Annotated in this window: 59 protein-coding genes and 1 pseudogene (2 of these 60 cut by a window edge); 32 read left to right on the forward strand and 28 right to left on the reverse strand. The window is 58.5% G+C overall.

The window, feature by feature from the left end; genetic code table 11:
• From M0412_RS24735 to M0412_RS24755, 5 genes are all read left to right on the forward strand, one after another.
• On the forward strand, positions 1-832 hold the 3' portion of the coding sequence (locus M0412_RS24735) for an ArdC family protein (RefSeq protein WP_077768131.1). It extends 98 nt beyond the left edge of the window; only the last 832 of its 930 coding nucleotides appear in the window; its start codon lies off the left edge, out of view; it ends in the stop codon at positions 830-832.
• A 434-nt stretch (positions 833-1,266) separates the two neighbouring features.
• The gene (gene panD, locus M0412_RS24740; RefSeq protein WP_077768181.1) at positions 1,267-1,719 is read left to right on the forward strand and encodes an aspartate 1-decarboxylase; all 453 of its coding nucleotides are present in this window, start codon (positions 1,267-1,269) and stop codon (positions 1,717-1,719) included.
• A 376-nt stretch (positions 1,720-2,095) separates the two neighbouring features.
• Positions 2,096-2,404, forward strand: coding sequence for a DUF736 domain-containing protein (locus M0412_RS24745; RefSeq protein WP_015084482.1), 309 nt, complete (start codon positions 2,096-2,098; stop codon positions 2,402-2,404).
• Positions 2,405-2,723: 319 nt separating this feature from the next.
• Complete coding sequence (locus tag M0412_RS24750; protein WP_162854301.1) at positions 2,724-2,888, forward strand: hypothetical protein; 165 nt, start codon at positions 2,724-2,726, stop codon at positions 2,886-2,888.
• 323 nt (positions 2,889-3,211) lie between these two features.
• A complete protein-coding gene (locus M0412_RS24755; RefSeq protein WP_162854302.1) occupies positions 3,212-3,385 on the forward strand; it encodes a hypothetical protein in 174 nt (57 codons plus the stop codon).
• 60 nt (positions 3,386-3,445) lie between these two features.
• Here M0412_RS24755 and M0412_RS24760 read toward each other — a convergent pair whose 3' ends face one another.
• On the reverse strand, positions 3,446-3,712 hold the full coding sequence (locus M0412_RS24760) for a WGR domain-containing protein (RefSeq protein WP_306801661.1): 267 nt from the start codon (positions 3,710-3,712) through the stop codon (positions 3,446-3,448).
• Between the two features lie 407 nt (positions 3,713-4,119).
• Here M0412_RS24760 and M0412_RS24765 point away from each other — a divergent pair, with 407 nt between their 5' ends.
• From M0412_RS24765 to M0412_RS24780, 4 genes are all read left to right on the forward strand, one after another.
• A complete protein-coding gene (locus M0412_RS24765) occupies positions 4,120-4,404 on the forward strand; it encodes a hypothetical protein (RefSeq protein ID WP_077768129.1) in 285 nt (94 codons plus the stop codon).
• Positions 4,405-4,638: 234 nt separating this feature from the next.
• Entirely contained in the window at positions 4,639-5,538 is a 900-nt protein-coding gene (locus tag M0412_RS24770) for a substrate-binding domain-containing protein (protein ID WP_235675766.1), read from the forward strand.
• Positions 5,539-5,676: 138 nt separating this feature from the next.
• A complete protein-coding gene (locus tag M0412_RS24775; protein WP_012475985.1) occupies positions 5,677-7,986 on the forward strand; it encodes a methyl-accepting chemotaxis protein in 2,310 nt (769 codons plus the stop codon).
• Between the two features lie 282 nt (positions 7,987-8,268).
• Positions 8,269-8,583 (forward strand): hypothetical protein, encoded by a 315-nt coding sequence (locus M0412_RS24780; protein ID WP_077768127.1) that lies wholly within the window; start codon positions 8,269-8,271, stop codon positions 8,581-8,583.
• A 136-nt stretch (positions 8,584-8,719) separates the two neighbouring features.
• On the opposite strand, the gene M0412_RS24785 is transcribed toward M0412_RS24780, so the two are convergent.
• The 4 genes from M0412_RS24785 to traC all read right to left on the reverse strand — a co-directional run bounded on the left by M0412_RS24785 (position 8,720) and on the right by traC (position 11,834).
• Positions 8,720-9,115, reverse strand: a complete 396-nt coding sequence (locus M0412_RS24785) for a thermonuclease family protein (RefSeq protein ID WP_234888144.1) — start codon at positions 9,113-9,115, stop codon at positions 8,720-8,722.
• A 200-nt stretch (positions 9,116-9,315) separates the two neighbouring features.
• Positions 9,316-11,319 (reverse strand): Ti-type conjugative transfer system protein TraG, encoded by a 2,004-nt coding sequence (traG, locus tag M0412_RS24790; RefSeq protein WP_012475987.1) that lies wholly within the window; start codon positions 11,317-11,319, stop codon positions 9,316-9,318.
• Entirely contained in the window at positions 11,306-11,521 is a 216-nt protein-coding gene (gene traD / locus M0412_RS24795) for a type IV conjugative transfer system coupling protein TraD (RefSeq protein ID WP_012475988.1), read from the reverse strand. Before traD ends, traG begins: the two co-directional genes overlap by 14 nt.
• Before the next feature lie 4 nt (positions 11,522-11,525).
• Positions 11,526-11,834, reverse strand: coding sequence for a conjugal transfer protein TraC (gene traC, locus M0412_RS24800; RefSeq protein ID WP_012475989.1), 309 nt, complete (start codon positions 11,832-11,834; stop codon positions 11,526-11,528).
• 248 nt (positions 11,835-12,082) lie between these two features.
• Here traC and traA point away from each other — a divergent pair, with 248 nt between their 5' ends.
• The 4 genes from traA to M0412_RS24820 are packed head-to-tail and all read left to right on the forward strand — an operon-like array spanning position 12,083 to position 17,751.
• Entirely contained in the window at positions 12,083-15,409 is a 3,327-nt protein-coding gene (gene traA, locus M0412_RS24805; protein ID WP_012475990.1) for a Ti-type conjugative transfer relaxase TraA, read from the forward strand.
• Positions 15,406-15,972 (forward strand): conjugative transfer signal peptidase TraF, encoded by a 567-nt coding sequence (gene traF / locus M0412_RS24810; protein WP_012475991.1) that lies wholly within the window; start codon positions 15,406-15,408, stop codon positions 15,970-15,972. The genes traA and traF overlap by 4 nt, the downstream gene beginning before the upstream one ends.
• Positions 15,962-17,125, forward strand: coding sequence for a conjugal transfer protein TraB (locus tag M0412_RS24815; RefSeq protein ID WP_012475992.1), 1,164 nt, complete (start codon positions 15,962-15,964; stop codon positions 17,123-17,125). Before traF ends, M0412_RS24815 begins: the two co-directional genes overlap by 11 nt.
• An 11-nt stretch (positions 17,126-17,136) precedes the next feature.
• Positions 17,137-17,751, forward strand: coding sequence for a TraH family protein (locus M0412_RS24820; protein ID WP_012475993.1), 615 nt, complete (start codon positions 17,137-17,139; stop codon positions 17,749-17,751).
• A gap of 255 nt (positions 17,752-18,006) precedes the next feature.
• Here M0412_RS24820 and M0412_RS24825 read toward each other — a convergent pair whose 3' ends face one another.
• Positions 18,007-18,213 (reverse strand): helix-turn-helix domain-containing protein, encoded by a 207-nt coding sequence (locus M0412_RS24825; RefSeq protein WP_077768126.1) that lies wholly within the window; start codon positions 18,211-18,213, stop codon positions 18,007-18,009.
• Positions 18,214-18,430: 217 nt separating this feature from the next.
• Here M0412_RS24825 and M0412_RS24830 point away from each other — a divergent pair, with 217 nt between their 5' ends.
• Positions 18,431-18,754 (forward strand): transcriptional repressor TraM, encoded by a 324-nt coding sequence (locus M0412_RS24830; RefSeq protein ID WP_012475995.1) that lies wholly within the window; start codon positions 18,431-18,433, stop codon positions 18,752-18,754.
• Positions 18,755-18,758: 4 nt separating this feature from the next.
• On the opposite strand, the gene M0412_RS24835 is transcribed toward M0412_RS24830, so the two are convergent.
• The 13 genes from M0412_RS24835 to M0412_RS24895 all read right to left on the reverse strand — a co-directional run bounded on the left by M0412_RS24835 (position 18,759) and on the right by M0412_RS24895 (position 29,958).
• Positions 18,759-19,463 carry an autoinducer binding domain-containing protein gene (locus M0412_RS24835; RefSeq protein ID WP_077768125.1) on the reverse strand — a complete coding sequence of 235 codons (705 nt, stop codon included), beginning with the start codon at positions 19,461-19,463 and terminating at the stop codon, positions 18,759-18,761.
• Positions 19,464-19,808: 345 nt separating this feature from the next.
• Positions 19,809-21,101, reverse strand: a complete 1,293-nt coding sequence (trbI, locus tag M0412_RS24840; RefSeq protein ID WP_012475997.1) for an IncP-type conjugal transfer protein TrbI — start codon at positions 21,099-21,101, stop codon at positions 19,809-19,811.
• A gap of 11 nt (positions 21,102-21,112) precedes the next feature.
• Complete coding sequence (trbH, locus tag M0412_RS24845) at positions 21,113-21,553, reverse strand: conjugal transfer protein TrbH (RefSeq protein ID WP_012475998.1); 441 nt, start codon at positions 21,551-21,553, stop codon at positions 21,113-21,115.
• Positions 21,554-21,556: 3 nt separating this feature from the next.
• The gene (trbG, locus tag M0412_RS24850) at positions 21,557-22,369 is read right to left on the reverse strand and encodes a P-type conjugative transfer protein TrbG (RefSeq protein ID WP_012475999.1); all 813 of its coding nucleotides are present in this window, start codon (positions 22,367-22,369) and stop codon (positions 21,557-21,559) included.
• Positions 22,370-22,385: 16 nt separating this feature from the next.
• Positions 22,386-23,048: a conjugal transfer protein TrbF gene (locus M0412_RS24855; protein WP_012476000.1), complete on the reverse strand. Its 663-nt coding sequence runs from the start codon at positions 23,046-23,048 to the stop codon at positions 22,386-22,388.
• 20 nt (positions 23,049-23,068) lie between these two features.
• Positions 23,069-24,250 (reverse strand): P-type conjugative transfer protein TrbL, encoded by a 1,182-nt coding sequence (trbL, locus tag M0412_RS24860; protein ID WP_012476001.1) that lies wholly within the window; start codon positions 24,248-24,250, stop codon positions 23,069-23,071.
• On the reverse strand, positions 24,244-24,444 hold the full coding sequence (gene trbK, locus M0412_RS24865; protein ID WP_012476002.1) for an entry exclusion protein TrbK: 201 nt from the start codon (positions 24,442-24,444) through the stop codon (positions 24,244-24,246). Before trbK ends, trbL begins: the two co-directional genes overlap by 7 nt.
• On the reverse strand, positions 24,441-25,244 hold the full coding sequence (gene trbJ / locus M0412_RS24870) for a P-type conjugative transfer protein TrbJ (RefSeq protein ID WP_077768124.1): 804 nt from the start codon (positions 25,242-25,244) through the stop codon (positions 24,441-24,443). Before trbJ ends, trbK begins: the two co-directional genes overlap by 4 nt.
• Positions 25,216-27,672, reverse strand: coding sequence for a conjugal transfer protein TrbE (locus tag M0412_RS24875; protein ID WP_012476004.1), 2,457 nt, complete (start codon positions 27,670-27,672; stop codon positions 25,216-25,218). The genes trbJ and M0412_RS24875 overlap by 29 nt, the downstream gene beginning before the upstream one ends.
• Positions 27,673-27,682: 10 nt before the next feature.
• Complete coding sequence (locus M0412_RS24880) at positions 27,683-27,982, reverse strand: conjugal transfer protein TrbD (protein WP_012476005.1); 300 nt, start codon at positions 27,980-27,982, stop codon at positions 27,683-27,685.
• Positions 27,975-28,358 (reverse strand): TrbC/VirB2 family protein, encoded by a 384-nt coding sequence (locus M0412_RS24885; RefSeq protein WP_012476006.1) that lies wholly within the window; start codon positions 28,356-28,358, stop codon positions 27,975-27,977. The genes M0412_RS24880 and M0412_RS24885 overlap by 8 nt, the downstream gene beginning before the upstream one ends.
• Positions 28,348-29,325, reverse strand: a complete 978-nt coding sequence (gene trbB / locus M0412_RS24890) for a P-type conjugative transfer ATPase TrbB (protein ID WP_077768123.1) — start codon at positions 29,323-29,325, stop codon at positions 28,348-28,350. Before trbB ends, M0412_RS24885 begins: the two co-directional genes overlap by 11 nt.
• 9 nt (positions 29,326-29,334) lie before the next feature.
• Positions 29,335-29,958, reverse strand: a complete 624-nt coding sequence (locus tag M0412_RS24895; protein ID WP_012476008.1) for an acyl-homoserine-lactone synthase — start codon at positions 29,956-29,958, stop codon at positions 29,335-29,337.
• Positions 29,959-30,340: 382 nt separating this feature from the next.
• On the opposite strand from M0412_RS24895, the gene repA reads away from it, so the two are divergent.
• The 6 genes from repA (at position 30,341) to M0412_RS24925 (ending at position 37,672) form a co-directional block, all read left to right on the forward strand.
• Positions 30,341-31,549 carry a plasmid partitioning protein RepA gene (gene repA, locus M0412_RS24900; protein ID WP_234888145.1) on the forward strand — a complete coding sequence of 403 codons (1,209 nt, stop codon included), beginning with the start codon at positions 30,341-30,343 and terminating at the stop codon, positions 31,547-31,549.
• Between the two features lie 93 nt (positions 31,550-31,642).
• The gene (gene repB / locus M0412_RS24905) at positions 31,643-32,650 is read left to right on the forward strand and encodes a plasmid partitioning protein RepB (RefSeq protein WP_012476010.1); all 1,008 of its coding nucleotides are present in this window, start codon (positions 31,643-31,645) and stop codon (positions 32,648-32,650) included.
• 166 nt (positions 32,651-32,816) lie between these two features.
• Positions 32,817-34,028, forward strand: a complete 1,212-nt coding sequence (repC, locus tag M0412_RS24910; RefSeq protein ID WP_012476011.1) for a plasmid replication protein RepC — start codon at positions 32,817-32,819, stop codon at positions 34,026-34,028.
• A gap of 1,066 nt (positions 34,029-35,094) precedes the next feature.
• Positions 35,095-35,310 carry a hypothetical protein gene (locus M0412_RS24915; RefSeq protein WP_116979320.1) on the forward strand — a complete coding sequence of 72 codons (216 nt, stop codon included), beginning with the start codon at positions 35,095-35,097 and terminating at the stop codon, positions 35,308-35,310.
• 120 nt (positions 35,311-35,430) lie between these two features.
• Positions 35,431-36,021 (forward strand): hypothetical protein, encoded by a 591-nt coding sequence (locus tag M0412_RS24920; protein ID WP_012476012.1) that lies wholly within the window; start codon positions 35,431-35,433, stop codon positions 36,019-36,021.
• A gap of 1,012 nt (positions 36,022-37,033) precedes the next feature.
• Positions 37,034-37,672: a Shedu anti-phage system protein SduA domain-containing protein gene (locus M0412_RS24925; protein ID WP_077768120.1), complete on the forward strand. Its 639-nt coding sequence runs from the start codon at positions 37,034-37,036 to the stop codon at positions 37,670-37,672.
• Positions 37,673-37,870: 198 nt separating this feature from the next.
• Here M0412_RS24925 and M0412_RS24930 read toward each other — a convergent pair.
• Positions 37,871-38,857: pseudogene (locus M0412_RS24930) on the reverse strand (tyrosine-type recombinase/integrase).
• Positions 38,858-38,958: 101 nt separating this feature from the next.
• On the reverse strand, positions 38,959-40,110 hold the full coding sequence (locus M0412_RS24935; protein WP_012476015.1) for a site-specific integrase: 1,152 nt from the start codon (positions 40,108-40,110) through the stop codon (positions 38,959-38,961).
• A gap of 125 nt (positions 40,111-40,235) precedes the next feature.
• Here M0412_RS24935 and M0412_RS24940 point away from each other — a divergent pair, with 125 nt between their 5' ends.
• Entirely contained in the window at positions 40,236-41,189 is a 954-nt protein-coding gene (locus M0412_RS24940) for a DUF1403 family protein (RefSeq protein WP_012476016.1), read from the forward strand.
• 2 nt (positions 41,190-41,191) lie between these two features.
• Positions 41,192-41,887: an SMC-Scp complex subunit ScpB gene (locus tag M0412_RS24945; protein ID WP_077768119.1), complete on the forward strand. Its 696-nt coding sequence runs from the start codon at positions 41,192-41,194 to the stop codon at positions 41,885-41,887.
• Between the two features lie 118 nt (positions 41,888-42,005).
• Here M0412_RS24945 and M0412_RS24950 read toward each other — a convergent pair whose 3' ends face one another.
• The 3 genes from M0412_RS24950 to M0412_RS24960 are packed head-to-tail and all read right to left on the reverse strand — an operon-like array spanning position 42,006 to position 42,817.
• Positions 42,006-42,263 carry a hypothetical protein gene (locus tag M0412_RS24950; RefSeq protein ID WP_077768118.1) on the reverse strand — a complete coding sequence of 86 codons (258 nt, stop codon included), beginning with the start codon at positions 42,261-42,263 and terminating at the stop codon, positions 42,006-42,008.
• A 17-nt stretch (positions 42,264-42,280) separates the two neighbouring features.
• Complete coding sequence (locus tag M0412_RS24955) at positions 42,281-42,541, reverse strand: hypothetical protein (RefSeq protein ID WP_162854303.1); 261 nt, start codon at positions 42,539-42,541, stop codon at positions 42,281-42,283.
• A 51-nt stretch (positions 42,542-42,592) separates the two neighbouring features.
• Positions 42,593-42,817, reverse strand: a complete 225-nt coding sequence (locus M0412_RS24960) for a DUF2188 domain-containing protein (protein WP_077768116.1) — start codon at positions 42,815-42,817, stop codon at positions 42,593-42,595.
• A gap of 116 nt (positions 42,818-42,933) precedes the next feature.
• On the opposite strand from M0412_RS24960, the gene M0412_RS24965 reads away from it, so the two are divergent.
• The 10 genes from M0412_RS24965 (at position 42,934) to M0412_RS25010 (ending at position 52,801) form a co-directional block, all read left to right on the forward strand.
• Positions 42,934-44,058 (forward strand): ATP-binding protein, encoded by a 1,125-nt coding sequence (locus M0412_RS24965; protein ID WP_010900329.1) that lies wholly within the window; start codon positions 42,934-42,936, stop codon positions 44,056-44,058.
• Between the two features lies 1 nt (position 44,059).
• Positions 44,060-46,318, forward strand: a complete 2,259-nt coding sequence (locus M0412_RS24970) for a S8 family peptidase (RefSeq protein WP_202048396.1) — start codon at positions 44,060-44,062, stop codon at positions 46,316-46,318.
• A 53-nt stretch (positions 46,319-46,371) separates the two neighbouring features.
• Positions 46,372-47,604 carry a hypothetical protein gene (locus M0412_RS24975; protein ID WP_077768115.1) on the forward strand — a complete coding sequence of 411 codons (1,233 nt, stop codon included), beginning with the start codon at positions 46,372-46,374 and terminating at the stop codon, positions 47,602-47,604.
• 42 nt (positions 47,605-47,646) lie between these two features.
• Complete coding sequence (locus tag M0412_RS24980) at positions 47,647-48,021, forward strand: hypothetical protein (RefSeq protein WP_142843416.1); 375 nt, start codon at positions 47,647-47,649, stop codon at positions 48,019-48,021.
• Between the two features lie 144 nt (positions 48,022-48,165).
• Positions 48,166-48,627 (forward strand): hypothetical protein, encoded by a 462-nt coding sequence (locus tag M0412_RS24985; protein ID WP_142843417.1) that lies wholly within the window; start codon positions 48,166-48,168, stop codon positions 48,625-48,627.
• Positions 48,628-48,763: 136 nt separating this feature from the next.
• Complete coding sequence (locus M0412_RS24990; RefSeq protein WP_010900332.1) at positions 48,764-49,153, forward strand: hypothetical protein; 390 nt, start codon at positions 48,764-48,766, stop codon at positions 49,151-49,153.
• Positions 49,150-49,677, forward strand: coding sequence for an RES family NAD+ phosphorylase (locus M0412_RS24995; RefSeq protein ID WP_077768113.1), 528 nt, complete (start codon positions 49,150-49,152; stop codon positions 49,675-49,677). The genes M0412_RS24990 and M0412_RS24995 overlap by 4 nt, the downstream gene beginning before the upstream one ends.
• 35 nt (positions 49,678-49,712) lie before the next feature.
• Positions 49,713-50,981: a YiiX/YebB-like N1pC/P60 family cysteine hydrolase gene (locus M0412_RS25000; RefSeq protein WP_012476023.1), complete on the forward strand. Its 1,269-nt coding sequence runs from the start codon at positions 49,713-49,715 to the stop codon at positions 50,979-50,981.
• A 56-nt stretch (positions 50,982-51,037) separates the two neighbouring features.
• Positions 51,038-51,337, forward strand: a complete 300-nt coding sequence (locus tag M0412_RS25005) for a hypothetical protein (RefSeq protein WP_077768112.1) — start codon at positions 51,038-51,040, stop codon at positions 51,335-51,337.
• Between the two features lie 522 nt (positions 51,338-51,859).
• Positions 51,860-52,801: a hypothetical protein gene (locus tag M0412_RS25010; protein ID WP_077768177.1), complete on the forward strand. Its 942-nt coding sequence runs from the start codon at positions 51,860-51,862 to the stop codon at positions 52,799-52,801.
• A 207-nt stretch (positions 52,802-53,008) separates the two neighbouring features.
• On the opposite strand, the gene M0412_RS25015 is transcribed toward M0412_RS25010, so the two are convergent.
• From M0412_RS25015 to M0412_RS25030, 4 genes are all read right to left on the reverse strand, one after another.
• Positions 53,009-53,818, reverse strand: coding sequence for a hypothetical protein (locus M0412_RS25015; protein ID WP_010900336.1), 810 nt, complete (start codon positions 53,816-53,818; stop codon positions 53,009-53,011).
• 483 nt (positions 53,819-54,301) lie between these two features.
• Positions 54,302-54,451 carry a hypothetical protein gene (locus tag M0412_RS25020; RefSeq protein ID WP_161991479.1) on the reverse strand — a complete coding sequence of 50 codons (150 nt, stop codon included), beginning with the start codon at positions 54,449-54,451 and terminating at the stop codon, positions 54,302-54,304.
• Positions 54,438-54,680 (reverse strand): hypothetical protein, encoded by a 243-nt coding sequence (locus M0412_RS25025; protein ID WP_142843418.1) that lies wholly within the window; start codon positions 54,678-54,680, stop codon positions 54,438-54,440. The genes M0412_RS25020 and M0412_RS25025 overlap by 14 nt, the downstream gene beginning before the upstream one ends.
• A gap of 230 nt (positions 54,681-54,910) precedes the next feature.
• A protein-coding gene (locus M0412_RS25030) for a potassium transporter Kup (RefSeq protein ID WP_012476026.1) crosses the window boundary here: on the reverse strand, positions 54,911-56,762 show its 3' portion. The gene runs 47 nt beyond the window's last position; 1,852 of the gene's 1,899 nt are visible here — the last part of the coding sequence; its start codon lies off the right edge, out of view; its stop codon occupies positions 54,911-54,913.

Raw genomic sequence — 56,762 nt, forward strand, 5'->3', positions numbered from 1 at the left:
GCCATGGAACGCCGCGAACACGAACGGTCGTATCACCCGGCCGCTTCGCCACAACGGTCAGCCCTATTCCGGCATGAATGTGCTGCTGCTTTGGTCGGAGGGCCTGGCCCGTGGATATTCCTCGCCGATGTGGATGACATTCAAGCAGGCGCTTGAACTGGGATCGGCCGTGCGGAAGGGCGAGACCGGCTCGACCGTCGTGTTCGCGAGCCGCTTCACGAAGTCGGAGACCGACCGCAACGGCAACGATGTCGATCGGGAAATTCCCTTTCTGAAGGCGTACTTCGTCTTCAACGTTGACCAGATCGACGGTCTGCCGGACCACTATTACCATCGGCCGACACCGGTCCTCGATCCGATTGAGCGGATCGAGATTGCCGATCGCTTCTTCCGCGACACTGGCGCCGTCATCCGGCATGGCGGATCGCAGGCATATTATTCGCCGGTGACCGACCACATCCAGATGCCGCCGTTCGAGACCTTCCGGGATGTGGAGTCCTACTACGCGACCCTTGGACATGAGGAAATTCATTGGGTTGGAGCCAAAGATCGTCTTGATCGCGATCTGTCGCGCTACGCGAAGGACCGGACGGAGCGCGCCCGCGAGGAATTGATTGCCGAACTCGGCAGCTGCTTTCTCTGCGCGGACCTCGGGATTGCTCCAGAGCTGGAGCCGCGACCGGATCACGCCTCTTACCTTCAGTCGTGGCTCACCGTTCTCTCAAATGACAAGTGGGCGATCTTTCAGGCGGCAGCGCATGCGCAGCGTGCAGTCAGCTATCTTCACGGTCTGCAGCCGTCCGCGGAAGGTGCCGACAAGGCGGCGGCATAGGCGTGCTTTGAATCAGGGACGGTCGCCAGTACCGACGGCCGTCTCTCTGATTGGCTCTGGTTCGGTTTGCGGATGCTGGTTCAGGGTGAGGTCCAACGTGCCCCAGATCGATGACTTCGTGGCATCGGACTTGGGTTTGCGAGACGGCTTCCTCTCGACGATGAACGGTTTTGTCTGCTGACGCATAAATCCTCCTGGGCGACGAATCGCGCCTGAACGATATCGCGCACGCCACCGAACACAACAGGCTGTCATTCCAAGTTTCATACCGACGGTTTCGACGGCATGCCGTCGCCATTCGCGACAAAAGGATTCCCACCCTCCCCCGCCTGTCCAGGTTGTTTGTAAGGAAAACACTTCGCCACATGGGTTGTTGCGGAATGCTGCGTCGCACAAATATAGGATGCGAGGATATCAACTGGAAGGGGCAGGCTGTGGAAAAATACGTGGGCGCGAAGCTGCATGGCATTCGAGTGACCGACGCAAAGCTGAACTACCACGGCTCGATCACGATCGATGCGGACTTCTGCCGGGAGGTCGGTCTGAAACCGCTGGAATATGTGGAAATCTGGAACAAGATGTCCGGAGCAAGGATCAGCACTTACGTGCTCTACGGTGATCCGGGCTCCAGGTGCTGCATTCTTAACGGTGCGGCCGCTCGCACGTGCCAGCAAGGCGATGAGATTATCATCGCGTCCAGCGTCTTTTGCGAAATCGATGACATCATCAAGCTCAAGCCACGCGTGCTGGTCTTCGGAGAAAACAATGAAATCGTCGACAGGATCACCTACGAGGTCTTTCGCCGTGCAGACAATTCTCTCGACATGGCCGTGAGCTCCGAGCTGCCCGACAACAGCTACGGATTTCCGGCCTCCATTTCCGGATAGCCTGATGCAGTCGGACGGCGTCCCTGGACGTTTGCCGATGTGGATTGCCACGACACCGTTTTCGCCTATTGCCGTTGCCCTTCAGGGGAGCCATTGTCCCGTCCCTTTACCTGACGTTAGCGGCGCTCCATTTGCGGGCTCGATGAGGCATGTCTGACCGGAGAGCGGCGTCGCCTCGATCGTCCTCCCGCAACGGCCATTCGAAACTTTCTTCCCCTGCCGACTTCGTCGCCATTCCTCGCGCGACAACAAAGTTGCTCCCGGCCGCCCTCCATTTCATTTCGGCCCTCTGGGTGCGGTCCGATCGTCCCCGGTCCTTGCGACAGCCATCGAGGCCGCAATGGAGCGGCCCGAAACAGCAAAAGGAACTTGGACAATGGCTACCATCGGCACCTTCACCTCCACCGAAAACGGCTTCTCCGGCTCGATCCGCACCCTCGCCCTCAACGTCAAGGCCCGCATCGCCCGCGTCGAAAACCCCTCCGACAAGGGGCCGCACTTCCGCATCTACGCCGGCAACGTCGAGCTCGGCGCCGCCTGGCAGAAGACCTCCGAGCAGGGCCGCGACTATCTCTCGGTCAAGCTCGACGACCCGAGCTTCCCCGCCCCGATCTACGCAACGCTGGCCGAAGTCGAAGGCGAAGATGGCCTGCAGCTGATCTGGTCACGCCCCAACCGCGACTGAGGTTCTCGAGGCTCCGCCGATCCGGCGGAGCCTCTCCCGCCAAAGTGAGAAGCCGGCACCAGGCATCGAGCCAGGTTCCGGCTTTTTGGTGCCATGCGGAAACGGGGATAGCCGCTCAGATTTCCTGATGGTGCCGGGCCGGGCCGACGGCATCAAGGACGAGCGGTTAACCCCCAAATTTCAGGCCCGGTCCTGCGGCCCGATCCAGAAATTCGGCTCCCCCACTCGCCGCCTCCGGCGGTCGCTATCGCGATCCCTGACCCCGCCATCCCGTCCCGCCCTGCGAGCTCGTCTTTCACGAACTCAAGGAGATGAGATCATGACGATCGAACAGCACATCGAAGAACTGCGGGCCGAGCTGAACAACGCATGCGACGCGGCCGAGCGCCGCCAGATCGAGGGCGAGCTTGAACTTGCACGGGCCGAGCTCGCCGTGCAACTGGCCGAGCAGGTCGGCACCATCAAGGCCGAGCCGCCCTTCTGAGGCGGCTTCTCTTCTCATTTCAGAGCCGAGCTTCGTCGGCGATCACCGTCTCCGATTCCAGCGCTTTCCGCCCGAGGAACAACCGCGCCATCGCATCTCTCCTTTCGACACAGCTGTCATCTACGTCAGGGGATGTTGCAGTCCTCGCGTCACGCCGCAACCTTGCGCCACCAGAATTTTCCCCACCGCATGCGGCTCCTCGCCCAGTCAAAATTCAGGCGGCTCCAGGTTCTCCGCTCGCGCTTCGACCGTTCCGGTGCGGCCCTCCTCCGAGGTCTGCTTTCGATCCCCGCGATATCAGCAATTCGAAAGGAGAACCTACCATGCAACAACTCGCAAAGTTCCTTGCAGCCACCGGCCGCCGGCTCGGTAATCTCGGGAGAGTGATCTGTCACTTCTTCCGCAAGGGAAAGCTCGGGCTGAAGCTCGCGATCAAGATTCCGTTCTTCGTCGAGATCGAGCTCAACTTCGAGACCGACTGGAATAGGCGCGAATGACGCGCCATGGCCGCCCTCGGCGGCCCTTTTCCTTCGTTCCGGCTCGGGCGTCATCGTTGGTCAGCTGAGAGGACGCTGGGCAAAAGTCCTCGGTCGATAGCCGCGAGCTCGCTTCTGCCGCGTCAGGTCGAGGAACAGTCTGACCGCTTCTTCCTCCCGCCCGAAATGGTGCACCATCATTTGTCCAGAGGTCCCGATCCGCCCCCAGCGTCGCGTCAGGCAGGTTTCCCCGAAAAGCGATATGGAAATCTGCATGGCGTAAAAGCGGGCCATGTTCTTCGCCGTGTCGGTTCGCTCGATGTAGAGCTGGTAAGGTTGCGTGACCATGTTCGCAGAGTCGCCGATCCGTGCCCGAGCGTCCAACGACAGTTTTGAATCGTTCGAGGCCAACCGATTCATTGCGGTGATGTTTCTCAAAACCTGAGCGATTGTCTGGGCGAGTCGGCGCAGCCGCACGGCTCTAGTCGCTGTGGCTCCCGGAGCCCAGTCGGTCTCCGCGCATTCGCGTGACGATCCTCTCGCGGATGGCACAGGGCCAACCTCGCGCGATCAGTTGCAGTATCCCGAGCGCTCCGGACATGGCCGTGCAAGTCATCCGAGAGTGGATCCGACGACTTCATTCAAACTTTAATTTAATTTTCATTCTCTCTGAATAATTATTATTGCAATCAGGTTCAACTAGGCAAAGCACCTGCGGATCAGGCACTGCAGCGCAATGAGAGAAAGTCAGAGACATGGCAGAAATTATCGACTTCCCCTTGGAGCGCAGCCTCAGCACCGAACAACGTGCACTGATCGACCAGATGGAAGAAGAAGGCGGCCGCTTTCTCAAGGCGACGGAGAGCCTGCTTGGCGTCCTGCGGCAAGCTGAACGTACGCAGAAGGCAATTCTCGCCTACCAAGCCGAGATCAAAGGCCGGAGCGGAGGAACGGCGCAGGTAGCCAGTCGCGAAGCGGGCGACGGTTCCGCAGCTGGCGACTATCGCGGCAGCACTATCCGATATGCATCCGATGACTGAAGTTTTTCGAGTGGGTGACGATCGTCGCCATCGTGGCCATACGTGAGGGGACAGACCGTGCTTGGGTTCGCAAAACAAAAACAATATGCTCTCCTCTTGGGAGCAGCACTCCTCCTTGGCCACAGCGCAAGAGCGCAAGACATAGACTTGATGAACGGGGTGGTAGCCCGCCCTGGTGACAAGGACACAATACCCGCAGAAAAATTCAAGAAGGCGAGCCCCTGGAAAATCGGGATGAGCCACTTTGGCGTCAACGCCAACACATGGGCTGCCCAAATGGCCGCTGAATCGCAAGCCGCTGCCAAGAGTGATCCGCGCATTTCTCAGTTCGTGCTGCTCGACGCCAATCTCAGCCAGGCCAAGCAGATCGCCGATATCGATGAGCTGATCGCCCAGAAGGTCGATGCCATCATCGTGACACCGGTCTCTCCGACCTCCGCAGATGCTGGTATCGAAAAAGCGGTCAATGCCGGCATTCCCGTCATCGTCCATACGGGCCTTACCAAAACCGACAAATTCACCGTCGATATTCAAGGCGGCGGCGAGAACTTCGGAAAGGTCTCGGGAGAGTTCCTGGTCAAGGAACTCGGAGGCAAGGGCAATATCTGGGTCCTGCGCGGACTGCCGACTCATCCCGAAGACATCAACCGCTACAAGGGCCTGCTCGAAGCCATCAAGGGCACCGATATCAAGATCGTGGCCGAAGATGCCGGTCTCTGGTCGTATGATTACGGCCACAAGGTTTGCGAGACCTTCTATCTCGAAAACCCGAAGGTCGACGGCATCTGGTCATCGGGCGCCGACATGAGCCGCGCCTGCATGGATGTCTTCCAGCAATATGGCGCGAAGGTTCCGCCGATCACCGGTGAGGTGAACAACGGATTTCTCCAGAAATGGATCGACAGCGGGGTTGATGCCATCGCCACCGAATACGGGCCGGAACAAGGGGCCGCAGCTGTTCGCGCTGCCGTCGCGCTGCTCGATGGCAAAGCCATTCACAAACGCTATGTCTATGAGCCCGACGGCTGGGACATCCAGAAGGCAAAGGCGAATTACCGCGCTGACCTGTCGGAGAAGTTCTGGATGCCAAGCAGCCTGACCGACACCGATCTTAAGGCCCTGTACGGCAAGTAAGACAAATGCCTGCCCCGCGTTACCGCGGCTCGATGAACGTCAGAAGTCGATGTCATCACGAAACTATTCGAACCACCCCAGCGAGCGTGGCGTGATCAAAGCGCCCACTGTCGCCCCGAATCCAAGGAGCCGTCTTCGATGACACCAGCAACAGCGAAATCCAACGACCGACGTAATTTCGGGATCGCCGGACGCTTGACGGCGGCATTTGTCGGCATTGCTGCCCTCGCCGCCATCGCCGGCGCCTCCTCGTCCTGGTATTCGATGAAAAGTTCCGGCATCGTCAAGGAACTCGGCGATCGAACCCTCCCAACCGTCACCGAATCCCTCGCCTTCGCGCAAGAAAGCGCCATCCTTCTCGCAGAGGCGCCCAATCTCGTCTATGAGCCGGATCTCGCTTCGCTCGACGCAAGTTCGAAGCGCCTGGAAGCCATCCTCGCCGGTCAAAGCGGTCGACTGACGGCTTTGCGCGACCTTGGCGTGGCGCCGGAACTGCTCGATTCGGTCGAGAAGACGAGCCAAAGCCTCGAACCAAAGCTCAATCAGCTGACAGCCATATCTTCCGACCGGATCAAGGCGAAATTCCGCATGCAGGAGGGCGTGGCTCGCGCTCTGTCCCGTTACAAGTCCCTGGCGTCAATGCTCCGCAACGCGCAGGTCGGAGCGGTGGACAGCAGTATCGAGCGATCGCGTGCCCTGACCGATCTCCAGATGGCGGCCGCCGAGATATCGACACTGATATCGGCGATACCGGATGCGTCAGACACCGAACTGGCCGCAGTCAAGGATCAATATGATGCGACTGGCAAGGAGATTGACAGCATCCTCGCGCGGCTGAAAGCTTCAGGCGGTAGTGCTGCGATGCAACAGCTTGTCACGGCTCTCCAGAATGAGGGTGGAGGTCCTGAAGGCCTGTTTGCGCTTCGATCCGCCCAGGCCAAGGTCAACGGTCAGATCGCAGATATGCTGAATGATCTGACGGTGACCTCCATCATCCTTGGCGTCGACGTCAAATTGATCGCGGCGAAGGAAAAGCAGGCCGCCCGAAATGCTGCGGAATTGTCTCGGGGGATGACCCAGCAGACTGTCGCCGTCAATGCGGCAACGAGCTTTCTGGTGATTGCAGCCGCGCTTGCCGCCCTGTTCTACGTCCGGCGTTTCGTGACGCGGCGGCTGATCAGGCTTGCGACGGTCATGGGCCGTATCGCCTCCGGTGATCATTCCACTCAGGTTCCCATGTCCGGTCGCGACGAGATAACGGACATGGCCGGCGCTGTCGAAGTGTTCCGCGCCAATGCGGTCGCCAATATTCGCCTCGAGCAGGAAGCGGAAGAACAGCGAAACCTGACGGAAGACGATCGTCGCCGTAAGGCTGAAAGCGATCGCCTCCGGGCAGAAGCCATGGCCCAAGCCACCCAAGGTCTCGGCAAAGGGCTCAAGCACCTTTCTGCGGGTGATTTGACGTTCCGTCTCTCCGAGCCCTTCGCGGATGAATTCGAGACGCTGCGCGCCGATTTCAATGGCGCGGCCGGCCAGCTTGCCGAGACGCTGCGCTCCGTCGCCGACGCGGCCAACGCCATCGATAGCGGCAGCCGCGAGGTTAGCATCAGCGCCGATGATCTCTCCAAGCGCACCGAGCAGCAGGCCGCGTCGCTGGAAGAAACGGCGGCGGCGCTCGACCAGATCACCGTGAATGTCGCCAATTCTTCCAAGCGGGCCGACGAAGCCCGCAGGATCGCCGCCCAGGCCAATACCAGTGCCTCCCAATCCGGCCAAGTGGTGGCGAGTGCTGTCGACGCCATGGAGAAGATCGAGCAATCGTCGAAGCAGGTCTCCAACATCATCGGCGTCATCGACGAAATCGCGTTCCAGACCAATCTACTTGCGCTCAATGCCGGCGTCGAAGCGGCCCGTGCCGGCGAGGCCGGCAAAGGCTTCGCGGTTGTTGCACAGGAAGTGCGTGAACTCGCGCAACGCTCCGCCAAGGCCGCCAGAGAGATCAAGGAGCTGATCCGCAACTCCTCCGTCGAGGTGGAGAATGGCGTGAAGCTCGTCAGCGAGACCGGGACTGCCCTGAAAACCATCGAGGGCTACATCGTCACCGTCAACCAGCATATGGACTCGATCGCGACATCGGCCCGGGAACAATCGGTCGGTCTCGCGGAGGTGAATACCGCCGTCAACCAGATGGATCAGGTCACGCAGCAGAATGCGGCCATGGTCGAGGAGAGCAATGCGGCGAGCGCGACCCTTGCCGGTGAAGCAGGACGGCTTCGCGACCTGATCAGCCAGTTCCAGTTTGGCGAAGCCATGCGCCGGCCGGCGTCCCTCACCGAGGCGAGCCCATCCAGCCGGCCGGTCGCATCGCCCGCGCGCCGGATCGTCGGCGCCGTCGCCAAGGCCTTTTCCGGCAACGCCGCCGTCAAGCAGACCTGGGAAGAGTTCTGAGCGGAGCTGAAGGTGCACTGACTGAAGGTCTTTTGGCCATCAGAGCTGGCAAGCGGTCGCGTCCTTTTCAGGACGCGGTCCTATCTCTCTCTGACGTCCTATCTTGCACCCGCCGTTCCGGCGTCAATGACATCGCGGCCCCTCCAATTTTCCCCGCACCGCAAGCGGCACAGAGAAAGTCGGTTCCTCCGCTCGCCGCACGGCGGCCGCGTTCAGCGGTCCCTGACCCCTCACGGACTTCGGTGCGGACACTTTTCGCCAGAAAACGAAAAGGAGACCCTGATGACACAGCATCACATCACACAGCCGGTTAGCGAAGAGCGGAAACTTGCGGATCAGCAGCCGACCGGGCTTGAACATCTGCGCAGCAGTTTCGATGCTGAAGTGCACCTTCCCGCCGATATCTCGCGCGAGTTTCTGTCTGCGGCGCTGCTTTGGGCCATCGACAACAAGGTCGATTTCGGTTTGTTCCACGAGCCCGGAAAGATCATCATCGCGCACTTCGGTGGTGATGAGATCTACCTCCCCTCCCGGTGGTCCGACAAACGATGGCACATCGGCCTTGAGGACAAGGAGCCTTTCGACCCGGGCGATTGAAGCCCAGACCAGAGGCGGCTTACCGCCTCTGGTCTTTGCCTTTCGCTTGAGCCGTTCCTGCCGGATCGACCAGCCGAGCCGGCTATGATCCCAAGCCCCATCTCTCTCTCCTGACAGCGGACGATGATGATGGTTGTCATTTCCCCTGGCACCAGCCATGTCGCGCGCCATCCCATGGCCGGGCAAGGCCTTCCTTGATCAAAACATCGCCCAGAGAATTGCCCGCACGCGATACGGTTCGAAGTTTACGTCCATACTTGTCCTCGTCGCGGAAGCCGGCCGACAGCGAAAACTTTCCGGCGTTGAGCAGCGTTAGTAGTCGCGACTTTGCCGCTTCACCTTTGATCCGTTCAGCTTCGCAGCGGGGCGGGCTGAGTTCGGGCGTATCGATGTCGGCGATGCGGATTTTCTTGCCCTCGAACCAGAAGGTGTCGCCGTCGACGACGCAGTTCGTGCGATGGCTGTCGCCGCAGATCACGAACGACGCCGATTGGCTGTCTTGCGCAGGCGCTTTGACGAAAGCCGCAGCGATGTCGAGATGGCCATTGCGATCAAGATAGAGCCAGCCCGCGGCGCCGATCACCACGGCCCAGACAATCGCGGTCGGAAAGCCTCGGCCGCGATCGTGACCATGACGACGCGGCGTCGATCGCGAGTCATTAATGCCGGGACGGTCGTTGGCGACCTTCCGATTTTTCCTGAACGGGATGACGTTCTTTTGCGCCAAGCTTTTCATTCCTCTTCGGCGGCAGAGGTTACAGCCGGTTTGGTTTCATAGGCGTTTACCGCAGACGCCGAATTCGAACCTTCCTTCTCCCTTCCGCCCATCGAATGAAACCGGTTCTCGCCGACGCAGGCTCTCATATCGTTGCGCCGGAACCAGATGGCGCGCCCGCATCTGAGCGGTGCATTGCCGGCCGTGAACACGATCTGCTCGTCGGCCCGCATGCGCAGAACCTCATGCGGCTGGATAAGCGGTCTGGCGGCAAGCTGCTTCGAGCGTGTTCGCGATGATCCCCTTGCCTGGGAACTGCGGCTGACCTGGTCGATCTCGACCGTGGTCATGCCGCAACGTTTCGAGATGTAGTCGGCGGTCTCGGGATCGTTAATTGCGGCGAACGAGATCCAGCTGGCACTCTCGAACCACTTGCTTGCCGCGTCGCGGCCGCCATAGGTTTCGCGCATCTGGCCGATCGACTGATAGATCATCGTCAGCGTGATTCCGTATTTGCGGCCGGCGTCGCGCGCAGTCTCGAGGATCCGCATGTAACCGAGGCGGGCGACCTCATCGAGAAGAAACAGCGCGCGCCCTTCAAGCTTTCCGTCGCGATTATAGATCGCGTTGAGAAGCGAGCCGATGACGACACGCGCAAGACCGGAATGAGTCTCCAACGTCTTGAGGTCGATGTTGATGAAGACGTCGGTATTTCCCGCGGCGATGTCGCTGGTCGAGAATTTCCGTCCGGACACCAGGGCGGCATAATTCGGATAGGAAAGCCAATGCGTTTCCTTGACCGCATTGGCATAGACGCCGGAGAAGGTTTCCGGCGTCATATTGACGAAGGCAGCGACGTTCTCCTTCACGAAATCCGAACCCGAATTGTCGTAGATGTCCTGCAGGCGCTTGCGCAAGGTCGGTTCCGGCTCCGACAGGTTCATGCGCACCCGGCGAAGCGTCTGGTCCTTCTCGTCCATGTGACCGGACAGGCAGACATCGGCGATGAGCGCGGTGAGCAACTGCAGGGCTGACGCGCGAAAGAAGTCGTCACGGACACCGCGCGCGCCGCCGCTGTCGCTCATGATCCACGATGCGACAGAGGCAATATCCTCTTCCTTCGTTCCGCCGAAACGGCCGACCCAGTCCAGCACGTTGAAGCCCATGTCCGACTTCCTCGGGTCGAGGACGAACACGTCCCTTCCCGCTCCGCCGCGATGCGCGGAGACCATCGGGGCGACCTCGTTCGACGGATCGAGCACGATCAGCGTGCCGCCCCATTTGAGTGCCGTCGGGATGGTCACCGACGTCGTCTTGAAACCACCGGACCCCGCAAAGACGATCCCGTGCGACGAGCCGAATGAGCCATCGAAGCACAGCAACGGCGACTTGCCGCCGGCGCCCCAGGTCTCCGCGCTATCGGCTCGAAATGCCAATGCCGCGACGCTGTCCTTGTCGACCCGATAGCGCTCGCCGATGACGATGCCGCCGGAATCGGAAAACAGCTTCGCCGCCTCTGGCGGCTTCATCCAGTCGGCTTCGCCATGCAGTGCCCTCTTGCCCTGAATGCGCTTTGGCTCGGCCCTTGCGAATGCCGCATTGCCGATGAACGCAACGCGGAGTGCGAAGCAGGCACACATGAACGCTGCGCCTACTCCAATCGACGTTGCCGGATCGAGATAGGCGAAGACCGTCTTGCCGGTTGGCAGCGTCTTCGTGAAAGCGGCAAGGCGTATGGTTTCGCGGGTAGCCGCGATCAGGATCGTTCCACTGCATCCCGCAACGACGCCCCAGCCTGCCTGCTTGATGCTGATCGCGCCGGCACTTGCGAACAAGAACACGATACCGATCGCCGCGCTGGCGACATAGGGCAGCGCGATGCCCGCACGCCCCCATGCCAAGCGTGCGGCCTCGGTCTTCCCGAAGCCGGAAATCCACTGCTCGATCCCCGTCATCCCGATGACGACCAGGATCATCAGCGCCGCCGGCCCGACGACGAGCGCAATCCTATTGATCGTCATTGCCAAAGGCCTCCGCGCCGATTGCCGTGAGCCTGGATCGCTCGCCCTCATCACCCTTGATTCGGCGGGCGACATCGATCAGCGCGCCCAGCAACAGCGCGCGCTTCTCGTAACGCAGCCCGGCCTTGACGATCAGGCCGCCGAGCTCGATCTTTTCCCGCGTTTCCTTCTTGCGGGCGTCGGATGTCATCGTCCTCGCCATACGCTCAAGCCTCGCCAGTGCTGCCCGCGCCCGCACCAGAGGAGTCCGCCGGCGTCGACGTTGCGCCGCTGCTATCGCCGGCACCCTTTTTCCCTCCGTTCGTAGCGCCCTTCCCTCCCCCTTGGCCTCCGCGAAACCGCGTCGCCACTTCCTCGAAAGCGGCCTGCAGCTCCCCTTCCTCAATCTCGATCTCGCCAAGGCCGGCCTTGAGCGCGATCCGGCCGATCCGCTCGGCTTCTCTTGTCTCGGCGACCTTGAGCTGCTCCTGCAACTTGGCGATTTCGTCGCGGATTTTCGAGGCAGGTTTTTTCATGTCCGATCGTCTCCATGGCTGAGAAAGCTTGTCTTTCGAAGCCAGTCTTTCCGAACGGAGTGCGGAACGCACTACTGTGAATCCTACAATCGCCAAGGGCGATTCTTTGGTGAATGATCCCGGCCGTTCCGAAGGAGCGGCTTCCAAGGGCGCAATTATACGTCGCTCACGCGACGCCCTTGCTTGGTCCGGCCTCCCGCTCCCGACGAACCCGTTGATTTCGTTTGCAACCGGGAAAGAACTCCGCCGTGGCCGTCCCCCATTTCTCCGTCAGCGTCGTCGCCCGCGGCTCCGGCCGCAGCGCTGTCCTGTCGGCGGCCTACCGGCACTGCGCGAAAATGGAATACGAGCGGGAAGCGCGAACGATCGATTACACCCGCAAGCTGGGGCTGTTGCACGAAGAGTTTGTGATTCCGGCAGACTCGCCCGAATGGGTGCGCAGCATGATTGCAGATCGCTCAGTCGCGGGAGCATCCGAAGCCTTCTGGAACAAGGTGGAGGCATTCGAGAAGCGATCCGATGCGCAGCTCGCCAAGGATGTCACCATTGCCCTGCCGCTCGAGCTGACATCCGAGCAGAATATCGCTCTCATGCGCGACTTTGTGGAGAGGCACATCACGGCGAAGGGGATGGTCGCCGACTGGGTCTATCACGACGCCCCCGGCAATCCGCATGTCCACCTGATGACGACATTGCGGCCGCTCACCGAAGATGGGTTCGGTTCGAAGAAGGTCGCTGTGCTCGGTCGGGACGGCAAACCGATCCGCAATGATGCAGGCAAGATCGTCTATGACCTGTGGGCCGGTAGCACTGAGGACTTCAACGCTTTCCGCGACGGCTGGTTTGCCTGCCAGAACAAACATCTGGCGCTCGCCGGCCTCGATATTCGCATCGATGGCCGCTCCTTCGAAAAGCAGGGTATCGACCTCGAGCCGACCATTCACCTCGGCGTCGGCGCCAAAGCCATCGAGCGCAAGGCCGAGCAATCCGACGGGAAGCAGGAGACCGCGCCTCCCAAACTCGAACGCATCGAGCTTCAGGAAGCTCGTCGTAGCGAGAATGCACGCCGCATCCAGCGCCGCCCCGAGATCGTGCTTGAGCTGATCACGCGGGAGAAGAGCGTCTTCGACGAACGTGATGTTGCGAAGGTGTTGTATCGCTATATCGACGATGCCCGTCTCTTCCAAAGCCTGATGGTGAGGATTCTGCAGAGCCCGGAAGCGCTCAGGCTCGAGCGCGAGCGAATGAATCTTGCGACCGGGGTCCGAGAGCTGGCGAAATACACGACCCGGGAGATGATCCGGCTTGAAGCCGAGATGGCCAACCGCGCTATCTGGCTTTCCGCTCGCGCCTCCCATGGTGTCCGTGAGGCGGTGCTGCAGGCGACCTTTGCACGCCATTCTCGTCTATCGGATGAGCAGCGGACGGCGATCGAACATGTCGCCGGCGGAGAGAGGATCGCCGCCGTGATTGGTCGTGCCGGCGCCGGCAAGACGACGATGATGAAGGCTGCCCGTGAGGCGTGGGAAGCAGCCGGCTATCGTGTGGTCGGCATAGCACTGGCCGGCAAAGCAGCCGAGGGATTGGAGAAGGAAGCGGGCATCCCATCGCGCACGCTGTCGTCGTGGGAGCTTCGCTGGAACCAGGGTCGCAACCAGCTCGACAACAAGACTGTCATCGTACTCGACGAGGCCGGCATGGTGTCGTCACGGCAGATGGCGCTGTTGGTCGAGACGGTGACCAAGGCCGGCGCCAAACTTGTCCTCGTCGGCGATCCCGAACAACTCCAGCCGATCGAAGCGGGTGCCGCCTTTCGCGCCATTGCCGCTCGCATCGGCTATGCCGAACTCGAAACGATCTACCGTCAGCGCCAGCAATGGATGCGCGATGCCTCGCTCGATCTCGCTCGTGGCAATATCCGCAAGGCTGTCGACGCCTATACCGCTCATGGTCGAATGATTGGCTTGAGACTGAAGGACGAGGCGGTCGAGAGCCTGATCGCAGCGTGGGACCGCGACTACGACCCCTCGAAGACCAGCCTGATCCTCGCGCACCTTCGCCGTGATGTGCGAATGCTCAACGATATGGCGCGCGCCAAGTTGGTCGAACGCGGTGTCGTCGCAGAAGGATTTGCATTCAAGACGGAGGACGGACACCGCAAATTTGCGCCGGGAGATCAGATCGTGTTCCTCAAGAACGAGGGCAGCCTCGGCGTTAAGAACGGCATGCTCGCAAAGGTGCTCAAAGCCGCTCCTGGCCGGGTCGTCGCCGAGGTTGGTGAAGGAGAGCACCGCCGTCAGGTTACTATCGAGCAGCGCTTCTACAACAATCTCGATCACGGTTATGCCACGACGATCCACAAGAGCCAGGGGGCGACCGTCGACCGGGTGAAGGTGCTTGCGTCACTGTCGCTCGACCGGCATCTGACCTACGTCGCGATGACCCGCCATCGTGAAGATCTCGCCGTCTACTACGGCAGTCGCTCCTTCGCGAAATCCGGCGGCCTCATCCCGATCCTATCGCGCCGAAACGCCAAGGAGACGACCCTCGATTACGAGCAGGCGTCGTTCTATCGCCAGGCGCTGCGCTTCGCGGAAGCCCGGGGCCTGCACCTCATGAATGTCGCCCGGGCGGTCGCGCGCGATCGCCTGGAATGGACCATTCGGCAGAAACAGAAGCTGGTCGGCCTCGGCGCCCGTCTTGCCGCAATTGCAACGAAACTCGGTTTCGTCGGCAACTTCAAAAACTCCCCAATCCAGAACCCGATCAAGGAGGCCAAGCCCATGGTGTCAGGCATCACCACCTTCCCTAAATCGTTCGAGCAGGCTGTCGAGGACAAGCTCGCCGCCGACCCCGGCCTCAAGAAACAATGGGAGGACGTCTCGACCCGCTTCCACCTCGTCTACGCGCAGCCGGAGGCTGCCTTCAAGGCAATCAATGTCGACGCGATGGTCAAGGACCAATCGGTCGCGAAGTCCACTCTCGCGAAGGTCGCCGACGCCCCCGAAAGTTTCGGTACGCTAAAGGGCAAGCCCGGTCTTCTTGCCAGCCGTGCCGAGAAGCAGGACCGGGAAAAAGCCATCGCCAATGTCCCGGCACTTGGCCGCAATCTTGAACGCTATCTTCGTGAGCGGGCCGAGGCCGAATTGAAGCATGAGACGGAGGAGCGCGCGGTCCGGCTCAAGGTTTCGGTCGACATCCCTGCGCTCTCGCCAGCGGCCAAGCAGATGCTCGAACGCGTCCGCGATGCCATCGATCGCAACGATCTCCCTGCCGGCCTTGAATATGCGTTGGCCGACAAAATGGTGAAAGCTGAACTCGAAGGTTTCGCGAAGGCTGTGTCCGAGCGTTTCGGAGAACGGACCTTCCTGCCTCTCGCCGCGAAAGACACCAACGGCAAGGCCTTCGAGACCGTTACAGCGGGCATGACGGCTGGCCAGAAGGCTGAGGTCCAGTCTGCGTGGAATTCCATGCGGACGGTCCAGCAGCTTGCCGCTCATGAACGAACGACGGAGGCGCTTAAGCAGGCTGAGACACTGCGCCAGACGAAGAGCCAAGGGCTCTCCCTGAAATGACGGCGGCAGCTAGAGCGCGCCAGGCGATAACCGCGCAACAACGACGAGCGGCCGTGATCCTCTCGGCCACGACGTTGGCCGCTATCGTGCTGGTGGCGACTGCCCTCGCCGGCGGTTATCGCATCAATCTGACCCCGAGCGAGCCACTCGGCCTGTGGCGTATCGTTCCGCTCGGTCGCCCCGTTGCTGTCAGTGACCTAGTGTTCGTTTGCCCACCGGCAACCGCGGAAATGCGGGAGGCGCGAGCGCGCGACTATCTCCGTTCCGGTTCCTGCCCGGGTGGCGTCGCCCCGTTGATCAAGACGGTGATCGCCGTCGCAGGCCAGCATGTCGAAATCGGCGCCAGCGTGATTGTCGATGGGCGGGTGGTTGCCTCTTCCAGCCTCGCGCCACGAGACGGAAAGGGGCGGCCGCTGGCGCCGTTTCCGAGTGGCATCGTTCCGCCAGGACATCTCTTCCTGCATTCGGCGTTCCCGGGCTCCTTCGACTCCCGGTACTTCGGTCCGGTGCCCGCTTCAGGCATTCTCGGCCTAGCGCAGGAGATCCTCACCTATGCGCCGTGAGTTTCTTCGGGCGACGCAGCTGATAGTCGCTTCGATCGCGATCGGCGTGGTGGGCTGGAGCGGCCACGCGTTGCTTCTGCCCGTCGCCCTGGCGTTTCCCGTTCTTTGGTCGATGGCGCAAACGAGGGCGGTCGCGGCCCTTGTCTCGGCCAGCTATTTTCTGGCCGCATCTCGTGGCCTGCCGCAAGGCGTCGCTGCCTTCTATTCGTCTGATATCTGGCCGGGGCTGCTCCTCTGGCTGTGCGCGTCCTCGAGCTTCGTCGCCGTGCATACGGTCCTGTGGACCGGGATCGCCGGCATTCGTCCGTTCCGCTATCTCCTTGCGGCCGTCATCATGGCCGTCCCGCCGTTCGGCATCACGGGCTGGGCGCATCCTGTCACGGCCGCTGGAGTTTTGTTTCCGGGATGGGGATGGTGGGGACTGGGCTGGATGACAGCTGGCCTTGCGGGCCTCGTAACCCGCATATGGCCAGCTGTCGCCATCGCCTTGACCGGCTTTTGGCTATGGTCCGCCGCAATCTGGACCGACCCGAGACTACCGGAAGCCTGGCGCGGCGTCGATCTGGAAATGGGCGCTTCGCTTGGCCGCGACACCGGTCTTCGACGCCAGCATGACCTGATCGCAACGGTGCGCGACGCTGCCGGCGATGGCACCCGCTTTGTGGTGTTGCCAGAAAGTGCGCTCGGCTTCTGGACGCCGACCGTGGAGCGTCTATGGACGGGCGCACTTGCCGATGGCGATGCCACCGTCATCGCCGGCGCCGTGGTAGTCGACGCAGACGGCTACGACAATGTCCTCGTCTCGATCGACGGCAAGGGTCGCCGCATCCTTTATCGCGAACGCATGCCGGTTCCCGGCTCGATGTGGCAGCCATGGCGATCCTGGTTTGGGGAGAGCGGCGGCGCCCGGGCGGATTTCTTCGCGAACCCAATCGTCACTATCGGTGCCGGCCGGGCCGCACCACTGATCTGCTACGAGCAACTGATCGTTTGGCCGGTCCTGCAGTCGATGCTGCACGATCCGGACGCCATCCTCGCCGTCGGAAACGGCTGGTGGACCGAAGGCACGTCGATCATTGCCATACAGCGCGCCGCGACTACCGCCTGGGTAAAACTCTTCGCAAAGCCGCTCGTCATTGCCTTTAACACCTGAAAGGAGACACTATGCTGGACGCCGCCCTGATCAAAGAATGCGCCGACCCTTCCCTAAAACCCGCGATCGTCGAACGGTTCGTGGTATCAGCAGGCTCGGCTGATCCCCTCGCCGTCACCGTCAAATCCGGTGGCCGTTTGATCCTCGTGCCAAAAGCTGCGTCGGCTGACGAGGCGATGGTGATCGTGCGGCAATATGCTGGTCAGGCGGTGGTCCGCGTCGGTCTCACGCAGTTTCCCGCCGGCGTTGGCGTCAAGGAAGCGAGTGATCTCAAACCGGACCTCGTCGATGCCTGCCAGAACCTCCGCAAAGGCACGGCGATGTTCGCCAAGGTGCTCCGGATCGTCGCGAAATGGTATGGCAACCCGACGAGCAAAGATGTCTTCCCGCAGATCTTCGAGGATGCGGTCTACGCATGGAAGACCGGCGAGTTCGAGGGCGTCAGTGTGTTTCAGGCGGAGGATCCGGGAACGGCAGTTGAAGTGCCGCAGCAAAGCGAGGAGAAGATCCCCGACGAGGAAGAGAGCGCCGAACCGAAACCAGGAGAGCAAGAGCCTGAGACGGTGCAGGATGTTGGCCGAGCGGGGATGCGGATCGACCTCTCACACATTGGAGGCCAAAAATAGATTGACTTCGTTTCGCCGGGGGCAGCGAGGCGAGTATTGAGGTTCAAAGCAGAAAATTAGTGTAACTCAAATGCATGATATTAGTGTTTGTCGGAACGCCCCGCACGAACGTGGTGTTCGAGTTGATCAAAGCACCAGCACAGCCATCCACGAAAGAACGGCCGCGCGGAAATACGATTAGAGCAGATTCATGCCCGGCTGCGTCATAACGGGGCCTCAAGGGCAGCAACTAGCAGTCAGCACGCGCGCGTCTACTCATCTCGTCACAAGCACGGCAGGTTCGACGCCCAGTGCCTCTGCGATTTGGCCAAGGACGGTGACGGTCGCCGACATCTCGGCACGCTCGATTGCTCCGACATGGCGGACACTGAGGCCCGTACGGTGGGCCACTTCCTCCTGCGTCAATTGTTTGCCATGACGGATTCGACGCATATTGATCGCCATGACCTCCTTGAGATCCATGACGCGAGCGGAACCTGAATCGGAACTATTATTCCAGGAACTATAGTTCCGATTCGTCACGGCGCGTGATATTGCTCGTCCAGGCCGTCACAAGTTACCTTGGGATATAGGGTATATGAACTTCTGAAAGACAGGCCGTGCAGTTATGGCCTATGCGGTATAATGCTCACCAGGATTTGGCTTTCGAGCGGCAAATGAAGAAATTAAGGGGAAGCGGATGAAGGACGTGAACTTATCCGAGACAAAACACGAAACCAAACCGATGGGATCCTGTTTACGTTCAATGGAAAAATCAGAACTAGAGGCGCTTGCTATATCTGCAATCCGAGAGCACCGCCGGCTTATAGTCGCCGACGAAGCTGTTTATGAGGAATGGACCCGCGCGTCCGCCGACCCCTCGGTTTCGAGCGCCGTGCTCGAAAGCTTGCAGCAAGAGTATGCCGCGCGGCAAAGGAAATCCGAAGCCCAGCAGGAAGAGCTTTCGGAGATCATCGATGTGCTCGGCTACATCCCCGAGGTTCCGCTCGATGGCGATGAATGACCCCTCAAACCAAGCCGTGATCTTTAGCGATCGCGACTAGATGTGGAACGGTCGCCGCGTCAAGTTTCTCGCGCGCTTTATCGAGGTAGTGCTGCACCGTCCTCGCGTTGATCCCCGTCAACATTGCGGTTTCCGGGGCACTTTTGCCCTTTGCTGCCCACATGAGGCACATCGCTTCCCTTGGCGAGAGTAGCCGCTTCGGAGCGATTATCGTCGTCGAAGCGATAATCTTCAGGCGGTAATGGATTGCAAGGACCGTCCGGACGGCTTTCTGGGCGTCCAGCAGTTTGGCTTTCTCGACTTTCTTCTCCGACGAGGCAAAGGTCAGCATCATCGTCGACCCGAAACTCCCTTCGACCGGAATCGTCAGCCCACTGCGAATGCCGTGCTCGATCGCCTGGTCGCGAAACCGTCTCAGCTCCGAGGTGCCACGAGCCGGCCAATCATCGGCCGTCCAGTAGAACATCTCCATGCGACGCTTGGCTTCCGTGATGACGGGGTCGATGCGCGAATATTGGCCGCCAAGATAGATATCCTGCCATTCCTCCGGATAGGAGTTGAATGTGCGGATTTCCAGGCCCTCGGTCTGAAGATACGCAAAACGTTCGAAGCCATGGGAGTTTGCGAAGCTTTTCAGGGCGCCCTTGATCATGCGTTCATCGTGCGCAGCTTCCGTCATATCGATTAAAGAGCGAAGGTCTCCGTCCACGGACTTGTCTCCTCTTGCGCAGCTGCGAGCCTCCCACCCGTCGCGCCTACCACGCGCCGCGAGTTACCTGGTGCCACCGTTCGGCCAGCCGGAGCCATACGGAACATCGGACCGTGGCTGCGAATTCCGTGTCCCCATTCGTTTCCGATGAAAACGCAGTTGCCTTCTGCCGAAGCATATCCACGGCCGTTGCAACTGGTTTTCTACTCACCTCTACCGAGTATTCAAGGCCTCTTCATCTAAAATATGACAATTTGAGAGAAGATTTTGGCGAGCGCTGATTTCTGAGCGCGGATGGATCGCTCCACCCGACGAAACGACGGGCGGAGCAGCGTTCGAGATGGGTTAGCGCCCGCTATAAATGGATGGAAAGATGATATCCTGGTCCGCGAGAACGTTGAACTTATAGCCAGGACGGATGCGAATCGTCGGCTGAACGTTGAGGTTCTTCGAGATTGTCTGTTCTGTGACGCGACCGAAGCTTTCGGCAAAATTCCGCCGTGCTGCATCCGATGCCGTGTCCTGGGTGGCCAATGTTGAACTCTCCGGCATCGACATGTCGATCCCCGTCCCGATGATTGCCACCAGAGCTGCGGAACCGAACGTCCTCCAGAGATGGCGGTCAACCTTGTCCTGGAAGCCGCCATACCCCTCGGCGTCCGTGCCGGCCATGCCGCCGATCTGCAGGGTGGATCCATTGGGAAAAATAAGGTCAGTCCAGACGACGAGAACACGCTCCTGGCCGAATGAGACCTTGGAATCATAGCGACCGAACAGCTTTGCGCCCTGCGGGATAAGGAGGCGATAGCCGCTCGCGCTGTCGTAGACATTCTGGCTGACCTGCGCGGTAATCCGCCCTGGCAGGTCGGAATTGAGGCCGGTGATCAAGGTGGCGGGAATGACCGAGCCGCGCTTCAGTTCGTAGGGTGACATCTGCGGCACGACCTGGTTTGGCAGGTAGCCGAGATCCTTGATGTCCTGATTGAAAAAATCCTCCTTCGACGGCTGTCCGTTCTGATCGACGTTTTGGCCCATCAGGCCGGATTTCATGGCGGCGGCATAAAGGTCCGACGCACTGTTGACGGCTGCATTTGTCGGCTGGCGGCCGCTGTCATTGGTGGAGGTTGCCTTCTCGAAGTCTCCGATGTCTACCTTCAGCGGCGAATCGAGCGCCGTAGCGCGAGCCTGGAGGCGAGCCATCCGCTGGCGCTGCGCTTCCCGGATATACTGCTCGTCCTGCTCCCGCTTCAGGCGAGCCTTCCACTCCTCCTCGGATTCGAGCGAGCGTCTCTCCTGTCGGTCATTCGGCCGGCGTTCAACGGCGGTCTCCTGTTTCTCGACCTTCTGCTCGACGACAGGGGTCGGTTGAAACACTTCCTGCTTCTCCGGCTCGCCGATGATGCCGTCGGTGACACCCCGTTTGAGCTGGTCGCCGAAGCTGGTCGCCGGGGTGTTGGAAGCCCCCTCGATGTCGCCTCGATGGAAGGACAGCCCCCGCAGCGACAGGCCGATCACGACGACGCCAACGAAGAGCGCGACGACGATGATGGCGATGATGATCGGCAGGCGGTTGAGCCGGCGCATGCCATTCTGATCGTCGGACTGGGCTGGCGCGCCAAGTTGGAGCGACTGGACCATATTGCTCTCCGTCAGTTGCGCTGCATGATCGAAAGTGGACTGGTCGGCGTGGCGCCGGCCGCCGTCGGCGTATAGGCGCGGCCAAGAGCGATGGAAGGCGTCGAAACGCGCGCAAAAACCTGCCCGTCGAAGCCCTCGACGGCAAAAGCAAGCTCGACCGGCTTGATGTCTTTGGCGACCTTGCCGTCCGTGACGACCGTATAACCCCAGCCCTTCAGGGCCGCCTCGAGGGCGGTCGCGAATTCCGACTGGTCCTTTTCCATTTTGATGGTCGTCGCAGCGCTGGCCGGACCGATTTGTTCGGCGAGACGACTTGCCATGTCACCGGCGATCGCGCTTGCGGCCGGTCCGGTGACGGCAACCGGGGTTGCATTGGTGGTCATCGCGTCGTCGGCCGTTTGGCAACCGGAGAGTAGTTTGGCCGCGATGAAGAGTGCGAGGAGCTTGCGCATGGTTCAGCCTCCCCGCCGGATGGTGATCTTCTGCTGCCGCCACCCGACCCCTGATACGAGGATCGCCTTGTCGATCGCATAGTCGACGGTCATCATGTTGTTCTTCATCCGGTAGTTGACGATGCGGTTCTGACCGCCGGAGACGACGAAGAGCACCGGCGCATCCTGACCTGAGATCGACTTCGGGAATTGGATGTAGGTCTTGACCCCGTCCGAATAGACCCGCTTCGGTTTCCACGAAGCCCCGCCGCTGATCGAATAGGAGAAGTTCAGCTTATCCGGCGCCGTGCCCGGAATGCCGCCGGTTTCGAGACGGGCATTGATGTCGGCGAGCTTGGTGGAGGTGTCCTCGGGGTACTCGAAACCAACGCGCGCCATGTACTGGCTGGGATGGGACTTGAGCTGGATATGATAGGTTCGCCGTGAGGTGGTGACGACCATCGAGGTGAGAAGACCTGGCTCCGACGGTTTGACAATCAGATGGATGGCCTGCCCGCCTGTCGCCCCCGAGGTGGCCGGCTCCACTTTCCACCGCACCGTATCGCCGACGAGCACGTCGCGAACGATCTCACCGCCCTGAAGCTCGATGTCGCAGACCTGCAGCGGCGAGCAGACGACGGACGGCTGGGTCTCGCCGAACAGAAAAATCACTTTGCCGTCCGGTCCCGTTGTGACCAGGCCCGGTGTGCCGCGCCATTTGCGGGAGATATTCGTACCCTTGACCTCGTTGCTCGTCATGCTTTGCGCCTGCGCGCCCACCACAAAGGCGAGTCCGGCCATGCAGCCGGCGGCTGCGATCAATCCTGTCTTTTGCATTGAGAAATCCCTGCCCTTAAAGCTGTGCCGTCCAGTCGAAATCCCGGACATAGAGGCCGATCGGATTGAGGCGGATCGTCGCCTCATCCTGTGGCGCGGTGAGCGCCACCGTTGCGATGCCGCGGAAGCGGCGTGTGCCGGTTTCCTTGCCCTTGCGGTCTCGCTCGTATTCCGTCCAGTCGATCTGATAGGTCTGGTTCGAGAGCGCCACGATGTTGTTGACCTCGATGGCGACGGTCGAGGACTTCGCTTTCTCGAAAGGTGAATTGCCTCGGAACCAGGCGTTGACCTTCTCCGTCGACGGATCGGAGGTGCGAAGAAGAGCGTATGTGCGGTCGATATATTGCTTCTGCACCACGGCATCCGGCGTGATCGAGCGAAAGCTTGTCACGAAGTTGCCGAGTGTGGCGCGAACCACGCGGACATCGGCATATTCGATCTGCTCCGGGAAGCCTGCCGTGACTGCCGTCCCCAGCTTGTCGACCTCAACGATATAAGGCACGAGCTTGACCTGGGTACTGAGATACATCGCGTAGCTGAAGCCGATGACGGCCATCGTCAGGCCGAGAATGCCGACGATCCGCCATGCGGAAGCAGCCTTCACATATGTGCCGTAGCGCTCGTTCCATTCCTGGCGGGCGGCAAGATACGGATTATCAGGGGCGCGGTTCGCTGCCATTTATTCTTCCCTTGTCTCGATTATGGTTTGTCGTTGCGTTCGGGAGGAGGCGTCGGGCCGCTGTGACCGCTGCGCTGTTCATCGAGCTTGGCGTTGGCTAGTCCGAGGATGGACCCCGCATAAGCACCGGGAGATCCGATTGCCTTTTCCTTCGCGGCCGAGCCTGCGGCTTGTGCCCCGGAACTGAAGCTTGCGCCTATCCCCCGCAGGGCAGCACCAGCGACGGATGAACCGCCAGCTCGTGCGGCTTGGGCCGCCGCAAAACCCGCGCCGGCAGCGCCGGCGGCCAAGAATCCAGCGCCCGCGGCGAAGGACGCCGCTTGCCCGCCGTGGCGGATTGTCTCCATACCGCCGGTGACGGAGGCTCCCTGGACGACACCCTGGATGATGTTCGGCACGTACATGGCGATGATGAAGACCACGACGGAAATACCGGCGATCGCCAGGGTGGTGACAAACTGGTCGGAGGATGCGGTCGGGGCATTGGCCAGACCCAAGAGGACCTGTGACCCAATCTTTGCGATCATCACCAGCGCCATCAGTTTCATGCCAACGCCGAAGGCGTAGACAAGATAGCGAACAGCAAAGTCTTTGGTGAAGGAGGAACCGCCCAGGCCAAGCATGATCATGCCGGCGAGCAGGCCGACATACATCTCAACCATCACCGAAACAAAAATCGCGGCAACCAGCGAAAAGCAGATGACGACGACACCCATTGCCAGCACCGCGGCAATCGCCAGCGCATTGTCCTCGAATACGCCGAACTGCGCCTGTTGCGACATTTGCGAGGCGACGCGAATGCCGGCATCGAACACTTCAGCGGGCGAGGCTGAACCGCCGCCGGCACCAATTTGGAAAAGACTGTCAACCACCGCCCGGGCAAAGGTCGGACCTTGGGTCAGAACGAATGCGAAGAACCCGACGAACATGATCCGGCGCACCAGCTCCGCAAACCAGCTATCCAGCGAGGCTGACTGGATCGCCAGCCAGACGGCGGCAATGCCGATCTCGATCGTTGCGAGGATCCAGAACAGCGATTTCGCCGCATCCATGATGGTGGTCTCCCAGCCCTTCGCGGCAGAGGAGACCTGGTTTTCCAGTTCCGTGAGGACCTGCCCCTCCTGCGCAAATGCGGGAGCAGCATAGGCGAGGAAGAACAGACCAGTTATCAGGAGTGAACGTGTGACAGCGGGCTTCACCATCTCGGCCGTATCTCCTGACCATCCTTGATCGGCGGCAGCTCCTTATTCGAGCCGAAGAACTTCTCCCGGGCTGAGCGCTGCTCCTCGGTAAGCGCAGGTCTTCCGCCGTCGCTGGATTTTACGATCAGCACTGTGGCCGCGGCGGATGCAGCGGCGACAGCAAGCACCAAAGCAATTAGGACGGATCGGCTCACCAGCGTGGCTCCATTCTCTGACCTTCCGGAATGCTCTTGACCTCAGCGTTGAAGAACTTTTCCCGCCGGGCCTGCGCCAGGTCCTTGTCGGTCTGCTCCGTCTGTAGCCAGGTTCCCATCATCGTCATCTGTTGCGAGACGAGACCGCGAAGCTTCTGCATCTGGGCAACCTGCTGAGCGGCGATCTCGTGGCCGACCTGCAACGCTTTCATCTGCCCGTCCGCCGTTTCGGACATCGACCGCAGCGAGGACATCGTATCTTCCTCGCTATCGAACTGGTCGGCCGTTAGGCTCGCAGCCTTCAGCGAGCTGGCGATCGTGTCGCGGTTGGTCGTCGACCAGGACTGATAAGTCGAGGAGAACGTCGCGTTATCCGGCAGGTTGGTTTTGAGGTCGGCGTAGCTCTGAAAGCGCTGCTGAAGAACGTCGTCGGCGTTGCCCATGGAGAATGAGATACTCTGACCCTGGTCGACAATACTGCGGAGCTGATTGAGATCGCTTTCGACCTGCCCCCAGACATGGTCAGGCAGCTGCGCGGTGTTTTGCAGCATGTTTTGGTAGATCTTAAGCTGGTTCTGGATCTGCTCCGCAAGCTGGCTGATCTGCGTCAGCTGATTGTCGACCTGGAGGCCCGAGCTCTTGAGAAGGTCCACCAATTGCGCATTGTTGGCGAGCTGCGTCCACTCCGTCGCAGCACCGGTGGCGGTCCCCGCCCGTGCTGAAGGTACGGCTCCGATCGTCAGGGCCGCGGCCGCCAGGCAGGCTAACCATCTATTCGAACTTGAGTAGCGATGCGGCATCGTGAACTCCTCTCGTTTCAAGCCAGCGGATTGGCCACTCGCGGCCATGTCCGGATTTCAGTGCGCGGATGCGCTTGAGGTCGTCCTTGCCCGACGCGCCGACAAAGCTCAGCGCAACCGGCCCCAGCGACATGTCGAAGAGCCGCCGGCCTTCCGGCGTGGCGACGTAGTATTCGCGTTTGGGGACTGCGTTCGAGACGATCTCAATCTGGCGCTCGTTGAAACCGATACGCTCGTAAAATTCACGTGTTCCTGGCTCTCTGGCGGCGCCATTCGGAAGGCAAATCTTGGTTGGGCAAGACTCCTTCAGCACATCGATAATCCCGGACCGTTCGGCATCCGAGATCGATTGGGTCGCAAGGACAACGGCGCAGTTCGCCTTGCGCAAGACCTTGAGCCATTCCCTGATCTTGCTGCGGAAAACTGGGTGGCCAAGCATCAGCCACGCCTCATCGAGCACGATCAGGCTCGGCGATCCATCCAGACGCTTCTCAATCCGCCGGAACAAGTAGGTCAGCACCGGCACGAGATTGCGCTCGCCCATGTTCATCAGCTGCTCGATTTCGAAGGTCTGGAAGGCCCCGAGTGTCAGGCCGTCCTCCTCCGCATCGAGGAGCTGGCCCATCGGCCCGTCAACGGTGTAGTGATGCAGCGCATCCTTGATCTCGCGCAGCTGCACGCCGCTGACGAAATCCGAGAGTGAGCGACCGGATGCGCTCGCCATCAGTCCGACCTGCCGAGAAATGGCGTTACGATGATCGGGGGTGATTGTGACGCCCTGCAGACCGACCAGCATCTCGATCCACTCGGTCGCCCAGGCCCGGTTGGCATCACTTTCGAGATCAGAAAGCGGGCAGAAGGCCAAGGCCCTCCCCTCTTCCGCATTGTCGCCGCCGATCTCATAGTGATCACCACCGGCAGCGAGCGTCAGGGGAAGAAGTGAACTGCCTTTGTCAAAGGCGAAGATCTGCGCATTTTCGTACCGGCGAAACTGTGCGGCGATCAGAGCAAGCAGCGTCGACTTACCAGAACCTGTCGGACCGAAGATCAACGTGTGGCCGACATCATCGACATGCAGGTTCAGACGGAACGCTGTCGAGCCGGTCGCAACCTGCATCAAGGGAGGGGAATTCGGTGGGTAAAAGGGGCATGGCGCGATCGGGTTTCCGGCCCAGACCGAATTCAGCGGAATCAAGTCGGCGAGATTGCTGGTGTTGATCAGTGGCTCACGGATGTTGCAGTACCAGTTGCCCGGCAGGCTGCCGAGATAGGCATCGGTGGCGTTCAGCGTTTCGATCCGCGCCCCAAACCCTTCCGCCTGGATCAGCCGCCGGATCGCTTCGGCCTTCTCCTGCAGGGCTTCGCGATCGTTGTCGAATAGCACGACGACCGGTGTGTAATATCCATAGGCAACCAGCTGCGATGAGGCCTGCGCGATGGCGTCCTCGGTCTCGGCGACCATGGTCATCGCGTCTTGGTCGACGGATCGACTTTGTGTCTGAAATATCTGGTCGAAGAACGGCCGGACCTTCTGCTGCCATTTCCTGCGTGTGCGTTCGAGCTTCTGTCGGGCCTCCTCGGCATCAAGGAAGATGAAACGTGATGACCACCGATAGGTGAGCGGCATCAGGTCAAGACTATTCAGAATGCCCGGCCAGCTTTCAGCCGGCAGACCGTCGATCGCGACGACGCCGAGAAAGCGATTTTCGACCTTCGGCGTCAGTCCGTGTTCAAGCTCCGCCGTGGCGATCCAGTCGAGATACATCGGAACATCGGGAAGCCTGATTGGATGGTTCTCGCCGGTAATGCAGAAGCGGGCGAACTGAAGCAGTTCGTCATATCGGGCAATTCGCTCCCCTCCCCTTCCGACCGTTTCTCGGGTTTCCATTCGCCGGATCGAAAGTGTGTTGGCAAAATACTGCTCAAGCTCTCGCACCGCGTTCTTGAACACGAAGAGCACCGTGTCCGCGTAGGATTTCTTCCGGCTCTCCTCGTCCGAATAGATGTACTTGCTGAGAGCTGTTTTCTTGGACTCGAGCGGCCGGTAAGTCAGGATCAGCGCATGCTTGCTCTCGAAATGCCCCTGCTCGCGCGCGAAATGCGCCCGGCGCTCCCCGTCGATTGCGCGGGTTACCGGATCGGGGAAATGGCAACGGTCTTCTGTGGGATAGTCGACCGTCGGAATGCGAATGGCGTCGACCTGGATCATCCAGCCGCTTCCAAGCCGCGACAGAACGGCGTTGATCTGCCTCGACAGGTCGTTGCGTTCGAGGTCAGTCGCACTTTCGGAATCTGGTCCCGCGAAATACCAGCCGGCCATCAGGCTTCCGTCCTTCAAGAGGAGGACACCATTGTCGACCAGGCCGGCATAGGGAACGAGATCAGCAAAGGAAGGGCCGGTCGCCCGGAAGCGTTTGAGAGCTACCATGGCCGCCTCCTCAATACCGGCGCCAAGGCGATGTCGTCGCCTTGTAGGTGGGCTTGTAGGAAATGTGCCTGATATAGACTTGCCGCATGAACGGGTCGGACTTCGCCATCATTCTGAGGAGCCCGACGATCACGACCCAGACGGCGATTCCGAAGAGCGCCGAATAAACCGTCAGCACCACGAAGATCAGGATGACGGCGGCGAGACCGGTCAGCAACACAAGCTCCCTGTCGGCGCCCATCAGCAGGTTTGGACGCGACAGTGCACGGTGGATGCGGTTGCGCTGCAGGCCGGATGGGGAATTAGCCATGAGTTCCCTCCCCGCCTCCGGCCGATCCAATCGTGGTGAGCTGTTCGCTCGTCAGTCCTATCGAGGCGCCGGTTGCGCCAAACAGGCCGACGATGTTGGTGGCGCCGAGGAGGATGCCGGCGACGAGAACGACGTATACAAGTCGCCGCGCGAAATCATTCAGTTCGCCGCCGAAGATGAGCATGCCGCCGGCGATGGCGACTGCTGCAAGCGCGATCGCACCCGCGACCGGGCCGGTGATCGACTCCTGGATCTGCTGCAGCGGCCCTTCCCACGGGAGACTGCCGCCGGAGCTGGCAAGGGTCGGCGCGACCGAGGCGAGAACGATGGGCGCCGCCAAGAGCGCGACGGCGATGAATGATTTCCTATGCGACATGGCGCGCTTCCTGTTCTTCTGTGAGCTGATCGGATTCGACCTCGTATTGACCGTTGACGAACCGCTCGACCTGGATGACGTCGCGAACGCGCCGTCCGCGCGGCGTCCGCTCAATGGAGATCACGAGATCGACGGCTTCCCCGATCACCTCTTGCATCGGCTGCTGGCTTGCCTCGGCCGTCAGCTGTTCAAGACGGCGCAGCGCCGACATGGCGGTGTTCGAGTGGATGGTCGCCACGCCGCCCGGATGACCGGTGTTCCAAGCCTTGAGCAGGGTCAGGGCAGCGCCGTCGCGGACCTCGCCCACAACTATCCGATCAGGACGCAGGCGCATCGTGCTCTTTAGAAGCCGTGCCATGTCGATCGTATCGCTGGTATGGAGCAGAACTGCGTTCTCGGCAGTGCATTGAATTTCGGCGGTGTCTTCCAGAATGACGAGCCGATCTTCTGGCGCGCTTTTCACGATCTCGTCGATCACAGCATTCGCAAGCGTCGTCTTGCCCGAGCCCGTTCCCCCGGAAATGATGATGTTGAGCCTCGCGGAAATCGCGCTGCGGATCGTCGCGGCCTGGTATTCGGTCATCACTCCGGTCCGGACGTAATCTTCGAGCGGGATGAGGCGCGATGCCCTGCGCCGGATCGTGAAAGCAGGCCTGGCGACCACGGGAGGCAACAGTCCCTCGAAGCGGTGACCGCCGATCGGCAGCTCTCCGGAGATGATCGGCTGTTCGGTATCGACCTCCGACTGCAGTGCATGCGCGACAGTACCGATCACCATTTCGGCCGCGGCCGGGGACATTTCGCCGGCGGGCGCAACGCCATGTCCGAGGCGTTCGATAAACAGCTTTCCATCCGGATTGAGCATGATCTCGACGACTGTTGCATCGTCCAGCGCCACGCAGAGCTGGTCACCGAGTGCTTCCTGAAGTTTACGCACAAGCCGAGGGTGAGAGCGAAGCTGGTTCACGGATTTCTCCTACGCTGCCTTGCTGAGGGAGGTGAATTCAGAGCGATAGTTGGCGGGACGGAGCTTTTGAAATGTACTGGCGTCGGCGAGTAGGATTCCCGCGACCGCCATCGTCACCCCGAACTTCCTGGGCTCGCCCAAGCGCTGAAGGGGCCACCCGACGCGCGCGAGGATCCGCTCGAAACGCAGGTCAGTGACGGTGACGATTTCGGTGAAACCGTTCGACATGCACCATTCGATGATGCCGGCGAACATGGTCAGCGTCGCCTCATGGACGGATCCGTCTCCCCTGCCCTCGCCGAGCGCCGTATCGACGCAAAAACGGGAGCTCTCGATCATCGCGGAATGGGCGTTCAACCGGCCATTCGGAAGGAGTGAGTGAAAGACGTCGGCCACCATTGTGGGGCCAGGCGCCGGAAGCAGCCGCGCGCATCCTGCTACCTGGCGACTGTCGGAAATTGCGAGGATGTAAGTCGGTATCAGAGTGTCGAAAGCATCCAATTCCACGCCGTCGATAACTTCGACATCCCAGCCTAGCCGGTCGGCGAAGACCCGCGCGCGTAGCTCGTGATGGCGGTGGATAAGCTCAGCTTCCTGAATATTTTTCGGTGTTGAGATCGCGAGAACCTGCATGAATTTCTCCGTCGTCGTTGTTCGGCGGAGAACTCAGCACGGTTTGGACACGGTGAGTAGTTGTAGGATTCTACAAGGTAAGATCCAGCTGAGTCGCGGTGGTGAGTCTGCTTTAGCTGGACGACAATGCGGATTCCGTGTCGTCTCCTTTGGGTTACGATTGTAGGATTCACAGTAAGACAAATCATGAACATAGCTGACGGTCTGGTATGCTAACAGGTTGTATTAGATAATAAATCCGGATTTTGTGTGTTAGGTGGATCTGCGGTCGTTAACCTTCTGTTAACGCTATTTCCCTTGCGGCATTGCCAGAATCATGCGTTATCTTGAGACGGCAATAACGCGTCTGACGCTAATAAACCGTCTGAAACCTGAGGCCCAAGTGAACGTGATCGACCGGCACATTAATCGAGCATCAACTTCCGCACACATCACCCAGCGCGCGGAAGCGTTGTCTGCGAGACTCAGGGCGGTTGGTGAGCGCGCGTTTCCCCCTACCGCACAAAAGTCGCTTCGATCTTTCACTTCCGGCGAGGTCGCCGAAATTGTCGGCGTGTCAGACGGCTATCTTCGCCAGCTTTCGCTCGATGGACTCGGCCCTTCGCCAGATTTGGGAAGCGCCGGTCGCCGCTCTTACACTTTGGAGCAAATCAATCAACTCCGTGAGTATCTTGCCGGAGCTCGACCTAAGGAAGCAAGTAGATTTTGGCCACGTCGGCGCAGTGGCGAAAAACTTCAGGTGATCACGGTCGCAAATTTCAAAGGCGGCTCCGCGAAGACAACAACTGCTGTTTATCTCGCACAAGGACTTGCGTTGCAGGGCTACCGTGTCTTGGCGGTTGATCTTGATCCTCAGGCTTCCCTCTCCGCAATGTTCGGTTATCAGCCAGAGTTCGACGTTGCCGAAAACACGACCCTTTATGGTGCGATCCGCTACGACGACCAGAGGGTGACGATGAAGGACGTTATCCGGCGCACCTACTTTACCGGGATAAGCATTGTCCCGGGTAATCTCGAACTGATGGAGTTTGAACATCAGACCCCTCGATTCATGCTGCAGAATCGAGGGCGTCCGGAGGATCTATTTTTCAGACGTGTCGCAGGCGCAATCAATCAGGTCGAACAGGACTTCGACGTCGTTGTCGTCGATTGCCCCCCACAACTGGGCTTTTTGACCATGGGCGCCCTTAACGCAGCGAGTGGCATGATTGTGACTGTCCATCCCCAAATGGTCGATGTCGCATCCATGAGCCAGTTCCTCTTGATGACGTCCGATCTCGTGTCGGTAATTGAAGAAGCCGGCGGACGGCTCGACTACGACTTTCTACGGTTTCTTATTACGAGGCATGATCCGCGCGACGTCCCCGAGCAGGAAATCGTGGCGCTGCTTCGTGACGTCTTCGGAATCGACGTCATGGCGGCATCCGCATGGAAGTCGACGGCAATCGCCAATGCCGGTCTTACCAAGCAGTCGCTCTATGAACTCTCGCGCGGCGCGGTAGGACGGACGACGTATGATCGAGCAATGGAATCCATCAATGCCGTGAATCTGGAAATTATCGACCAGATAAACAAGGTCTGGGGTCGATGATGGCGGCTCAATCGCTGATAAATCAAAACCTTAGTGTGTTGTCAGCTGACTACACGGTCTTACTAGAACTGTTGTTTGGATAGGGTCGGAACGATGAGCAAACGTACACAATCCATTCGCTCAATGTTTGCCGGGGGCAACGATCAGACCGCTTCTAATGACGCACAGCAGCCTGTGCAGCGAGTTGCCTCGGGTGCGGTCCGGTCGTTGAAAGACACGTTCTCAGAGGTGGAAAGACATTACGAAGAGCTCAAGCAGCAAGTTGCTGACGGAGCTGTTCCAGTCGAAATAGACCCAGAATTGGTCGACCCCTCGCCCTTCGCGGACCGGTTTGAGGACCAAGACATGGCTGTCTTGGAGGTCCTTAAGACTTCGATCAAAGATCATGGACAAGAAATTCCGATCCTTGTTCGACCGCATCCAGCTGAGATCGGACGATATCAGGTTGCCTACGGCCACCGCAGACTACGTGCGACTGCCGAACTCGGCTTGAAAGTCAAAGCCTATGTCCGCGAACTGGATGACGATCGTCTTGTCGTCGCGCAGGGCATTGAGAATTCCGCTCGTGAAGACCTGACTTTCATCGAACGGGCGGCGTTTGCACTCAAACTGGACGAGGGTGGTTTTCAACGGTCGCTAATACAAATGGCTTTGTCTGTTGACCGACACGAAGCTCAAAAGCTGGTAACAGTTGCTCGGGCAGTTCCGCAGTGGTTGATTGATTCCATTGGCCGTGCGCCGAAGATCGGTCGACCGAGGTGGCAGGAGCTCGCAGAACTTTTGAAAGTCCCGGGCGCAGAGAAGAAGGCCCGCAAAGCCACCCAGGACAAATCCTTCTCACATAGGGATTCTGACAATCGTTTCCTGGTCGTCCTAAGAGCGTCCAAGATAGATGATGTGACGGCGCCGTCTGTAGCCCCCACCCGCTTGGTCGCAAAATCTGCTGACGGGCTTCAAATCGCGACGCTCGCCATCGGCGGCAAGCAGTGCAAAATCGAAATGAACCGAGATAGAGACGAGACTTTTGCAAAGTTTGTTATGGAGCAGCTTCCTGCGCTCTACGCGAACTTCAGAAAGGAAAATCCGTCATCTGAAGGATAAATAAGGATAGGAACAGCAAAAGAAAGGCCCCCAAACGTCGCCGTCGTGGAAGCCTCTCTCAATGGTCTAAGCAGCCTGAGAATCGCATTTCCATGAATCGCAGTCAAGAGTCTTTGGCACCGTTTTTGGTGAGCAGATTTCTTTTGCCTATTGAAGGGTGAAAGACATGCAGAGTGGAAATGTGACGACGCCGTTTGGGCGGCGGCCGATGACGCTTGCCTTAGTGGCGGCACAGTTCAAATCCGCCGACATCAGGCAGGGTAAATCGGCCGACAAGTGGAAGATCTATCGCGATGCTTGTGACGCGCGATCATTGTTGGGTTTGCGCGATCGGGCACTTGCAGTGCTCAACGCGCTTCTATCATTCTACCCTGAGGCTGAACTCAAGGAGGAAGCGAATCTTATCGTGTTTCCGTCCAATGCCCAACTCGCGGCACGGGCAAACGGTATCGCCGGCACGACGCTACGCGAGAACTTGGCCCTCTTGGTCGATGCAGGTCTCATCCAACGGAATGATAGCCCGAACGGGAAACGCTATGCGCGCAAGAGCTCAGATGGGTCCATCGAGACAGCCTTTGGCTTCAGTCTTGCGCCGCTTCTGGCCCGATCAGAAGAACTTGCGGTTATGGCCCAGCAGGTCGCAGAGGGTAATCGCAAGCTCAAAATCGTCAAAGAGCGCATCACAATTGCCCGACGGGATGTCCGGAAATTGATCTCTGCGGCAATGGAAGATCACGTTCCCGGGGATTGGGCCAAGGTCGAGGAGCTTTATGTTGAAGCCATGGCACGGCTGCGGCGGGCAAAAGGGGCGGACGAATTAATCGGAATTCTCGACGAAGTCGAGATGCTGAAGGAAGAAGTAGTCAATCTATTGGAACGGCACGTCAATCTTGGAAAATCCGACGCCAATGATGACGGATTCCGTCAGCACATACAGAATTCAAATACCGAATCCAGCAATGAACTTGAACCTTGCTCTGAAAACGAGCAGGGCGCGAAGCAGAGTAAAAACGTTGAACTAAGAGCCGAATCGATAAAATCATTCCCGCTTGGTATGGTCCTTCGGGCATGCCCGGAGATTTCCATGTATGGTCCGGGCGGAGCAATCGGCAGCTGGCGGGACCTTATGATGGCCGCCGTGGTCGTGCGATCAATGCTGGGGGTAAGCCCGTCGGCCTACCAGGACGCCTGCGAAGTAATAGGGGCTGAAAACGCGGCCGCAATGATGGCTGCAATCCTGGAGCGGGCGGGGCACATCACATCGGCCGGTGGATATCTTCGCGATTTGACGTCGAGGGCGAAACGCGGCGAGTTTTCTCTCGGACCAATGTTGATGGCGTTGCTGCGGGCCAATGGCGGCGAACAAAGGCGGGCTTAATCGCGGTTCCAAATTATATCCCTTGAAAAACATTAGTGCCCTTTGAACCGCCGCTTTGTTTTGTTGTCAGCTGACCACAAGCTAAATTGTTGTTTTTGCTACTTGGTTGCAATAATAGCATTCTAAGGTGCGATTTTACTTCGCAGATCCATTCAGAATGGCGGCCCGTTCAGGTGCGTGAGCGAATGCGAGACCTTATATCCATGCGGACGCTCCGCGACCACATATTTGGATGCGTTGCACAGTGGGGAGTCATATGTTGGCGAAGCTTGGATGCGATCGCCGAAAGCAGCCTTCTGCATGCAGCCATCCCAGCCAGTACCTTATGGCGTTTTTCCCGGAGACCGGTGTTGCCAGGCGGTGGGCCTTTTGCTTGCGCAGCTTTGATGCCTGGTTTCGTTCGCACGGAGATCGGTACGCGCTCAACTTGTGCTGTGGCGGCTAGTACCTAGAGAGAAAGACGCTCCGCTGCGTCGATATCCCGATCGGACCTCGCAGCGAATGAAATAGAACCTCTTCAAGTCGATCCTTCGATCACTCGGAAGATGGCTGACGGAGTGGCGAGTTCTCGCTTAGACCAATATTGATGGCTTTGATGCGTTCTCATGTCCAGCAGCGTCGTGTTGGCTAGCAAAACCACCGAACCCGGGCACTACAGGATTCGAACACATGAGAACTGGTTTCTAGATTGGAGAAGCCCGACGACTATGTGTTCAGATCGATTGTATTATCACGGGTCGTGCCATCTGATTCATGGAATTAGTCCGTACAGGTGGCAAGAACAATTGACTCTTGGATCGCGCTGGCAAACAAAGCAGCGATGTACAGAGGATGAATAATTGCTGACCAAGAAATCCAGACCCAGGATGGCGCCGTAGCGGCAGAAGCTGAGCCCGCTGCTCCGAAAAAGACTTCAAAAAGGAAATAACACGAAGGCTGAAAAAATTCGTGCGAATGCGTCGAAACTGGCGAAGCAGAAGGTCCGCGGCCTTACCGGGGAGGAAAAGCTGGAAAAGATTGGTCAGATTGAAGCTACGGTCGCTGGCGGCGCAACCTTGAAGATGCCGTGAAAAGCGCTGGTATTTCGGATCAGACTCATTATCAGTGGAAGAAGGCTTTGGCTCAACCGGCGCCACCCGTTTCCGCAGCATCTCTTTCGGTGGATGACGAACTCGCCGAATTCATCCAGCTCGAGGAAGAAAATCGGCGCCTCAGAAAGCTGCTCTCAGAGAAGCTGCGCGCCGAAAACGCTGATCTGCGCAAGAGACATGGTATGAGTTAGCGGTCTTTCGGTGTCCATCCCTCGATCACCTTGACGTGCAATCCTCGGGATTGGCCGGTTTCAAAAATTCCCGTGCATCCTGATCATTCTGCGCCCTCACTCATTCCATTTCTTAGGAACATGCGAACACCACGATCCAATTTCATCGTCGAATATAAGACGAACAGGCGCCAGACACTTCGCCGAACCTCAATCTGGGGCGATCTGGATTTGCAGGCTGTTGCCCGCGCGGTAGAGGCTGACGATGTGATGCCAAAGCTTGATCTGCCTCAAGCAGCATCAGTTCAGGAGGACGTTGTCGCGGTGAAGTTCGAGGTGGTAGACTACTCGGATGTTCCGATTGACGGCGAAGTCCCTCCGGATAGTCCTGCCGCAACGTCGTCGTCGAAAGAGTTTTCCATCGAGTCTGAAGCTGTGGAAGACGATGCGTCCGACCCCACGCGCTCGGTGCATCAGCAGCGTAGCCCGGGTTCAGGATGGACTCCGAAGTCTGGAGCGAAAGCACGGAGTAAGAAGACGCCGTCAGCGAGCCCCGCAAGTGCACCAATTCTCAATCTTCGCCGCGATCCCCCGCTGCTGTGCGGCTTGGATGAAGAGCTCGCCGCTCTCGAGGCTGAAAACCGCCATCTGAGAAGCCTCATGGTCGTGAAGCTCCGGAAGGAGAACGAAAGGCTGAAGTTCATGCTTCGGCGATTTGGTCAAAGTCGCTAAGTTTGATTACTAGCACGAACGAGTATGCGCATCGGTCGGCGACCGCTGAACCCGCAGTAGCAGGCGTCTAAGGCGGGAATCTCGTAAATTCGGTGGTTGATGGTGTCGTTTGGCATTTAATCGTAAGAACGCGGCCGTTCCGGCAGGTGGTGGCATTTAATTTGAGATTTTCGGTGCGATTTTCGGCGTCTGGCACCTTCCGATTTGGCAATAACCGTTTGTGACGGTTTAGCATTTTCTGAGGACGATTGGCCGACGGCATTCATCTTTTCCATGGCGACGAATCTCACCTTAAGTGCCAATCGAAGCCTGAATCTCAAAATTAACTGCTCAATCTCAATTTAAGTGCCACGCTATCTTGTTGAAATTATCGCATGCGGAGTCTTGCGATTAAATGCAAAACGACACAAGACTCCCATTATGTTGTCGTCCATTCGGGCGCCTCCCCGGCCATCTTTCCTACGCTGCGACCGCTCTGTCGACACGATCGCCTTGACTTGGTCTTGGCCACTGTGCTCGTAAGCAATGACGACGTGGCGAGCCCTGGACACGACTTAGCCGTTGTAACGCTCGATGAGGTCCCCGGTGGACGGCCCGAACATTCTATCGAATGTCCTGCTGCTGTCGATAGGCCATTCACTGCAGCCAAGGTCGGAACACGTTGAAAGGTGGGGGGGATCGTACTACTATATAGTTGGAACGAAAGGCGATCAGCTTCGATGCAGATAGTGTGGACATTTACAGCGCGGTCATACCTCGACCAACTCGCATCGGAAGAGAAAGCAAAGGTGGTCAACGCTGTTGAACGTCTGTCGCGCGGCGGACGATCCTCAGCTCTGGAGCAAACAAAGCTATTGCTCGGGACGAAAGATCTCTTTTCCCTTAGGGTGGGAGCCGAGTTGCGAGTCCTCGTTCGCTTCGAGGGCGAAAATCTAAAAATTGAGGACGTCGTTAGGCGTAGCCAGCTCGATGGATTGCGGAGAGTTGAGAGGTTGGCACAGGCCCACTCTGTATGAAATCCTTTGTTTCCTTAAATCTTGATACTTCGATCTTACGACAAAACCTGGACGAACTTGACGAGCTCCTTAAATCCGAGAGCCATCTCAAGGAACGGGATCAGATAGCGCCATTTTTTAAAGAGCGCCCGCATCTCTGCGCTGCTATTGGCTACGGAAACAATGCTGTCGAACTACCCAACTGCTGGGCAAGCGAACTCGACTTGTTTGGCGATTTCGTGTGCGACGCGGCTTCTGGCGATACTGAGGCGAATGCATTCACATTGATCGAGGTCGAGGACGCGCGAGAATACAGCATCTTTACAAAGCTCGAAGCCGGAAAATCAATGAAACACTGGTCCAACCGATTTGAGCACGGCTCGTCGCAGTTGGTTGATTGGGCGTGGCGGCTGTCGGAAGAAAAAAACTCTTCCGCATTCAGACGGATTTTCGGTACGAATAGCCCGACAATTCACCTGCTTCTGATTGTAGGGCGTGATGCGGATCTCGTGCCAGATGATCTTGATCGACTTCGCTGGCGTGCTAACAATGTTGCCTTTGGTGGTTATCGGATGTCGTGCTTCACCTTTGACGGAATACTAGCCTCAATCCGTCGTCGTCTTCTTCTGGCAAGCCAGCCGTCAGAGGTAACCTGAAACGTTTGCGAGATCCGGCTGAAGGCGCCAAGCCCGCGATCTTACAACGGCCCCGGCGTAACAATGAAAACGGTCATCATCTAAATTACAGAAGTGCTCACAAGCCCGAGCTAAGTTAGGCTGCTTCTCCTGAGTAGTGCCGTTTGAGATAGACTTCCATCCCCAACTGAATTTGCGCGAACCAAGGTCCTGACAGACTCATAACAAGCGCGCCGCGCGTCCACACCGTCTGGTGGCATTGCTGGATGCCTGTTGAATCGAGCGATGACGTGACTGCTCCATCGCCTCGGGTAGGGGAATGCCTCGGTTCGCCGCCTCGGCCAGATACCTGACCGCAACCCATGGGCCGAAAACTCCCCGCTCTCCAACCCGGCCATCTCCACCCTCTGCTTGATAACGGCGTTGACCGACTGCGGATCGAGCGCCCGCCGCGAAATTGTCCCCCAGCGCCCGCCCCCCCCCCCGAAACACGCTGCCCTTGTCGATCTTCCCCCGCCGCCAGCCAGGCATTCAACGCCTCGACAGGCCGGCCGGTGAGATAGACGACTCGTCCTCCTCGCCTGACGTCGTTTTGGTACGGCCAAGATGAATGGCGAGAGAGGGGAGGGGAGTGCCGCCTTCGGTCTCGATCGGAGCTTCCACGGTCAGTTGTTCCAGGCGAAGGCCTGCGATCTCGCTGCGCCGGCGGCCGCCGGAGGCAAAGGCGACCATCAGGATCGCCCGGTCGCGGAGATCACGCGGGCTTTCGGTCGCGCACGTCACCAACAGCTTGGCCAGCACGTCGCCGGTGACCGCCTTTGCGCTTTTGCGGCGGCGTTGCCGCAGGACGGCGCGCACATCCAGACGAACGGCGGATTCGAGGGCAGGGGAGCCGAAGGCGTCGGTAAGCCCGCGCCATCTGGTCAGTGTCGACCAGTTCGCCAGCCGACGGAGCACGGTCGCCGGCGCATGTGGGCCGGCGGACTTGAGGAATCCCTGGTGCCGGAGGTTTTCGGCCACGTCTGCCGGGATGCCGTGATCTGAATCGGCAGTACGTTTCTCCGGATCCCACAGGTGATGGGTGACGAATTTCAGGAGCAGCGCTTCGGGCGCCGGCCAGGGTAGAGATTTTCCGGAGGCCGCCAGACCCCAGGCTTCGAAATAGGCGAGATCGGAGGTCAGCGCCCGGAGCGTATTGTCGCCCATGCGCTGTGTGGCTTTTAGCTAACAATTTCAATTGAAGCGGAAAGCTAAAAATCCGACACGCAATTTGCCCCAACGAGTTCATAGTGAGCAGGGGAGGGGCCTCAAAGCCCTGTGGCTTTGGTGAGATTGACGCGAAAGCGGTCACGCCGGCGCTGGTATTTCCGCGTCATTTCCGCACTGGCATGGCCGAGCTGCTTCTGGACATAGCGCTCGTCGACCTCCGCGGAGGAGGCCAGACCGGCGCGCAGCGAGTGACCGGAGAATTTTGCCGCGCGTTCGGCCTCGTTGAGGTCGCCCCTGACGCCGGCGGCCAGTGCCGCCTTTTTGACGAGACGGGCGACCTCGCGATCGTTCAGCCGGTCCGGTCCGACATCCTTGCCCTGGCCGCGGACGCGGCGGAACAGCGGACCCTTGGCAATCCGGGCGAACTTGATCCAGGTTTCGATAGCGAGAACCGGACAGGTCGCATCGGACGAGCCGCGGCCGACTTCCACCTCCCGCCATCCGGTCTTGCCGCGCAGGGTGACGAGCAGGCCCTTCTCGAGGATCTCGATCCAGCCGCGCGCGTCCTCGCTCTGGTCGCGGCCGATATCGAGCCCAACGATCTCGGAACGGCGCAGACCGCCGGCAAAGCCGATCAGCAGCATGGCGCGATCGCGCAGGCCGCGCAGGGTTCCCCTGTCGAGCGTTTCCAGCATGCCGATCAGGTCTTCGGGCAGGAGGGCTTCCTTCTGCCGCGGCGGGGCGGCGTGCGTGTTGCAAATGCCAGCCATTACGGTGGCGATATGACGGTCCTTGCGGTCGAGCGGCGTGCCGCGCTGGGCGTAGCTCCAGGTCAGCGCCGAAAGGCGGCGCTCGATCGTCGTGACGGAGCTGGGCTTGCGATCGGCCGCAGCAGTGCCGGACGCGAGCGCCGTAATGTACAGGCCGACGGTGTGCGGATCGGGCGGTAGGGGCGCGAGACCCTGGCGGCGGCACCAAGCGGAAAAGTGCTTCCAGTCGGAGGCGTAGGCCTTGCGGGTGTTGGCGGCGCTCGCCGCCTCGACATAGGTACGGGCGCGTTCGGCGAGCTGCTCGAGGTGCGCCGGCAAGGTCCGCGCCTCCGGAAGAGGGGAGGGGAGGCCAGCGCTGGCCGTCGAGATGCCGACCGCCATCTGCGGCGCGGCAATAGCGTCGCGAGCGGTCGTGCTCTCAGACGGAGAGGAGGTCTCTGTGGCGTGATTTTCGTCGTTTTGCTCGATGATATGGGCCATTCTTTATATAAAGAGCAAAACGTCCGATAATGCAAGATTATCGGACGTTATATATCCGCGACAAGCGGTGCGGTTTAGGCGGATAATGCTGGACTAAACCGCTCACCTAATCTACACTCCGTCGCATGGATTCGTTCGACCCCTCCGCTCCAACCGCCCCCGCCTGGTCGCCCCGCATGCCGGGATGGGCACTGCCGCGTGGTCGCGACATCACTGAATCCGACGCCGCCTTCGCCGCCGGTATCGCCCTGAAATCGCTCGATGATCTGATCCGCGCCGATCCGCCGTGGCTCGGCTGCTGGCGCGATCGCCTTGCTCTCAAATCAGCTGCCGTCGCCGCCAGAATGCTTGGCCGCAATGAAGAGGAAACCGCCATTCGCGACGCGATTTTGCTCACCGCGCCCGGCAACGATCCCGGGCCGGCCGGAAAGCTGTTTCTTGCCATACGAATGCTGACGCGCCAATCCGGGACGATTGCCACGCCATTCGTTAAGGAGCTCTGCGCGCTGCTGGGGATTGGCTGGGAGGATGCTCTTGTCTCCGTCCCGGATTTTGTCGATACGGCGATCCAGTCCGGGCGCGCGGCACCCCTCGCAGTTGCCGAGCTTGTATCGGCGATTACGACCATTCGCCCGGACACCGAGGTGCTGTCGCTTGGGCTCGCCGAGATCGTTCTGGCGCTAATGCTGAACTGGCCGAAACCCGTACCGCTGCTAATCCCCGAGCGGTTTGGCGAGGCGTTCCGCACCATCGGCGGCCGTGGTCGCGTCCGGTCTGGCGAAGCGGCTTATCCGAGGGCGATCTGCCTGGCTTTGATGGATGGTGTGGCGGCGGCGCTGCGATCTGCCGTGGAGATCGATCGAAGGGCAGCGCGGTTGCTGGCTGTGGCACCAAAGCTCCGTACCAGGGGCGCCGAGCCGGTGATCCGGCGTTTGCTGTCCGACGACGCTATTCTGGCGTCGGTCCCAGGAAGCGAGCTGTCGCGCTGGGCAGCGAACCGGCTGTTCGATCGGCTCGAGAGTTTTGAAGCGGTGCGCGAGCTGTCCGGCCGCTCCTCCTTCCGCATCTTTGGATTATGATGATGAGGGGAGCGAGCGCGACAAAAACCACACTGCGTCGGGCAAAAGACCGACAGCAAGATGTCCTGTATGATCGCGAGCTCGAGGACTTACCGCAAGAACTTCGTTGGCGGGAATGGATGCTGCGGATTGAGGCGGTGATCTTTGCCTCGGCTGAGCCGGTCAGCCGCGAGACGCTGGCGCGTGTGGTGGGAAAGGATTGTAGCATTGATCTGTTGATCGACGATCTCGTCGAGGAGTTGCGGGATCGGCCTTACGAGCTGGTGTCGGTCGCCGGCGGCTGGCAGCATCGCACCCGGCCGCGGTTTGCCGAGACGATTCGCGCGTCTTCGGCCCCGACAAGGGGAGGGGCGGCGGCACTCTCCGAGTTCGAGGCGATGGTGCTGATGGCGGTGGGATATTTACAGCCGATTACCCGCGGCGAGCTGTCAAAGATCTTTGGGAAGGAGGTCAGCCGTGACGTCGTTGGTAATCTGCGCGGGGCGGGTTTTATCGGCTCCGGGCCACGCAGTCCGACGCCAGGCGCGCCCTATACTTACATAACGACCTCACACTTTCTTTCGGTCTTTGGTATGGAGACGTTGCGTGACCTTCCCAATATCGAAGCGCTCGAGGACGCCGGCTTGCTGAGCAGACGTGCCGTTCAAGATGATGTCGCCTTCGATCCAACTGAAGGGGAGGCAATGTTCATTGAATGAATGAGGGCAGCGTACTTCTGCATTTGCGACCCGGACGAAGGCGCTGTGACGGGAGCAAACTGCAGAATTTCGTCTTGGACAACCGTGCTGTCTTCCAATGGTCCGTCCGAGAGACCTTCTAAGGCGAAGTCCGAATGGGAAACAGGTCCCCGCCGTAGTGGTGAAGCCTGGTGTGATGGCGACGGCATAGCCATCGGACGTTCAATGGCTCGTCGTATTGATCGTGATGAGCATCGACGTCTTCATCACCACAGACCTCACACGTGTTCTTTCTCAGCTCGCCCGCCTTCACGGCACGCTGCACCAAGAGGTGAGCCTCATATTTTGCAGGATTAGCACGCCGCCAATTCGCTTGGCGGGTATCTGTCTTTAGCATCTATCTAGTCTTCCCGATCAGTTCAGGGTGTAGCGCTTCCAGGGTATCGCCTGCATTGGCACCCGCGACAGAAAATTAACAAGATCACGTCGGCCACGATATGTCGGTACGCCCCTGCTGTTTTGTGCCATGAGAACAATCGGCACGCCCGGGAATGCTGGCTGGAAGCTATATGCAACGTCGTCGGCCTGATGGCCGCTGTTCAAAACGTGCGGCTTGACGATGACTATGGCGAAGGTGACGCCCTGCTCGCGAACTAATGCGCCTTCAAACTGCATTTCTTCTCTCCTTTGATGAAGAGGCCGCCTCACTCCAGGCGGCCTCAGGTTTTAGCCACGCGGCGGGAACGGGTCGCGACCGTAGGAATCCTTGTCCCGGATTTGTCCGTTGGGACGGTGGATGACGACTTCGCTCTGCTGGTTGATCGCAATTTTGCGAGCAGCGGCAGCCGCGTCGGCCTGCGTTCCATGGGTGGAGGTCACTCGCTGATTTCCAGCGCCCCGCACGGCCCATTCGCCGTTATGGGGAACCACATGCTGATTCTTCCTTGTCATTGCATCAGAATCTTTTTTCTTGAGTGCCGTAAGAGTTTACATTAAGGAAAATTTAATTGTCAATATGGCTATTGTGGTTTACGAATGGATGACGAATTTTTACGCATGGAGTGATCATGACCATTGAGATGAAAAATGTGCTGGAGTTGGCCGACGCGGCACTTTCCGCTGACTACACGCGCGTACGCAGAGCTGCGAATGCGCTTGCGCGAGATCTCGACAAGAATGGTGAGACTTCCATTGCCAAGGAGCTGAAGGCCCTGGTGCGCAAGAGGGGGGTGCCTTTGAAGGCGTCTGGCTACGTGGAATCGCTGCCCGTGGACTCGAAATCCCGCTTGCCGCTTGTCGAGGAGCAGACCTGGCCCGATACGCCTATTTTTCTCAACGAAGGCGGGTGGCATGTGTTCAGCGATTTCATCGCGGATGCTCGGCGCATTGATGACTTGAGCGCCAAAGGATTGGCCTCACGTCTTGGGCTTCTGCTCTCTGGCCCGCCAGGAACAGGCAAGTCTCTCCTTGCCGGCCATATCGCTGCGCAACTGTCTCGTCCGCTATATGTCGTCCGGCTCGACTCGGTCATCTCCTCTTTGCTCGGGGACACCGCCAAAAATATCCGCTCGGTGTTTGATTTCGTGCCGGCGCGAAACGCCGTTCTTTTTCTCGATGAGATGGATGCAGTCGCAAAGCTGCGTGACGATCGTCACGAGTTGGGCGAGCTCAAACGCGTTGTCAATACCGTCATTCAAGCGTTGGACGGGCTAGACCCGAGCTCGATCGTGGTTGCTGCAACCAATCATGCGCATCTTCTTGATCCTGCAATATGGAGGCGGTTTCCTTATAAAATTGAACTCGGTCTTCCGGATGAAAGCGTTCGCGCTGACCTTTGGCGCCATTTTCTCTTCGAGGACAAAGATGAGGAGAGGCGCGCCGAGCTATTCGCCGTCGTGTCCGAAGGGTTGTCGGGGGCCGATATCGAAACGATGAGTCTGTCGGCGCGGCGTCATGCCGTTCATGAGTCGCGTGATATTGATTTTGGAGCCGTCGTTGTGGCTCTGCTGGAGCCGCGGTCAGGCCGTACTGTCCCTGTACAGCGGCAGCCATTGGATGCGGAGCAGAAACGCCAGGTTGCAATAGCCCTCAAGGAGAAGTACGCCATTGGGGGCGCGGATACCGCCCGCATTCTCGGAGTGTCGCGGCAAGCCATTTACGCTTACCTGAAGCAACAGGAAGGGGAGGTGTAGTATGGTGGAGCCTAGAGACCAACCTCTTCTCTATCCCGTTCTGAGCCTTCAGATGGATCCGGCGCTGCGGAGTCCGACGGGGCGTGGCAAAGGCATCGACAGCATCGTCAAGGAGCGGCTCGGCCGGCAGCAGGACGTGCTCGCGAGCGAAACACGCGACATTTATGAACACCGTACAGAGTTGCCCACATACTCGGGTTTGACGCACCTAGTCGTTCGGATGTTCAGTGAGGATTCCCTTGCTCCAACGCACACCCCCGATGACTTGTTCTCGCAGCGTCATGGATGCAGGCTAGTTGCTCCTCTTCCTGGCGGCTATTTGATCGAGGCTGAAGTCAAAGAATTGCCTCGCCTCCTTCGCGCAATCGAACATCCAATCGGCTATGCGGTGCAAGCCGACATATCCCGTGTTTCGTCTCTCGGACAATTTGATGCGAAAAGTCGTCTGCGCGGTCGATCGTTCAATGAGCTCTGGAATTCCGCACCGGAAGATGATGACGGACGCTTGTTCGTTGTTTGGCTTGCGCCGTTCCGCGATCGAGATGCCAAGGCCGAAGTCCTCGAGCGTATCCAGCGCTTTGCCAATGAGAGGCTGGTCATGCCGACATTTACCAGCGTGCGGCTCACGCTCGGAACATCTGAGGAATCGGAAGAACCGCGTTCTCTCACGACACCACGACAATCCAGCATTGCAAGGGCAATGCGAGATTATCGAAACACCGGCGTCGGACGCGCTGCAGTTCGAATTCCGAATAAAGAAGGGTTGAGACAGCTCATTGCGTCAGGCGCTTCTTATCGCATTGATCCTGTGCGGCCGATCAGAGTGGCAGCACCTGGCGAAGGAGCGGAGCCTCCTGCACCAGTAATCGATGAGAATGCTCCAATCGTTGCCGTCGTCGATGGCGGTCTGCATGCGCGAAGCTACACCGCAGCTGAAGCTTTCAGGGCGACACCTTTCGTCACGAACGCCCAAGCCGACAAGCCTCACGGAAATAGCGTTAGCTCCCTCGTTATCCATGGGCACGCCTGGAACAAAAATCGCTCGCTGCCTCAACTAAACTGCCGTATCGGAACTGTTCAGGCCGTCCCCCATCGGAACGCCAATCGGCGCTTTGATGAGCGGGAGTTGGTCGACTATCTGGCGGAGGTTGCGCGTCTTTATCCAGAAGCGCGCGTCTGGAACATCTCTGCCAATCAGGACGGCGCCGGTTTGGATCCCACCGAGGTCAGCGTTCTCGGCCATGAAATCAGCCTTCTCGCGAGATCGGCGGGCTTCCTCCCCGTCATCTCTGTCGGAAATGTCACCCCAGATAACAATTCAAGACCTAATCCCCCAGCAGATTGCGAGGCGGCGATTGTCGTGGGGGGCCGTCAGGCGCTTGCTGACGGTACGCCGGGTGACAGTTGCCCCGCATGCCTGCCAGGTCCCGGTCCTGACGGGATGATGAAACCGGACCTGTCGTGGTTTTCGAATCTCAGGATGCTGGGTGGGGTCGTGGATACGGGAAGCAGTTACGCAACGCCGTTGGTATCGTCTTTGGCAGCCCACACCTTCGATAGCTTACGGGAACCAACGCCGGATCTGGTTAAGGCTCTCCTCATCAATTCAGCCGAGCGAAGTGAGCACGATCCCAACCTCGGTTGGGGAACCCCGTATCAAGGGCACCTCCCTTGGACCTGCGCGCCCGGCAGTGTCACGCTTGCGTGGCGGGCACAACTCGAGCCAGGAACCGCATACTACTGGAACGATATTCCCATCCCTCCCGAGCTGGTGCGTGACGGAAAATTGTTCGGACGCGCCAGCTTGACCGCTGTTTTGCGGCCTCTCGTGTCGCCGTTTGGCGGCGCTAACTACTTCGCTTCCCGCTTGGAGACATCTCTGGCGTATCAGTCGGGAGCGGATAGGTGGCCGTCGCTACTTGGCTCAATGAAAGAGTCGACGCTTCCGGAAAACGACGCTCGCGATGAACTTCGCAAATGGCAGCCTATCAGACGGCACTGCAGAGACTTTTCAAAAGGGAGCGGACTTGGCTTTTCCGGACCATACCTGCGGCTTTACGCCCGCGTGTTCATGCGTGACCTCTACCAATTTGGGTGGACGCATCACAGCCAAGCGGGCGCGCAAGAAGTTGCGTTCGTGCTCACCCTTTCAAGCGCGGACGGAGAGAAGTCGATTTATGATTCAACAGCTCGTGCGCTCGGAAACTTCGTTGAAAGCGCCGTCTTGAACCAAGACATCGAGGTCTCGAATGAGATCTAGCTGGTCGGTGTCCTCCGGATTTGCGATTGGGCCCTTGCAAGCGAGGCAGATGCGTGAGGCGTAGCCGCATTTCCATCGGTTTTTCCGAGAAGGAATTTGCCGAAGCGTTGGCACCCAGGGTCGCTACCGTGGGCACGAGGCCGGTGGATGCCGTTGAACAACTGCTCACACAAATTCTCGTCGAAAATCTTCGGCAGCAAACAGCTTTGGCGCTCCGGAAGATCCCCTCGGTGAAGCTTCACTCGATGTATTTCAAGGAGCGCTGTGCATCCTTAGCGCGGCTTGCGGACATCGGGTACGACACCTGGTATGCCGAACTGGCCTTTTCCACAACCAGAGAGAACATGGTTGACGGCGTTGAGATTGACACACAGGGTTTGCACCTAAGTCCCATAAATTGTGGCCCTGCAGGGCTGATCACACACCGACTTTGGTCGAAGCAGCTAAAAACGCAAACCAATCACATCCTGCGTTTGAACCACGTGACGATTCCGCCCAGCACGTTTCTTGAAACCAAGAAAATGATGGAGGCGATTTGCCTTGAGCAGCCGCTGGTCGCGAACCCTCGACCTGGTCCGCGTACGCAAGGCTATGAGTTTGGGATCGAGGGCTTTGAGTTTGTTGCATTCGATCATTTAGTTACCGGGAAGCGTTGTTTCTGTTCATGCGCTCGCCTAGCTCATGAAAAGATGATGTCAGAGGCTATAAGGATTGCATCTCATTCAGGCGCATGGACCCATCAGGTTGTTCGATTGTTGTCGGATGCGACCTACATCGACGAAATATGCCACCTGTGTATCGCCCGTCGCTCGGGACCGGAGGCTGCTGCCAGCTTCTACGGTGATGATATTGGGGAATTTATCACGCCGTATATCGATCAGCTGATGTTGATGTCTGGAATGGACAAGTCCACTGCGCGTTCCGAAGTCCAGTACACTCTTGGTGTTCGCCGATGGATGAGGGAGGCAGAAATGTACAGTCTGGTGAAAAAGCTATTTCCCGACCAAGTTATCCTGAGGGAGGCGTCGCCCCCATGGCTGGGGCGCCAACGATTTGACGTGTATCTGCCCGCCATCGGCCTTGCTCTGGAACACCATGGTGAGCAGCACTACAGAGCCATTACTGCATTTGGAGGAGAAGTGGCGCTAAAACGTAACATGGAACGCGACGCCTTAAAGAGAAGTCTCTGTGAACAAAATGCCGTCCAACTTGTCGAGATTCGATTTGATGAGCAAATGACACTACCGCTTCTTCGCCGAAAGCTGCGGCGTTTCATTATGGCCTAAATGTATCAATGACGGCCGCCTTCACGGCGATAATGTGAGATATTGATTTCAGTCGCAGCCTGGGGTGTAAAATGTTCTACGAACGCGGATGTAACAGAATATCTCGATTATCATCTTGCTTCGGAACTGGAGACCGATTTCGCGATTATGTTGATCGGCCCTTGGGGAGCTGTAACGATGCCAGTCACGAGAGTTGAGCGAATTGTCGGCGGCCTGGTCATCGGACGTGTCGAACGCGGCTCCGACGGCTACTACGCCTGTCATCATTTCGGATCAAACGTGGATCCCTTACCCCTTAATACCTTGGACGATGTTGCGGACTTCCTTCGAGCTCATCCTCGCGGCGGCGTGCGAATGTATCCAGGTCGGAAGAAGATTTCTCGCAACATCTATATCGATGGAATTTTCCTTCGGTGACAGGTGCGCGACCGCCGTTGTCCTGATAGTTTTGGAGGTCGCTACTCCCGATGCTGACGCATTGAATGTATCAGGCTTTCATGCATTACGGATCTCCTAGGAACGGTGGGCATTATGCGAAGAGACGAGGTTGGGGAGGACCTAGTGTCTCTCGCCTTTGACTTTCTCTATTTTTTTGCGCGTTTCGAATATGCGCTCAAGGCCAACGGTTACCTAAAGAAAACAGAGCCAGGTCAGCCCGCGGAGGCTGGGTGGAGACAATTTCGAGAGCGCTGGGAAGGAGATTATAAAAGCAGCGAAGCCGCTGTGGCGTTGATCGCGGCTAACCCGAAAAAGCAGATCATTGGCGACGATGGAATGCTGGCGTTTAGAGCTGTGGGTTTTCCCGCCAGTACTTGTGAGCTTGGGCAGGTTATCGGCTATTGCCAGACCGTCCGTAACAACCTCTTTCATGGTGGGAAGAGCAGTACCGACGGCTTCGATAGCCCGGAGCGTACGAAATGCTGCTTTCCATCGTTCTCGTCGTGCTCGAGGAACTGGCCAGCGCTTTCGATCTTGGTGCTGACTATACCGGCTACTACTAAAACGCTCATCGATGAAGAGTAGACGCAGGCGCTTGATAGGCAGAGGCGTGAACGTGGAATGTCGTTCAAGAACGCAGCAGGCGTGATTTTTTACTAGCCAACCTTGATGTGCATCAAAATGTGCATATATTGTGCATAAGATTGAGCGGAGATTAGGCATGGCGCAGGCTCAGACAGTACATTCATACACAGTTGTTTCCGGCTTTGTTGATAGCCTTCAGGAACCGCGGACGCCCTATATTTCGCCGTCTCGCTTGTCAAAGGCGCTCGGCGTCAAAGTCGCAAACCTTGCAGAATTGACCGGTGTCCATCGCAATACCCTGCGCAATCCCTCCTCCGAACGCTTGCAGGGCAGGATGCGGGAAATGATCAAGGCGATCTCTGCGGCCGCCGAGCTGACTGGTGATCTTGCGAAGGCAATCTACTGGTATCGAAATGAACCGATTGCCGATTATGGCCATCGCACGGCCGCGGAGCTTGTTGCCGATGGTGAGATAGAGGCTGTTCTTGCCTATATTCGGGACCTGGAGAATGGAGCGCGCGGGTGAAGATTACCCGCATCGGCCCGAACGCAGTCTTTCATCGGTATCTAACACCTAAATGGGCGTTTCTTCCAACCAGCGGCGCCGGGGCCGCTATTGACGGCGGTCGCTTCAATCGACCCGGCGTCGAGGCTCTCTATCTTTCCGAGGCCCCCCAAACCGCGCTCGAAGAATATCGACAGGGCGCGAGCATCACACCGCCGGCGACGCTTGCAGCGTACAAGATCACGCTCAGCGAAGTAGCCGATCTGTCGCAAGGTTTCGATCCGCTTCTTTGGGATGCAGCTTGGTCTCAATGGGATTGTGCATGGCGAAAAATCGCTCGCATCGACAAAAAGGTCCCTCCCTCCTGGAAGTTGGCAGACAAAGTCATTTCATCCGGCCTTCGGGGGCTGCTCTTTCCGTCACTAAGGCACGCTGGCGGAACTAATCTTGTAATTTTTTCTGCCAATCTCATCCCAGATGATGACGTGCATGTTCACGATCCAGACAATCGTTTGCCGCGCGATCAATTGTCCTGGCCGCACTAGCAGCAATAGATGCCGGCCGGCTTCGGGGGAGGGGAATGAAGCGCATTAGTATCAAAAGTGTTCAGCCTGGAGATATTCTCCTCACAGCTCGACCGGGAAAGATAAGCAAATCGATCCGCTTCAGCACGGGGGGCATCGTTTCACACGCGATGATCTGCGTGCAGCATGGTTCGTTTATCGATTCCACCGCGGACGGGGTACAGGCGCGCAACCTGCAGCGGGAGTTGTTCGAGGATGACGAGCAGGTTTTCCATTTCCGCCTGAAGGAAGCTCTCCCCCGCGAGGTACTTTCAAATGTAATCGATTTCGCGCGGGCCGAGATCGGTGCGCGTTATTCTGTGCCGGAGGCCATGCGGTCGGTCGCTGCTGTCCGAAAGCCGAGATCGAAGCGGCAATATTGCTCTCGTTTAGTGGCCCGCGTCTACAGAAACGCGGGCATCAATCTTGTGCCGGACGCAGACTATTGCTCGCCGGAGGATTTACGACGTAGTCGCTTGCTGGTGGAAATCCCGATAGAGACCGAAGCCGTGTCCGAGGAAGAATGGCGTTGGCTCGAAACCAATCGTAACCCGATCCGAGATACACATCAGGCCCACAAAGCCATTCTTGACGTCGCTCGTACGTTCGTTCCGGACTTGGAGAGCCTAAACGAACTCCATGCTTTACTCGTGGTTCGCCCTGAGGCTGATCCGGAGATTGCAGAGGTTCTGCGCGAGAGCGGCTACCTTGATCTGTGGCGCGGTGAAATAGCGGCTCACCCTTGGCGCTACGACCAGAGCCTAATCGCAACGATGTCCGCGCCCGAGCAGATGGCCGACATACGTGAATACTGCATAGGTACAGTGAGCGAGGCTTACAGCGGAGGCGTGCGGTTTTCCATTAACCTCATACAGTTGCAGATGCTAGAGACCCAGCACGGCGGTCAATCCCTCCGGCTGTTGGTGGACCTGTACGAAACTCTTGTGCTTAACGATCAGATCCGCAGGGAGGTCGCGTGTGCGTGGCTGTTGAAGCACTATCCTGACGACCTGAAGAAACAGTTGGAGCAGATCGAGCCGCACAGCGCCTATTGGTATTCGGTCGTTGATCGCGTCGAACCGAAGCTGGCCGCGTTGTCGCGCATGGTCGTCACGGCGGAAGGAAGTTCGGAAGTCTGCTCGTCATGCGGCGACCGGCCAGCCATGTCCTACCGTCTTGCGAATGGCGCTCAGACGATGCCGGGCGTACCCTCCCTGCGCCTGTGCAGCGACTGCATCGAGATACGGCGCGGTATGGGCAACATCCTGATGCCGTTCCTGCATTGACTTGGAAAGAGAATGGGACCGCAAACGAAGGCTGTGATAAAAGAGGATGCGCTGCTTTGGGTGAGTTAGGCCGTTCAGGAAACAGTGTTCTGGACCCAGCGCAACTGCGTCGGATCGAAGCCGTGCATCGCGGCTACTTATTCCAGCACCTCTATGCAGTTCAATGTTTGTTGTCAGCCGCAACCATCGCTGCGCGGGAGATCGCTGTCGAAAGCGACGAAGATGTAGAAATCCAACTCGATGGCATCCGTATCTATGTGCAGGTGAAACATCGGAAAGATGCCCTTGCGTGGGATGATATCGAGGGCGCGATGTCACGTTTTGCGGACCTTGCCGCTGATTCGACGTTAGCCTAAGACCTATCGACCGGCTATAGCCGAAGAAAAATAGCGGGATATATGCGCCGACTCGCCGGCTGTGTTGATGAAGGCTAGCTCGCGCGATCGTGGCCGTACATGCGGAGCCTTTTAACTAGCATCGTTGAGAAGGTGGCGCGTTTGTGATCCTTAATCCCGCCTGCCGTGTTCATGAGCAGATCCGTCAACAGCGCATTCGTTTTTCTGCAATGCACTTGAAGAAGCCGATTGCCGTGATATGGCGCCGTGTCCAGTAAGATTGCCAATCTCTGCGCCGGCGGGAGGGGCCTATTCCCTCGACCATCAGCGACATTTAGATCGCGACAAGTAGCGTCACCTCGCAAAGTTGGAGAAAAAGAGGGTGGCTGTATTTGATCCGCTGGGCTGGCAGGGGCGCTAGCGTTGGCGCTCGTTCATGCAGCCAACCTGCATTTCAAGTGTTGCAAAAGTAATAGATTAGCAGTGGAGACGCCCTTTTCATCTGAGTAAGGTTAGCGTGATTGAAGAAAAATGGAGCTTCTCATGCCGTCCAGCAGCCAACGAACACCTCCCCGAGAATCTGAGTCTGCTCGGGTGAAGAGTGATCCTGCGTCACCAAACCGAAACCTACCTTCCGATGTACTTGCAAAAGTTGCTACCTACGTTCCAACCCAGGATGTGGTCGAAACCGCACGAGATCTCGGAAATCTAGAGCGAACTGGCTCCGCAGGTCGCGAAGCTTTACGTCGAGGCCCTATCGGAATTTATCACGCTCGCGTGAAAAGGATTGGTACATCGGCAAAAGCAGTCTTCGATACAATCATCCCTGGGGAGCAATTGCCTGATTGGCAGGTGAACCGGCCATCTGAAACGGCAAGAACGCGGGCGGTAGGACCACTTCTGAAGTTTCAATCTGAGGCTGGAAAAGCACGATTCACAACCAACATCCTGAACCTCCCTCAGCCTGATCAGTGCGACGCAATTCTGAGCGTGATAAAGCATCTGGACGATCTTGGGGAAGTCAATAAGACGCGCTTAATCGAACGTTCGATCGAAATCTTGCAGCTTGATCCCCCTCTTACTTGGAACCAGGGTCAGAAATGCCCCGCCGCAGACGTATTGGTCCAGGGCGAGAAGCACTTAAACGACGACCAAAAAACTCGGGTACAACACGAGAGGAACAATCGCCCGGAGCTGCTGCGCCTGTTCCGCCGGGCTGTCGCAGACTTTGAGATTGAAAAAAACATGGCGGCGCATCCCCGCAGGTATCAAGACGCGAAAGAACCGGAGGTGAAACCTATCGACGAGGTGATTGACATAATCGAAAGATATAGTCGATCGGTCGTGACGAGAGGGCCAAATGCTATCGGCCTTCTGACGGCACACGAGAGTTTCGTCAAGAACGTCGGTGATGCCTACACCCGTACGCGCGCCGAATTCGATTCATCCTCCCGCGATCGGGACAGATCGGCATTGTCACGGTAACTCTCGGCAGCCGTTCCGTGTTGGCGTGAGTGGAGGGATTACAAGGTGACTTGTCCCCGCTGTGCTCCAGGTTTCATTCGTGTTTGGTGCAGTCAATCGGCATCGGCCTCGTTGCAAGCTGTGCTGGTCCGAGGAATGAGGATTGATTGGCACCCGGAACGGCTTTTCCAAGGGGAAAACGCCAGCCGCAATCCGCAGTAGGGGCTTTCATCGTGAGATTGACATAGGACAAGGCTCGACCGGAGATGTAGAACAGGAGCGCGTGGGCGTGCTGCCCGACGCTCGGGTCGTGCGTCCCAATAGCCAGCCTTGGATTGCTATCGGAGCCGGAAAATCCAACACTTTGTTTGTGTACTTTTCTACCACAGCACTGAATGGTGTGCCGTCCTGCAGCTTCAACACGGCACGATGTTCGAGAAGAAACGGTGGCAGGACCAGTGGTCCTCTCCGGTTCGCAGTTAATTCATTTCCCATGTCCCAGCCTTCTGGTAGAGGAGACCAAAGCAGATTGGAAGATAGGTTGGTGCGGGTGAAGTTAAGAGACTGAACGGCCCTGCCGAACGCTATATCACTGGTGCTCAACGCGTTATTCATTTCCATTGTCAGTCTCGCCGGAACATACCAGTTGTCGGCTTCTGATAGTACGCGATTTCCGCAAACCAGGCGAACGCGGCGATAAGCGATAGGCTCCTCTGATCCCACGGCAAGAAGTTCTCGGATACTGCTATCGGCGGGCGTGTCTTGTACGCGCACGCGCTGGGCAACGATCTTGGAGTCTTCCGGGGCGAGTTTGTGCGCGGCACACCAGCGATCGAGCGTCAAGGTGGCGCTAGGATTTCCCAGGAGATTTGCATTCAAGGTCTGGAGAACTGCGAGCGCCTCGATCCGAGCGGTTGGTGTGTCCGGCCATGGAGAGGCGGTGGAAGATTCTTGTGCCAAGGTATTCGCGGCCAGCACGAGCGCTATAGTCGATGCGATTGCTGTTACCTGCACAGACTTTAAGCAAAAATTCGACATACTGAATTACTCCCTGGATGTGCGTGGGCGAGTTGAATGTTGATCTTGGGGAGGACTGGAAGCATCGCTGTTCGCGGAGTGGCCAGCGGGGCAGTTTGTTCCGGCTTTCGTGTCTGCTCATGCATCTTCCGCCGGCCGCCCAATCGTTCTGATTGTCCACCGTTGAGTTCAGCTCGTTTGGTGTACTGGAACTTCTAGCGTTCCTTCGAGGTTGGTTAAATGTCAATCGTGTTACAAATGTAAAGCATTGCCTTCGGACGCGTTGCCGTTGGATGTCATACCGAAAAAACTACGTTGGCTTCTCATTACTTCAGGAAATTCGAGTGCACTTTGTTTCGGATTAAGACGTAGATGTATGTACCAAACGGCTTTCCCCCGGTCAGTCGCCCACTCCCACCGCATTGACATGGCAATTTCTGCAGTCGGTTATTGTATCACGACAAGCCATACCGCTTTGAGGCGCCAAGGCGTCGTTGGAAGTCGTCATCTCTCGACATTGGCAATGGGGTGCGGGTAGCTTTGGAACATTTGATCTGAATCCGCGTCAGGCGCGGCGCATTCGTAAACGAGAACCGATTCAAGCGTCGCCGCCTTGAACTCCTTCGGCGAGTGGCCGCCATCAGTTCTCATCATCGTCTTTTGCTTTCGAAGTGAAAGCTTCATATTGCTGTAGTGGATAAAAAAATTCACATCCGTAGGCAAAGTCCAAGAGCAACTGTTGAAAAAATGATCTTTGTAGCGCAACGGTTGGTCCCTCGATCTCTGAAGCGGTTGGCAATCTTGTCGATTGCGTGCCGTCGACACCAGCCGGCTCCAGATCCGAGCGGCTGTTTGCAGTACCTGGTTTTTCGTTCAGGCTCATGGTTCAGTCTCCTTGTACAGCTTTCACCCCCTATGCAATCTGAATGTGCTAAAATGATTTGCCGTGGGAGAAGGTCAGTTTCAGCTGTAATCCAACGGGGCTGGATGAATGCGGCTCGCTCTGCATTAGAGGCAGATATTGGTCCGAACCTGCTCGCAAAGTCGGGACAATCCCTTGTTTGCCAAACACTGTCGAGAGTGGTCCTCGCCGGTCGCCGTCAGGGGCCGCGTCTAAACGATAATCTGCGATCCCAGTTCAACAACCCGGTTGGCAGGAAGGTGAAAATAGTCTGATGGGAGTGAGGCCGCATTCGCAAGGAGGATGTAGAACCGGTCCTGCCAGTAGGGCATGCCTGAATTGGCGTCCGGCACCAGCTTGCGCCGGCCGAGATAGAATGAGGTCGACATGATGTCGAACTTCAGTCCGGCCTTGCGCAGCGTCGCGAGCGCCTGTGAGACGTTCTGCGATTCCATGAAGCCGAACAGCAGTTCGACGCGCGAGAAACGCTCGGAAATCTGCTCGACCTTGTAACGGTCCTGACTCGGCACACGCGGCTTGTTGACCGTGCGGATCGTCAGGATGACGTTGCGGTCGTGCAGCACGTGATTGTGCTTGAGATTGTGCAGCAGGGCGGCGGGTGCGGATTCCGGATCGCTGGTCAGGAAGATCGCCGTGCCGGGAACCTGGGCCGGCGAATGTTCGCTCTTGCGCTCGATCGAGCTGACGAAGGAGGCGAGCGGAATATCGGTGTGGCGGGTCTTTTCCATCAGGATCGCAGTGCCGCGGCGCCAGGTCCACATGATGACGGTAAAGGCCGTGGCGATCAGGATCGGGATATAGCCGCCGTCGTGGATCTTCAAAAGATTGGCGCCGAGGAAGATCAATTCGAGTATGACCAGCGGCGCCAGCGCGATCACCGCAACCGGCAGCGACCAGTTCCAACGGGCGCGAACGAATTCGAAGGCCATGATCGAGGTGACGACCATGGCGCCGGTGACGGAGATGCCATAGGCGGTCGCCAGCGCGTCCGAGGTTTTGAAACTCAGGACCAGGAAGATGACGCCGATGAACAGCACGGCATTGACCGAGGGCACGAAAATCTGCCCGGTATTGGTTTCCGAGGTGAAGAGGATTTCCCTGCGCGGCAGGAAGCCAAGGTTGATGCCCTGGCGCACCATCGAGAAAGCGCCTGTTATAACAGCCTGGCTGGCGATGATCGTCGCCGCGGTCGCCAGGATGACAACCGGCAGCAGCGCCCATTGCGGATACATCAGGTAGAAGGGATCCGACATCGTCTCCGGCTTGCCGAGCACGAGTGCGCCCTGCCCGAGATAGTTCAGCGTCAGCGACGGGAAGACCAGCAGGAACCAGGCCCACTGGATCGGGCGACGGCCGAAATGGCCGAGATCGGCATAAAGCGCCTCCGCACCCGTCACCGTCAGGAAGACGGCGCCGAGCACGACGACGCCGTAGAAGCCCTCATGCAGCAGGAAGCTGACGGCATAGTAAGGATTGAAGGCGGCAAGAATGCCGAAATCGTCCGAGATATGCGAAATGCCGGCGGCGGCCATGACGAGGAACCAGACGGCGGTGATCGGGCCGAAGAATTTGGCGACGGCGCCGGTGCCGCGCGATTGCACGACGAAGAGCAGCGCCAGGATCACCACCGAGATCGGCACGATATATTCCGAGAGCCTGGGCGTGACGAGCTTCAGGCCTTCGACCGCCGACAGCACCGACAGCGCCGGCGTGATCATCGCGTCGCCGAGGAAAAGCGCAGCCCCCAAGAGGCCGAGCAGCATCAGGATGGCGGTATGGCCGTTGGCGGTCTTCATCAAAAGAGCAAGCAGCGACAGCGTGCCGCCCTCGCCTTCGTTGTCGGCGCGCAGCAGGAAGAGCACATATTTGATGGTGACGATGATCGTCAGCGCCCAGATCATCAGCGAGATCAGGCTGATGACCTCGAAACGGGTGAGCCCGTCATGGGCCACCGGCTTCAACGCCTCGCGAAAGGCGTAGAGCGGGCTGGTCCCGATATCGCCGTAAACGACGCCGATGGAACCCAGCGTCAGATAGAACAGC

The sequence above is a fragment of the Agrobacterium sp. O3.4 genome, assembly GCF_041414895.1.
Lineage (GTDB): Bacteria > Pseudomonadota > Alphaproteobacteria > Rhizobiales > Rhizobiaceae > Agrobacterium > Agrobacterium cucumeris.

Bases quoted from the DNA above. Each gene is read 5' to 3' on its own strand.
- M0412_RS24745 (WP_015084482.1), top strand. From the start codon at position 2,096: ATGGCTACCATCGGCACCTTCACCTCCACCGAAAACGGCTTCTCCGGC.
- M0412_RS24750 (WP_162854301.1), top strand. From the start codon at position 2,724: ATGACGATCGAACAGCACATCGAAGAACTGCGGGCCGAGCTGAACAAC.
- M0412_RS24755 (WP_162854302.1), top strand. From the start codon at position 3,212: ATGCAACAACTCGCAAAGTTCCTTGCAGCCACCGGCCGCCGGCTCGGT.
- M0412_RS24760 (WP_306801661.1), bottom strand. From the start codon at position 3,712: ATGGTCACGCAACCTTACCAGCTCTACATCGAGCGAACCGACACGGCG.
- M0412_RS24765 (WP_077768129.1), top strand. From the start codon at position 4,120: ATGGCAGAAATTATCGACTTCCCCTTGGAGCGCAGCCTCAGCACCGAA.
- M0412_RS24770 (WP_235675766.1), top strand. From the start codon at position 4,639: ATGAGCCACTTTGGCGTCAACGCCAACACATGGGCTGCCCAAATGGCC.
- M0412_RS24775 (WP_012475985.1), top strand. From the start codon at position 5,677: ATGACACCAGCAACAGCGAAATCCAACGACCGACGTAATTTCGGGATC.
- M0412_RS24780 (WP_077768127.1), top strand. From the start codon at position 8,269: ATGACACAGCATCACATCACACAGCCGGTTAGCGAAGAGCGGAAACTT.
- traG (WP_012475987.1), bottom strand. From the start codon at position 11,319: ATGACGATCAATAGGATTGCGCTCGTCGTCGGGCCGGCGGCGCTGATG.
- traD (WP_012475988.1), bottom strand. From the start codon at position 11,521: ATGGCGAGGACGATGACATCCGACGCCCGCAAGAAGGAAACGCGGGAA.
- traC (WP_012475989.1), bottom strand. From the start codon at position 11,834: ATGAAAAAACCTGCCTCGAAAATCCGCGACGAAATCGCCAAGTTGCAG.
- traF (WP_012475991.1), top strand. From the start codon at position 15,406: ATGACGGCGGCAGCTAGAGCGCGCCAGGCGATAACCGCGCAACAACGA.
- M0412_RS24815 (WP_012475992.1), top strand. From the start codon at position 15,962: ATGCGCCGTGAGTTTCTTCGGGCGACGCAGCTGATAGTCGCTTCGATC.
- M0412_RS24820 (WP_012475993.1), top strand. From the start codon at position 17,137: ATGCTGGACGCCGCCCTGATCAAAGAATGCGCCGACCCTTCCCTAAAA.
- M0412_RS24825 (WP_077768126.1), bottom strand. From the start codon at position 18,213: ATGGATCTCAAGGAGGTCATGGCGATCAATATGCGTCGAATCCGTCAT.
- M0412_RS24830 (WP_012475995.1), top strand. From the start codon at position 18,431: ATGAAGGACGTGAACTTATCCGAGACAAAACACGAAACCAAACCGATG.
- trbI (WP_012475997.1), bottom strand. From the start codon at position 21,101: ATGGTCCAGTCGCTCCAACTTGGCGCGCCAGCCCAGTCCGACGATCAG.
- trbH (WP_012475998.1), bottom strand. From the start codon at position 21,553: ATGCGCAAGCTCCTCGCACTCTTCATCGCGGCCAAACTACTCTCCGGT.
- trbG (WP_012475999.1), bottom strand. From the start codon at position 22,369: ATGCAAAAGACAGGATTGATCGCAGCCGCCGGCTGCATGGCCGGACTC.
- M0412_RS24855 (WP_012476000.1), bottom strand. From the start codon at position 23,048: ATGGCAGCGAACCGCGCCCCTGATAATCCGTATCTTGCCGCCCGCCAG.
- trbL (WP_012476001.1), bottom strand. From the start codon at position 24,250: ATGGTGAAGCCCGCTGTCACACGTTCACTCCTGATAACTGGTCTGTTC.
- trbJ (WP_077768124.1), bottom strand. From the start codon at position 25,244: ATGCCGCATCGCTACTCAAGTTCGAATAGATGGTTAGCCTGCCTGGCG.
- M0412_RS24875 (WP_012476004.1), bottom strand. From the start codon at position 27,672: ATGGTAGCTCTCAAACGCTTCCGGGCGACCGGCCCTTCCTTTGCTGAT.
- M0412_RS24880 (WP_012476005.1), bottom strand. From the start codon at position 27,982: ATGGCTAATTCCCCATCCGGCCTGCAGCGCAACCGCATCCACCGTGCA.
- M0412_RS24885 (WP_012476006.1), bottom strand. From the start codon at position 28,358: ATGTCGCATAGGAAATCATTCATCGCCGTCGCGCTCTTGGCGGCGCCC.
- M0412_RS24895 (WP_012476008.1), bottom strand. From the start codon at position 29,958: ATGCAGGTTCTCGCGATCTCAACACCGAAAAATATTCAGGAAGCTGAG.
- repB (WP_012476010.1), top strand. From the start codon at position 31,643: ATGAGCAAACGTACACAATCCATTCGCTCAATGTTTGCCGGGGGCAAC.
- repC (WP_012476011.1), top strand. From the start codon at position 32,817: ATGCAGAGTGGAAATGTGACGACGCCGTTTGGGCGGCGGCCGATGACG.
- M0412_RS24920 (WP_012476012.1), top strand. From the start codon at position 35,431: ATGCGAACACCACGATCCAATTTCATCGTCGAATATAAGACGAACAGG.
- M0412_RS24925 (WP_077768120.1), top strand. From the start codon at position 37,034: ATGAAATCCTTTGTTTCCTTAAATCTTGATACTTCGATCTTACGACAA.
- M0412_RS24935 (WP_012476015.1), bottom strand. From the start codon at position 40,110: ATGGCCCATATCATCGAGCAAAACGACGAAAATCACGCCACAGAGACC.
- M0412_RS24940 (WP_012476016.1), top strand. From the start codon at position 40,236: ATGGATTCGTTCGACCCCTCCGCTCCAACCGCCCCCGCCTGGTCGCCC.
- M0412_RS24945 (WP_077768119.1), top strand. From the start codon at position 41,192: ATGAGGGGAGCGAGCGCGACAAAAACCACACTGCGTCGGGCAAAAGAC.
- M0412_RS24950 (WP_077768118.1), bottom strand. From the start codon at position 42,263: ATGCTAAAGACAGATACCCGCCAAGCGAATTGGCGGCGTGCTAATCCT.
- M0412_RS24955 (WP_162854303.1), bottom strand. From the start codon at position 42,541: ATGCAGTTTGAAGGCGCATTAGTTCGCGAGCAGGGCGTCACCTTCGCC.
- M0412_RS24960 (WP_077768116.1), bottom strand. From the start codon at position 42,817: ATGACAAGGAAGAATCAGCATGTGGTTCCCCATAACGGCGAATGGGCC.
- M0412_RS24965 (WP_010900329.1), top strand. From the start codon at position 42,934: ATGACCATTGAGATGAAAAATGTGCTGGAGTTGGCCGACGCGGCACTT.
- M0412_RS24970 (WP_202048396.1), top strand. From the start codon at position 44,060: ATGGTGGAGCCTAGAGACCAACCTCTTCTCTATCCCGTTCTGAGCCTT.
- M0412_RS24990 (WP_010900332.1), top strand. From the start codon at position 48,764: ATGGCGCAGGCTCAGACAGTACATTCATACACAGTTGTTTCCGGCTTT.
- M0412_RS25000 (WP_012476023.1), top strand. From the start codon at position 49,713: ATGAAGCGCATTAGTATCAAAAGTGTTCAGCCTGGAGATATTCTCCTC.
- M0412_RS25010 (WP_077768177.1), top strand. From the start codon at position 51,860: ATGCCGTCCAGCAGCCAACGAACACCTCCCCGAGAATCTGAGTCTGCT.
- M0412_RS25015 (WP_010900336.1), bottom strand. From the start codon at position 53,818: ATGTCGAATTTTTGCTTAAAGTCTGTGCAGGTAACAGCAATCGCATCG.
- M0412_RS25020 (WP_161991479.1), bottom strand. From the start codon at position 54,451: ATGATGAGAACTGATGGCGGCCACTCGCCGAAGGAGTTCAAGGCGGCG.
- M0412_RS25025 (WP_142843418.1), bottom strand. From the start codon at position 54,680: ATGAGCCTGAACGAAAAACCAGGTACTGCAAACAGCCGCTCGGATCTG.